59 protein-coding genes and 1 rRNA gene (1 of these 60 cut by a window edge) are annotated in these 56,620 nt (G+C 54.6%); 27 read left to right on the plus strand and 33 right to left on the minus strand.

Features of this window, described 5'->3' with window-relative positions; translation table 11 throughout:
• From FPZ49_RS18325 to FPZ49_RS18360, 8 genes are all read right to left on the minus strand, one after another.
• A 16S ribosomal RNA gene (locus FPZ49_RS18325) occupies positions 1-121 on the minus strand; the annotation flags it as partial.
• A gap of 358 nt (positions 122-479) precedes the next feature.
• Positions 480-1,526: a tRNA (adenosine(37)-N6)-threonylcarbamoyltransferase complex transferase subunit TsaD gene (gene tsaD, locus FPZ49_RS18330; protein WP_186445896.1), complete on the minus strand. Its 1,047-nt coding sequence runs from the start codon at positions 1,524-1,526 to the stop codon at positions 480-482.
• Between the two features lie 18 nt (positions 1,527-1,544).
• Complete coding sequence (rimI, locus tag FPZ49_RS18335) at positions 1,545-2,057, minus strand: ribosomal protein S18-alanine N-acetyltransferase (protein ID WP_144849630.1); 513 nt, start codon at positions 2,055-2,057, stop codon at positions 1,545-1,547.
• Between the two features lie 16 nt (positions 2,058-2,073).
• Positions 2,074-2,928, minus strand: a complete 855-nt coding sequence (gene tsaB / locus FPZ49_RS18340) for a tRNA (adenosine(37)-N6)-threonylcarbamoyltransferase complex dimerization subunit type 1 TsaB (RefSeq protein WP_144849632.1) — start codon at positions 2,926-2,928, stop codon at positions 2,074-2,076.
• Positions 2,925-3,401: a tRNA (adenosine(37)-N6)-threonylcarbamoyltransferase complex ATPase subunit type 1 TsaE gene (gene tsaE, locus FPZ49_RS18345; protein WP_144849634.1), complete on the minus strand. Its 477-nt coding sequence runs from the start codon at positions 3,399-3,401 to the stop codon at positions 2,925-2,927. The genes tsaB and tsaE overlap by 4 nt, the downstream gene beginning before the upstream one ends.
• A 47-nt stretch (positions 3,402-3,448) precedes the next feature.
• Positions 3,449-4,480 (minus strand): thiamine-phosphate kinase, encoded by a 1,032-nt coding sequence (gene thiL, locus FPZ49_RS18350; protein WP_144849636.1) that lies wholly within the window; start codon positions 4,478-4,480, stop codon positions 3,449-3,451.
• Positions 4,481-4,644: 164 nt separating this feature from the next.
• Complete coding sequence (locus FPZ49_RS18355; RefSeq protein ID WP_144849639.1) at positions 4,645-4,827, minus strand: H-type small acid-soluble spore protein; 183 nt, start codon at positions 4,825-4,827, stop codon at positions 4,645-4,647.
• 1 nt (position 4,828) lies between these two features.
• A complete protein-coding gene (locus tag FPZ49_RS18360) occupies positions 4,829-5,032 on the minus strand; it encodes a hypothetical protein (protein WP_144849641.1) in 204 nt (67 codons plus the stop codon).
• Between the two features lie 161 nt (positions 5,033-5,193).
• Between FPZ49_RS18360 and ku the strand changes: the two genes are divergently transcribed.
• From ku to FPZ49_RS18380, 4 genes are all read left to right on the plus strand, one after another.
• On the plus strand, positions 5,194-6,072 hold the full coding sequence (gene ku, locus FPZ49_RS18365; protein WP_144849642.1) for a non-homologous end joining protein Ku: 879 nt from the start codon (positions 5,194-5,196) through the stop codon (positions 6,070-6,072).
• Complete coding sequence (locus FPZ49_RS18370) at positions 6,069-6,998, plus strand: ATP-dependent DNA ligase (protein WP_144849644.1); 930 nt, start codon at positions 6,069-6,071, stop codon at positions 6,996-6,998. Before ku ends, FPZ49_RS18370 begins: the two co-directional genes overlap by 4 nt.
• Before the next feature lie 24 nt (positions 6,999-7,022).
• Positions 7,023-7,931 (plus strand): DNA polymerase domain-containing protein, encoded by a 909-nt coding sequence (locus FPZ49_RS18375; protein WP_144849646.1) that lies wholly within the window; start codon positions 7,023-7,025, stop codon positions 7,929-7,931.
• 151 nt (positions 7,932-8,082) lie between these two features.
• Positions 8,083-8,472, plus strand: a complete 390-nt coding sequence (locus FPZ49_RS18380) for a DoxX family protein (protein ID WP_144849648.1) — start codon at positions 8,083-8,085, stop codon at positions 8,470-8,472.
• A 64-nt stretch (positions 8,473-8,536) separates the two neighbouring features.
• On the opposite strand, the gene cls is transcribed toward FPZ49_RS18380, so the two are convergent.
• Both cls and FPZ49_RS18390 read right to left on the minus strand, forming a co-directional pair.
• Positions 8,537-9,970, minus strand: coding sequence for a cardiolipin synthase (cls, locus tag FPZ49_RS18385; protein WP_144849650.1), 1,434 nt, complete (start codon positions 9,968-9,970; stop codon positions 8,537-8,539).
• A 208-nt stretch (positions 9,971-10,178) separates the two neighbouring features.
• Complete coding sequence (locus FPZ49_RS18390) at positions 10,179-10,553, minus strand: hypothetical protein (protein ID WP_261381479.1); 375 nt, start codon at positions 10,551-10,553, stop codon at positions 10,179-10,181.
• 79 nt (positions 10,554-10,632) lie between these two features.
• Between FPZ49_RS18390 and FPZ49_RS18395 the strand changes: the two genes are divergently transcribed.
• The 12 genes from FPZ49_RS18395 (at position 10,633) to fliB (ending at position 18,473) form a co-directional block, all read left to right on the plus strand.
• A complete protein-coding gene (locus tag FPZ49_RS18395) occupies positions 10,633-11,640 on the plus strand; it encodes a M23 family metallopeptidase (RefSeq protein WP_144849652.1) in 1,008 nt (335 codons plus the stop codon).
• 2 nt (positions 11,641-11,642) lie between these two features.
• Complete coding sequence (locus tag FPZ49_RS18400) at positions 11,643-12,032, plus strand: bactofilin family protein (RefSeq protein ID WP_144849653.1); 390 nt, start codon at positions 11,643-11,645, stop codon at positions 12,030-12,032.
• A 73-nt stretch (positions 12,033-12,105) separates the two neighbouring features.
• Complete coding sequence (locus FPZ49_RS18405; protein ID WP_144849655.1) at positions 12,106-12,861, plus strand: HAD family hydrolase; 756 nt, start codon at positions 12,106-12,108, stop codon at positions 12,859-12,861.
• Positions 12,862-13,297: 436 nt separating this feature from the next.
• Positions 13,298-13,471 (plus strand): carbon storage regulator, encoded by a 174-nt coding sequence (locus FPZ49_RS18410; RefSeq protein ID WP_144849657.1) that lies wholly within the window; start codon positions 13,298-13,300, stop codon positions 13,469-13,471.
• A 224-nt stretch (positions 13,472-13,695) separates the two neighbouring features.
• Positions 13,696-15,582 carry a flagellin N-terminal helical domain-containing protein gene (locus FPZ49_RS37280; protein WP_144849659.1) on the plus strand — a complete coding sequence of 629 codons (1,887 nt, stop codon included), beginning with the start codon at positions 13,696-13,698 and terminating at the stop codon, positions 15,580-15,582.
• Positions 15,583-15,654: 72 nt separating this feature from the next.
• Positions 15,655-16,023: a hypothetical protein gene (locus tag FPZ49_RS18420; protein WP_144849661.1), complete on the plus strand. Its 369-nt coding sequence runs from the start codon at positions 15,655-15,657 to the stop codon at positions 16,021-16,023.
• 23 nt (positions 16,024-16,046) lie between these two features.
• On the plus strand, positions 16,047-16,241 hold the full coding sequence (locus FPZ49_RS18425) for a YjfB family protein (protein ID WP_144849663.1): 195 nt from the start codon (positions 16,047-16,049) through the stop codon (positions 16,239-16,241).
• 114 nt (positions 16,242-16,355) lie between these two features.
• Entirely contained in the window at positions 16,356-16,748 is a 393-nt protein-coding gene (locus tag FPZ49_RS18430) for a hypothetical protein (protein ID WP_144849665.1), read from the plus strand.
• Positions 16,749-16,806: 58 nt separating this feature from the next.
• Positions 16,807-17,169, plus strand: coding sequence for a JAB domain-containing protein (locus FPZ49_RS18435; protein WP_391563835.1), 363 nt, complete (start codon positions 16,807-16,809; stop codon positions 17,167-17,169).
• 16 nt (positions 17,170-17,185) lie between these two features.
• Positions 17,186-17,296 carry a JAB domain-containing protein gene (locus tag FPZ49_RS37490; RefSeq protein ID WP_391563836.1) on the plus strand — a complete coding sequence of 37 codons (111 nt, stop codon included), beginning with the start codon at positions 17,186-17,188 and terminating at the stop codon, positions 17,294-17,296.
• Between the two features lie 15 nt (positions 17,297-17,311).
• Positions 17,312-17,623 (plus strand): hypothetical protein, encoded by a 312-nt coding sequence (locus FPZ49_RS18440; protein WP_144849667.1) that lies wholly within the window; start codon positions 17,312-17,314, stop codon positions 17,621-17,623.
• A 187-nt stretch (positions 17,624-17,810) separates the two neighbouring features.
• Complete coding sequence (fliB, locus tag FPZ49_RS18445) at positions 17,811-18,473, plus strand: flagellin lysine-N-methylase (RefSeq protein ID WP_261381485.1); 663 nt, start codon at positions 17,811-17,813, stop codon at positions 18,471-18,473.
• A 140-nt stretch (positions 18,474-18,613) separates the two neighbouring features.
• On the opposite strand, the gene FPZ49_RS18450 is transcribed toward fliB, so the two are convergent.
• The 3 genes from FPZ49_RS18450 to FPZ49_RS18460 all read right to left on the minus strand — a co-directional run bounded on the left by FPZ49_RS18450 (position 18,614) and on the right by FPZ49_RS18460 (position 20,908).
• Positions 18,614-20,065 (minus strand): IS1182 family transposase, encoded by a 1,452-nt coding sequence (locus tag FPZ49_RS18450; RefSeq protein WP_144849671.1) that lies wholly within the window; start codon positions 20,063-20,065, stop codon positions 18,614-18,616.
• Between the two features lie 125 nt (positions 20,066-20,190).
• Positions 20,191-20,364 carry a carbon storage regulator gene (locus FPZ49_RS18455; protein ID WP_144849673.1) on the minus strand — a complete coding sequence of 58 codons (174 nt, stop codon included), beginning with the start codon at positions 20,362-20,364 and terminating at the stop codon, positions 20,191-20,193.
• 127 nt (positions 20,365-20,491) lie between these two features.
• Entirely contained in the window at positions 20,492-20,908 is a 417-nt protein-coding gene (locus FPZ49_RS18460; RefSeq protein WP_186445899.1) for a Na-translocating system protein MpsC family protein, read from the minus strand.
• Positions 20,909-21,152: 244 nt separating this feature from the next.
• Here FPZ49_RS18460 and FPZ49_RS18465 point away from each other — a divergent pair, with 244 nt between their 5' ends.
• The 4 genes from FPZ49_RS18465 to FPZ49_RS18480 are packed head-to-tail and all read left to right on the plus strand — an operon-like array spanning position 21,153 to position 27,118.
• Entirely contained in the window at positions 21,153-22,820 is a 1,668-nt protein-coding gene (locus FPZ49_RS18465) for a spore germination protein (protein ID WP_144849676.1), read from the plus strand.
• Complete coding sequence (locus FPZ49_RS18470) at positions 22,753-23,940, plus strand: GerAB/ArcD/ProY family transporter (protein ID WP_186445900.1); 1,188 nt, start codon at positions 22,753-22,755, stop codon at positions 23,938-23,940. Before FPZ49_RS18465 ends, FPZ49_RS18470 begins: the two co-directional genes overlap by 68 nt.
• Positions 23,937-25,100, plus strand: coding sequence for a Ger(x)C family spore germination protein (locus FPZ49_RS18475; protein ID WP_261381480.1), 1,164 nt, complete (start codon positions 23,937-23,939; stop codon positions 25,098-25,100). The genes FPZ49_RS18470 and FPZ49_RS18475 overlap by 4 nt, the downstream gene beginning before the upstream one ends.
• Before the next feature lie 59 nt (positions 25,101-25,159).
• Positions 25,160-27,118, plus strand: coding sequence for a terpene cyclase/mutase family protein (locus FPZ49_RS18480; protein ID WP_144849680.1), 1,959 nt, complete (start codon positions 25,160-25,162; stop codon positions 27,116-27,118).
• Here the strand turns inward: FPZ49_RS18480 and FPZ49_RS18485 are convergent.
• Together FPZ49_RS18485 and FPZ49_RS18490 are read right to left on the minus strand one after the other, a co-directional pair.
• Positions 27,110-28,621, minus strand: a complete 1,512-nt coding sequence (locus FPZ49_RS18485) for a DUF4153 domain-containing protein (protein ID WP_144849682.1) — start codon at positions 28,619-28,621, stop codon at positions 27,110-27,112. The two genes, FPZ49_RS18480 and FPZ49_RS18485, sit on opposite strands and share 9 nt — an antisense overlap.
• A 13-nt stretch (positions 28,622-28,634) precedes the next feature.
• Positions 28,635-29,042, minus strand: coding sequence for a hypothetical protein (locus FPZ49_RS18490; protein WP_144849684.1), 408 nt, complete (start codon positions 29,040-29,042; stop codon positions 28,635-28,637).
• Between the two features lie 196 nt (positions 29,043-29,238).
• On the opposite strand from FPZ49_RS18490, the gene FPZ49_RS18495 reads away from it, so the two are divergent.
• Both FPZ49_RS18495 and FPZ49_RS18500 read left to right on the plus strand, forming a co-directional pair.
• On the plus strand, positions 29,239-31,038 hold the full coding sequence (locus FPZ49_RS18495; protein ID WP_144849686.1) for an ABC transporter substrate-binding protein: 1,800 nt from the start codon (positions 29,239-29,241) through the stop codon (positions 31,036-31,038).
• 72 nt (positions 31,039-31,110) lie between these two features.
• On the plus strand, positions 31,111-31,611 hold the full coding sequence (locus tag FPZ49_RS18500) for a hypothetical protein (RefSeq protein ID WP_144849688.1): 501 nt from the start codon (positions 31,111-31,113) through the stop codon (positions 31,609-31,611).
• Between the two features lie 65 nt (positions 31,612-31,676).
• Here FPZ49_RS18500 and FPZ49_RS18505 read toward each other — a convergent pair whose 3' ends face one another.
• The 3 genes from FPZ49_RS18505 to gltB all read right to left on the minus strand — a co-directional run bounded on the left by FPZ49_RS18505 (position 31,677) and on the right by gltB (position 38,550).
• Positions 31,677-32,048, minus strand: a complete 372-nt coding sequence (locus FPZ49_RS18505) for a hypothetical protein (RefSeq protein WP_144849690.1) — start codon at positions 32,046-32,048, stop codon at positions 31,677-31,679.
• Between the two features lie 161 nt (positions 32,049-32,209).
• On the minus strand, positions 32,210-33,694 hold the full coding sequence (locus tag FPZ49_RS18510; protein ID WP_144849691.1) for a glutamate synthase subunit beta: 1,485 nt from the start codon (positions 33,692-33,694) through the stop codon (positions 32,210-32,212).
• A 260-nt stretch (positions 33,695-33,954) separates the two neighbouring features.
• Positions 33,955-38,550 carry a glutamate synthase large subunit gene (gene gltB, locus FPZ49_RS18515; RefSeq protein ID WP_144849693.1) on the minus strand — a complete coding sequence of 1,532 codons (4,596 nt, stop codon included), beginning with the start codon at positions 38,548-38,550 and terminating at the stop codon, positions 33,955-33,957.
• 539 nt (positions 38,551-39,089) lie between these two features.
• Here gltB and FPZ49_RS18520 point away from each other — a divergent pair.
• Entirely contained in the window at positions 39,090-39,662 is a 573-nt protein-coding gene (locus tag FPZ49_RS18520; RefSeq protein ID WP_144849695.1) for a thymidine kinase, read from the plus strand.
• 153 nt (positions 39,663-39,815) lie between these two features.
• Positions 39,816-40,175 (plus strand): hypothetical protein, encoded by a 360-nt coding sequence (locus tag FPZ49_RS18525; protein ID WP_144849697.1) that lies wholly within the window; start codon positions 39,816-39,818, stop codon positions 40,173-40,175.
• 68 nt (positions 40,176-40,243) lie between these two features.
• On the opposite strand, the gene FPZ49_RS18530 is transcribed toward FPZ49_RS18525, so the two are convergent.
• From FPZ49_RS18530 to hisC, 3 genes are all read right to left on the minus strand, one after another.
• Entirely contained in the window at positions 40,244-41,062 is an 819-nt protein-coding gene (locus tag FPZ49_RS18530; protein ID WP_144849699.1) for a DUF2935 domain-containing protein, read from the minus strand.
• A 107-nt stretch (positions 41,063-41,169) separates the two neighbouring features.
• Positions 41,170-42,402, minus strand: coding sequence for an aminopeptidase (locus FPZ49_RS18535; RefSeq protein WP_144849701.1), 1,233 nt, complete (start codon positions 42,400-42,402; stop codon positions 41,170-41,172).
• 282 nt (positions 42,403-42,684) lie between these two features.
• Positions 42,685-43,863 (minus strand): histidinol-phosphate transaminase, encoded by a 1,179-nt coding sequence (hisC, locus tag FPZ49_RS18540; RefSeq protein WP_144849703.1) that lies wholly within the window; start codon positions 43,861-43,863, stop codon positions 42,685-42,687.
• 183 nt (positions 43,864-44,046) lie between these two features.
• Here hisC and FPZ49_RS18545 point away from each other — a divergent pair, with 183 nt between their 5' ends.
• Complete coding sequence (locus FPZ49_RS18545) at positions 44,047-44,643, plus strand: hypothetical protein (RefSeq protein WP_261381481.1); 597 nt, start codon at positions 44,047-44,049, stop codon at positions 44,641-44,643.
• 21 nt (positions 44,644-44,664) lie between these two features.
• Here FPZ49_RS18545 and FPZ49_RS18550 read toward each other — a convergent pair whose 3' ends face one another.
• The 6 genes from FPZ49_RS18550 to FPZ49_RS35800 all read right to left on the minus strand — a co-directional run bounded on the left by FPZ49_RS18550 (position 44,665) and on the right by FPZ49_RS35800 (position 48,900).
• Positions 44,665-45,087, minus strand: coding sequence for a hypothetical protein (locus FPZ49_RS18550; protein ID WP_144849705.1), 423 nt, complete (start codon positions 45,085-45,087; stop codon positions 44,665-44,667).
• A gap of 287 nt (positions 45,088-45,374) precedes the next feature.
• On the minus strand, positions 45,375-45,581 hold the full coding sequence (locus tag FPZ49_RS18555) for a helix-turn-helix domain-containing protein (protein ID WP_186445901.1): 207 nt from the start codon (positions 45,579-45,581) through the stop codon (positions 45,375-45,377).
• A 199-nt stretch (positions 45,582-45,780) separates the two neighbouring features.
• Entirely contained in the window at positions 45,781-46,272 is a 492-nt protein-coding gene (locus FPZ49_RS18560) for a hypothetical protein (protein ID WP_144849709.1), read from the minus strand.
• Between the two features lie 264 nt (positions 46,273-46,536).
• Entirely contained in the window at positions 46,537-47,808 is a 1,272-nt protein-coding gene (locus tag FPZ49_RS37285) for an NUDIX hydrolase N-terminal domain-containing protein (RefSeq protein WP_315899191.1), read from the minus strand.
• A 43-nt stretch (positions 47,809-47,851) separates the two neighbouring features.
• The gene (locus FPZ49_RS18570) at positions 47,852-48,520 is read right to left on the minus strand and encodes an HD domain-containing protein (protein ID WP_144849711.1); all 669 of its coding nucleotides are present in this window, start codon (positions 48,518-48,520) and stop codon (positions 47,852-47,854) included.
• Positions 48,521-48,525: 5 nt separating this feature from the next.
• Positions 48,526-48,900 (minus strand): hypothetical protein, encoded by a 375-nt coding sequence (locus FPZ49_RS35800; protein ID WP_186445902.1) that lies wholly within the window; start codon positions 48,898-48,900, stop codon positions 48,526-48,528.
• 159 nt (positions 48,901-49,059) lie between these two features.
• Here FPZ49_RS35800 and FPZ49_RS18580 point away from each other — a divergent pair, with 159 nt between their 5' ends.
• Positions 49,060-49,668 (plus strand): HAD family hydrolase, encoded by a 609-nt coding sequence (locus FPZ49_RS18580; protein ID WP_144849713.1) that lies wholly within the window; start codon positions 49,060-49,062, stop codon positions 49,666-49,668.
• 55 nt (positions 49,669-49,723) lie between these two features.
• Here the strand turns inward: FPZ49_RS18580 and FPZ49_RS18585 are convergent, their stop codons facing one another.
• The 4 genes from FPZ49_RS18585 to FPZ49_RS18600 form a co-directional block, all read right to left on the minus strand.
• Entirely contained in the window at positions 49,724-50,734 is a 1,011-nt protein-coding gene (locus tag FPZ49_RS18585; protein WP_144849715.1) for a PfkB family carbohydrate kinase, read from the minus strand.
• Between the two features lie 27 nt (positions 50,735-50,761).
• Complete coding sequence (locus FPZ49_RS18590; RefSeq protein ID WP_144849717.1) at positions 50,762-51,394, minus strand: stalk domain-containing protein; 633 nt, start codon at positions 51,392-51,394, stop codon at positions 50,762-50,764.
• Positions 51,395-51,652: 258 nt separating this feature from the next.
• Positions 51,653-53,017 carry a (Fe-S)-binding protein gene (locus FPZ49_RS18595; RefSeq protein WP_144849796.1) on the minus strand — a complete coding sequence of 455 codons (1,365 nt, stop codon included), beginning with the start codon at positions 53,015-53,017 and terminating at the stop codon, positions 51,653-51,655.
• 1 nt (position 53,018) lies between these two features.
• The gene (locus FPZ49_RS18600) at positions 53,019-54,485 is read right to left on the minus strand and encodes an FAD-binding oxidoreductase (RefSeq protein ID WP_144849719.1); all 1,467 of its coding nucleotides are present in this window, start codon (positions 54,483-54,485) and stop codon (positions 53,019-53,021) included.
• 188 nt (positions 54,486-54,673) lie between these two features.
• Between FPZ49_RS18600 and FPZ49_RS18605 the strand changes: the two genes are divergently transcribed.
• The gene (locus FPZ49_RS18605) at positions 54,674-55,351 is read left to right on the plus strand and encodes a FadR/GntR family transcriptional regulator (RefSeq protein WP_144849721.1); all 678 of its coding nucleotides are present in this window, start codon (positions 54,674-54,676) and stop codon (positions 55,349-55,351) included.
• Positions 55,352-55,437: 86 nt separating this feature from the next.
• Here FPZ49_RS18605 and FPZ49_RS18610 read toward each other — a convergent pair whose 3' ends face one another.
• Together FPZ49_RS18610 and FPZ49_RS18615 are read right to left on the minus strand one after the other, a co-directional pair.
• Positions 55,438-55,755 (minus strand): DUF2325 domain-containing protein, encoded by a 318-nt coding sequence (locus FPZ49_RS18610; protein WP_144849723.1) that lies wholly within the window; start codon positions 55,753-55,755, stop codon positions 55,438-55,440.
• A gap of 245 nt (positions 55,756-56,000) precedes the next feature.
• On the minus strand, positions 56,001-56,620 hold the 3' portion of the coding sequence (locus tag FPZ49_RS18615) for a phytanoyl-CoA dioxygenase family protein (protein ID WP_144849725.1). The gene runs 199 nt beyond the window's last position; the window shows 620 of its 819 coding nt (coding positions 200-819); its start codon lies beyond the right edge, outside the window; its stop codon occupies positions 56,001-56,003.

Here is a 56,620-nt window from a genome sequence, read left to right on the forward strand (position 1 = left end):
GGCAGGTTGCCTACGTGTTACTCACCCGTCCGCCGCTAGGGTCCGAAGACCCTCGCTCGACTTGCATGTATTAGGCACGCCGCCAGCGTTCGTCCTGAGCCAGGATCAAACTCTCCATTAAAGAAAAGCTGATTGTGCTCAAAAATTTACTACTGGCGAGAATTTGCATTCTCTTATTATTACACTCACTCGATGTTCAGTTTTCAAAGGGCAATTTATTTCCTATCACTCCGATCGGTTTATTCAACCTTTCAAAAGCGACTTTTACATATTAGCACATCGCCCACATCATTGCAAGCACTTATTTTCCGAAATCATTTCTTTCATTCAATAATTTGCTTGTCTCCGAAGCGACAAGGAGTAATATATCAAATCTGGATAAGGAAATCAACCTCTAATTTGTTTGTAATATTTCCCACTAATAAAAAGAGACTGCAGCTCCTTAATCGTCCGGAGCATGCAGCCTCAATCGGCTTCGCCTAAACCGACCAAGCCTCCAGCTTAAGCAGCGGCTCGGCTTTCATATCAAACGGCGCGAACTGTCCGCGCCGATATTTCAAAAACGCCGCGGCGGCAATCATCGCCGCGTTGTCGGTGCAAAGGCTCAGCGGCGGCGCCAGCAGCGGCACGCCCGCTTCCGCGCAGCGCGCCGTGAGCCGCGCGCGAAGCCCCTTGTTGGCGGCCACGCCTCCCGCCAACACCAGCTGCTGCGCGCCGTACGCCTGCACGGCACGCAGCGCTTTCTCCACCAGGACGTCGATGACCGAGTCCTGGAAGCCTTTCGCGACCGCCGCCGGCTCGATCGCGATGCCCTTCATGTTGGCCTGGTTCAGCACGGCCAACACCGCCGACTTCAGCCCGCTGAAGCTGAAGTCATAGGAATCCGGCTCCAGCCACGCGCGAGGAAGCGTCACCGCTTCCACCGCCTCGTGCGCGAGCCGATCGATGTGCGGGCCGCCGGGATACGGCAGCTGCAGCGCCCGCGCGACCTTGTCATATGCCTCTCCGGCGGCGTCGTCCCGGGTTTGTCCGATGATGCGGAATTGCCCCTCGGACTCCACCAGTACCAACTCTGTATGCCCACCCGAGACGACAAGTGCAATAAACGGATAAGCCAGTTCATGCACGAGCTGGTTAGCATAAATATGCCCGGCGATGTGATGCACGCCGATCAGCGGCAGCTCCATGGCACAAGCAAACGCTTTAGCAGCAACCATGCCGACCAGCAAGGAGCCGACTAAGCCCGGGCCTTGCGTTACAGCGACTGCAGCCAAATCCTCCGGCTGCAGGCCGGCTTTTTCTAACGCTTCCTCCAAAATCCAGGTGATCGACTCTACATGCTTGCGTGAAGCCACTTCGGGCACGACGCCGCCAAAGCGTTGATGCGTCTCGATCTGGCTGGAAACGACATTCGCCAAAATCTCCTTGCCGTCCCTTACGATCGAGACGGAGGTTTCATCGCAGCTCGTTTCCACCGCCAAAATATTAACAGGCTTTACGCCATCGGTACTTACTTGTTTACTCATATGGAATCCTCTCATTATTCAGTCCTGCTTCGCTTTTCCCCGTGCCGTTCTCGGCAAATCAGCCCACATAATAATGGCATCTTCTTTATTATCCGTATAATAGCCCCGCCGAAGGCCAACAGAGTGAAAGCCCAGCTTTTCATACAGCCGTTGGGCAACAAAATTGGAGGCTCGTACCTCCAGCGTCATCTTGAGCGCACCGTAAAAGCTCGACGTACGCTGCATCTCCTTCAAGAGGCGTTCCCCCAGCTTACGGCCGCGATAGTGCTCCCGAATGGCAATGTTGGTGACATGCGCTTCTTCCATGATCAGCCACATGCCGCCGTAGCCAGCGATAATGCCTTCGCATTCAAGCACGATGTAGCGTGCGAATTGGTTATTGGTCAGTTCATTTTGAAAAGCCCCGGCCGTCCATGGCGTAGTGAAGGACTCCTGCTCAATCTGGCAAATCGTCGGAATATCCTCCATCCGCATCGGACGAAACTCAAGAAGGTGATCACCGATCGGATGCGAATCAGATGGTTGTTCCATCAGCGGCAAACTCCCTTCACGATTGTTTGGCAAGAAGCTTGGCCTCTGCTTCCGCCAACTGCGTATAGTTCGGAACCAGGTTGTGAACATCGTCCGTCTCCCCCCGCAGCCAGCGCCCACGGCCCAGCTCCGCTGTGTGTCTTGCCCGCAGCCCCTGCTGCAGAATGACGGTTTGCCCTTCGCTGCAGCGATCCTTGAACTGATGAAGGGCTTCCAAGTGCAGCTCGAGCTCACCGGAGAATACAATTCGAGCAGGATGATGTTGTAGGGCCAGCGAGTGCAATTCGTCTAGCCAAGCAGAGACGAGACGAATTCCATCGCGAACCAAGCCGCTCCAGCCGGGAGCTCCAGCCGTAGAAGCATACAATGCTGTAAAAGCTTGCCCCCGCCGGGCGTCGATGAGAGGCACAAGCCACGTCACTTCCCCGGATAACTCGGCATTGCCGAGCGCCGTATCCAAAGCGTTCAGTTGACCGCCCTGTACGACGATCGTCTCTTCGTCTTCTGCTGCCCCCAGTTCAACACCCGCATGCTGGGCACCTCCAAGCGCCATCGCCTCTAGAGTCGAAACCCCTATTAAGGCCAGCTTGTGCGTCCAGGCAAAGGTTTTGGCTACCGTAACTCCGATGCGAACTCCTGTATACGATCCCGGACCGATCCCGACTGAAAAGGCGGAAAGTTCCTTGGGTCTTACGCCCGCTTCCGCCATTACCCGTTGGATTGTGGGTACCAAGTACAGTGAGTGGTTTCGCTCCGCTTTGGATGTAATCTCGCCCAGCAATTCACTGCCCCGTGACAGCGCCACAGACATGGAGGTCGTTGATGTATCCACGGACAGCATTAGTTTGGTTTCACTATAATTCTGTGTCATATTAAATATCCGTTCTCCTTTAACTGCGTGCACCAAGCCTCATAGACGCTTCCAAACGGCCGAAGTACAAAACGCCGTCCCTCGTCGCCCATATGTCCGATCTGAATGGCTAGACGCTCCTCCGGCAGCAGATCTTCAATTAAGGAAGCCCACTCCACCATCGTTACACCATGACCATAAAAATAATCGTCAAGCCCAAGCTCGTCGGCTTCCTGCTGCGACAACCGGTACACATCCATATGATAAAAAGGGAGCTTCTCCCCTTGGTATTCTTTAATAATCGTAAATGTGGGACTGTTCACCACTTCTTGGACTCCGATAGCTCGCGCCACAGCTTGTGAGAAGGTCGTTTTACCCGCTCCCAGGTCGCCGTCAAGCGCAATTACCGTCCCCGGTATAAACAACGAGGCCAAGCGTTCCGCCAAATCGGCGGTATCCGCAGTGCCCCGGGAATGAAATTCGTAACTTGCCACGCTCGCTCCCGCCCTTCCTGCTCAACCCCACTGCTTCATCGCCCCTTCTAGGACGAAAAATGATTATATCCCTTCTTCTCCAGCGGCCTGATGAAGCCGTCGGACTGCACTAGCCTTACGCCATGCACTTCTGAATTCACATAGCCGATCAAATACAGCGGCAGTCCCGCTTCCTTAAACCGCATCTGCAGGTCAATCGCATCCCCCGCTGGAACCGTTCCTACTAATTGATAATCTTCCCCGCCGTACAAAATGTAATCTAATGCTGCCTTGCGCTGCGTTCCGGCAAACCAATGTAGCTCGTCCGCCACCGGAATCCGGTCCTCAATTAAATCGATGCCCACGCCAGACGCTTCGGCAATCTCCCAAGCTTCGCTAGCGAGCCCATCGCTCACATCATTGAGCGCATGGCAAAGTCCGGACTGCTGAAGCAATTGACCGGCCTCAATCTGCGGCTCCGGTCGCGTATGTGCCCTAACGAGTATCTCCGCTTCCGGAGGAATATCTGCCCACTCCGTACCAGGCTTGCCTTGCTGCAGCAGCCACTCCAGCCCCGCGGCCGAGCACCCCAGCACACCAGTTGCAAACAAAGCATCTCCCGGCTGCGCAGTGGAACGCAGCAGTGCAGTACCCGCTTCCGTCTCGCCGATAACCGTCACCGTTAGCGTGATGCCACCGAGGCTTGAGGTCGTATCGCCGCCTGCGACGACAATACCGTACTTGCTCGCGCATTCATAGAGTCCATCATACATCGCCCGGACCCGCTCCACCGCCGTTCCCTTCGGCAGGCTTAGAGCGATGAGCGCAAAACGGGGGACAGCCCCCATCGCTGCAATATCGCTGGCGGCAGAAGCCATCGCTTTGTACCCAATATCCGTATCCCGCATCGTAACTGCTGAAAAGTGAACGCCCTCGTTCATCGTATCACAGGTTAATATCCATTGGCTGCCCGGCGACACATTGACGACCGCCGCATCGTCGCCGATCCCCGTCTCCACGCCCGAAGCACGCTCGAACGCGAGCGATTGTTTGCCGCCGGTCAGCATGCGAATCAAGGCAAACTCATCGACTGAAGACAACGTCCTTCGCCTCCGCTTTCATCTATTGTAACGTTGACAATATTATAGCCCTCCGTGTTGCCTGTAGCAACAAAAAAGCTTCCCGCCGCATCGTCACCGAAAATCGCGTAACGTGCCATACGGAAAGCTTGATTTACCCTGTTCATTTTTATGGTATCAATCGCTTAAGTTACTTCCTGCAATTCTTCTACGGGAACGACTCTGGAGTCAGCCGGTTGTTCCTCGACATGGATTTTGGCTGTCTCACGCACCTTGTCTACACTGTCAATCCAGACGGCTACCCCGTTGAGCTCCACTTCGATCCGGTCCTCGGATTTTAAAATCTCCTGCGCCCGGTAGGCTTTCATTTCAATCCGCCCCCCCAGAGAGCACCGATTCCGGATGGTCCATTGTGTCGGTCGTTGAGTCTTCAATCAACCCGTTCTGAGGACATACCTGGCCGCCGCCCAGCCCTTCATTAATCATTCGGTCGATGTCCATAAAATACGCGTGCCGACCCTCGTGGGCAGAATCGTTCTCATACTTGCCGCCGGACGTATTTGCCTCGGTCAAGTTTATCCCTCCTCTAATTCAACTGAGTTAATCTCAACAGTTGTAGGATGTCCTGAGCCTGCAAGTCCATGCATGGGAATTGGGTGTAATGAGACAGGCTTATTGTGTATATACTAATAAGAATGAGTCTATTTAATTGGGTTTGAATGGGAGGGTAATCGATGCATACGGTTTGGAAGGGTGCCATCAGCTTCGGGCTTGTGCATGTGCCGGTGAAAATGTTTTCCGCGACGGAAGATAAAGATATTTCGATGCGCATGATCCATAAGGAGTGCAATACGCCGCTTAATTTCGTACGCAAATGCCAGCACTGCGATCGCGAGGTGGAGTGGGCGGAAATCACTAAGGGGTATGAGTACGAGCCCGGTGCTTTTGTGCTGTTCGAAAAAGAGGAGCTGGAGGCGCTGACCGGCGAAGCGACGAAAGAGATCAAGATTTTGGACTTCGTCAATTTATCGGATATCGACCCCATCTATTTTCAAAAAACCTACTATCTTTCACCCGGAGAAACCGGATCGAACGCTTATAACCTGTTGATGGAGGCTATGAAGCAGACGGGCAAAATCGGGATCGCCAAAGTGTCCATCCGTTCGAAGAGCAGCTTGGCCGCCATTCGCATTATTGACCGCTGCATCGTGATGGAGACGATATTTTATCCCGATGAAATTCGCTCGATCGATCACGTGCCGAATTTACCTGAGAACGCCACAGTAAATGAAAAAGAGCTTGAGATGGCCAAAATGCTGATCGCTCAGCTGTCTACGCCGTTCGAGCCCGAAAAATATAAAGACGATTATCGTGAGGCCGTGCTGGAGGCGATTCAGCAGAAGGTGTCCGGACAAGAAGTTCGCGTAGCTCCGGAACAGCAAAAGTCCAATGTCGTCGACCTGATGGCTGCTCTGCAGGCGAGCCTGGAATCCGTCAAGCCGGTACCAACCGACCCTTCGCCCCTGCCTGGCTTGTCGGATGACTTGCCTAAGCCGGCCAAAGGCGGAAGAGGAAAAAGCAAAGCGAAAGCGCAAGAAACCGTCGGCTCATGATGAAGCTGCCGCAGCATCCCATGGCCCCCATAACGGACCCCCAGCTGCCCTCAGGGGCGGATTGGGGGTTTCAGCTCAAATGGGACGGCGTTCGCATGCTCTCCCGCATCGAGGATGGACGCATCCAGCTGTTTTCCAGACATATGGACGACAAAACCCTTCTCTATCCCGAAGCCGTGGAGCTGCTCAAGCAGCATGCCTCGCATCATCCGCCGCTTTTGCTGGACGGGGAAGCTGTCATGTTTGATCTCGTGAAGCAGCGGCCGGATTTCTCCCAGGTGCTGCAGCGGGAGCGGACACGCAGTGCTACGGCGAACATCCGCGGCAGAGAGAATAGCCATTTTATCTACGTGCTGTTTGATCTGCTCCATTGGAACGGCCAAGATTACCGCCCTCTCCCTTATTCGGAGCGGCATCGCAAGCTTAGTGAGCTTTTTCCTGAAAAGCATCCTCAGCTGTTTGTCACCGACTTGTTCGCGGACGGCCCTTCATTATGGCAATGGGTGGAGACGAACCACTGGGAAGGCGTAGTAAGCAAGCGGCTGTCAAGCCCGTATCGTGAGGGGAAGCATCACAAGGATTGGCTGAAAAAAAAGACAGCCCAGGTATATGACGTTACTTTCGTTGGATTCCTAATCCGCGAGGGGCGTGTCGCCAGCCTGGTGATGGTGAAGGACGGGCTGATGTTTGGACGCGTATCCCTTGGCCTGGACGCCGCGGCGAAGATGAAGCTGATGGCGTACGGAAAACAGCATGAGCGGAACGAGCCGCTGTGGCCGAAAGCTCAGCTGCCCCCGGAGATGAAGCGAGAGACAATTCTTTGGCTGAACAAACCACTGACAGGTACAGTGACCGGGCTAGAAGTAACCGCTGCCGGTCAGCTGCGCCATCCGAAGCTGGTTCGAATTCATGATTCAGAAATTTGACCATAGGAGTGGAGCGATGCATCTATGCCGACGGGCTCGAGCTCGAAGCATGTAAAAGGCACGATTGTTATTGAAGGACACGAGCTGATCGTCTCCAACCCGGAGAAACTGCTGTGGCCGGAAAAGCAGATCACGAAGGCGATGTATCTGCAGAAGCTTGCCGCGCTGTCCTCCTATCTCCTTACGTACTGCCGAAACCGTTATTTAACGACCATCCGCTTTCCTAATGGCTGGAACGACAAATCGTTTTATCAGAAAAATGTTCCGGAGCCTACGCCCGTTTTTGTCAAAACGGCTGAGCTGGAGGGTATTCAATATGTGCATATGGACTCGCTGCCCACGCTGCTGTGGCTCGGCAATTTGGCGTGTCTGGAATTTCACCCCTCCTTCCACTACATCGGTGATACGCTGCCTGCGGAATGGCTTATCGATATTGATCCCAGCGTGGATCCGGAGCCCCGGGTGATGCAGGCCGCCGAAATCATCGGTGAAATTCTTGATAAAATGAACATTCGTTCCGTCCCAAAAACTTCTGGCGCTACCGGAGTGCAAATTTATGTGCCAATCGACCGCGCTCGGGGTTATACGTTCGAGCAGCTGCGCCGCATCGGGCATTTTGTCGCGAGCTATGCGGTGCAGAAGCACCCGAAGCTGTTTACGATCGAGCGGCTGAAAAAGGACCGAGGTACGCTGATCTACATCGACTACCTGCAGCACTGGTACGGCAAAACGCTGTCCGCCCCCTACACCCCTCGGGCCCGGATGGACGCTACGGTATCGACGCCGCTGACTTGGGCAGAAGTCTCCCTTCGACCCGACCCGCGTGACTTTCACCTGCTGAATATCGAGGATCGATTGCGGCTGAAGGGGGACTTGATCGCTCAGCTACCTCCGCAAAATTTAGATCCTGTGCTTTCTTTTATCCCGAAATAACGGCTGCTTCCGGCACGATTGTGCTGAGCGAGCAGCTTTTTAATTTATTTTAACTTATTTTTAGTTAGTATATTGACAAATACAAGCTACATATCATATTATACTTACATAAAGTAAGTTAATAAATTTTATTTCAACGGAGGGGTTTATTATGATGGATTACGGTTTATTGCTTATTCGCTTGATTATCGGGCTGACGTTTATGGGGCATGGCGCACAAAAGCTGTTTGGCTGGTTTGGCGGCTACGGTATTAAGGGGACCGGCCAATGGCTGGATTCGATCGGCATGAAGCCCGGTGCGCTTATGGCGCTGGTCGCTGGACTTAGCGAGCTGCTCGGCGGCTTCTTCTTCGCTTCCGGCTGGCTGACCGTCATCGGCGCTGTCTTGATCGTGCTGACGATGCTGATGGCGATCGTGAAGGTCCATGCCAAAAACGGGTTTTGGGTTACCGCAGGAGGCATGGAGTATAATGTCGTCCTGATCGCCGCCGCCATCGGTGTTGCCTTGATCGGCCCTGGTGCGTTGGCTCTGGGAGCATAATCTAGTTTTGCATAGAAAACGCCAGCTGTGACGGACGTATATCCGCTCAGCTGGCGTTTTGAGTTTAGAATAACGGCGAAAGCAGCCGCGCAAACACTTCTTTGCCTTTTTTCAACCGGGAACGGCGCTCGAACACCTCCAGCTTCACCTCGACGCATTCTTTTAAATCCAGCAAAAAATCGTTCTCCAGCCTGTGGATCGTATCTTTATCGTACAGTACCGCGTTCAACTCGAAATTGCTGAAAAAGCTGCGCATGTCCATGTTCGCGGTTCCTACACAAGCGAGCAGATCATCGATGATCACTACCTTGGCGTGGGCGAACCCTTTTTGATACGCATAAAACCGGACTCCTGCCTGCATCAGCTCTTCCATAAACGAAAGGGACGCATAGCCCACAAGCCGGGAATCGGCCTTCTGCGGATAAATGATGCGCACATCGATGCCGCTGATCGCCGCCGTCTTGAGGCTCATGATGATGCTCGGGTCAGGTATGAAATAGGGCGTTGTGATGAACACCCGCTTTTTCGCCGCCGTAATCGCTCCGAAGTACATTTCCAGTATGGCATCCCAATGCGCATCCGGACCGCTCGATATGATCTGCACGGGCTTGCGTGCCGGATAGTCGTGCTCCGGGAAATAGTCCGGCTCCGCCAGACGCTGTCCGCTCACAAACATCCAATCGGTTAAAAACGTATGCTGCAGCGAATAGACGGCATCTCCCTCCAGCTGCAGGTGCGTATCCCGCCAAAACCCGAGCTTCGCGTCTCCGCCCAAATATTCATTGCCGATATTGATTCCGCCTAAAAAGCCGGTGACGCCGTCGATCACGACAATTTTTCGATGATTCCGGTAATTCGCGCGTTTATCGAAGAATGCAAACACTGCGGGTAAAAAAATATACACCTCAACCCCAGCGCCCTTCAGCTCCTCGATAAACCGGCTGTCCAGCTGATAGCTCCCGATCCCGTCAAAAATACAGCGCACCTTGACGCCCTCGCGTGCTTTTTGGATCAATGCGGCTTGAAACTTCTTGCCGGTCTCGTCATTGCGGATACTGTAAAATTCAAAATGAATATGCTGCCGCGCCTTCCCGATCGCCTCCAGCATAGCGGGATACGCCTGATGGGCATTGGTGAGCACGCGCACCTCATTGCGTGTCGTGATCAGCGAGCCGGGGATATTGTTCAGAAGCGAAAAGAGCCTTGGCTCGTGCCGCCAGCCAATCAGACGCTCCTCCTCGAAGTCAAGCGTTTTGGACGTTTTATGGTTTTTTCCGATGTACCGGATGTCGTTAACGAGCCGCAGCCCTTTGCGCTTTACCTTTTTTCGCTGCGAATATTCTTTGGCCAGAAAGTAATACACCACGAACCCGATGATCGGGAACACGAACAAAATAAACATCCAAGCCATCGCTTTGGACGGATGCCGAAACTCTCCGATCAGAATGGTCAAGATTTGAAAAATGAATAATAGCAGCGCGATAACTAGCCAAAACACCGTACCTCCCCCTCCAGCCGACGACCCCGCTTTCCGCCGATGTCCGTTTCTAGCTTTTACCTCTTGTTTCGGTCTTATTCCATTATATTTTGTCCGTTTGGTGCTGGGTGTTATAATTTTTAGCTTTTTGAGAAAAATATACCTGACATGTGCAGCCAATGCTTGGATGGAGCTTGAGGGGAGTGAATCGGGGTCGGCGGAGAAGCGTCTATTCTTCCTCGATGCCAATCACTTTGTTTAACGGAATGAGCAGCCGAAGGTCTTCTTCGTCCTCCTGACGGTATCGGATAATTTCAACAAAGTCGGTGCCTGTGCGGATGAGCGAAGCTGGAATCAGGCCGCCGTAGGTCGTCCGAAGGTTAATTTGGGTGCCTGTGCCTTTATAAGGCAGGCCTAGAAGCACAATTTCTTGCAGCGTGTGAGGCACGAAATATTGGTCGTTCACCTGAATGAACCGACGGCCGACCTTGTCGAGAACGCCCGGATCACTTTCGAAGCCTTCCGCTTGGAGTGCAACCTCCATCTTCAAATGCATGGCAAGCCGCTCCATCAAGTCCATACGGCTTGTATTCAAAAATGACACATCCATCCCTCCCTGGTGACCAAAGCCATACTACGAAATGTATGCCGGGGAAAAGCGCAAAATACCGAAAGGAGTCGTCATGAAATTCAAGTGGTTTCAAAACAAGCTGACGTTCGTTATTATTCCTGAGGCGAACGGCAGCGTTGTCCGAGTCAAACTTTCCCGTGCGGTGCTATGGGGGGCGGTCTTCGCCCTCCTCTTGCTTGTCGGAACCTCCTGCTTCATCTATGTGCAGCAAATGCAGTCCGCCGCCTCGTCGTATCTGCGTACTACCGAGCTTCACGGGAAAGCGGCCAAGCTGGAGCAGGATCTGAAGCATAAGAATGAAGCGATCGAGCAGCTCAAGAACGAGATCTTTACGCTGTCCAAGCAGGCCGCCGAGGTCGGCAGCAAAATGGAGGAGATCACTCGACTCCGTCAGGATTTGCTGAAGCTATCGCCCGGCTCTGGAAGTGCGGACCAAGCTGTCTCTGCGGCATCGCCCGAGACCCCACCGGCCTCCAAGGCGGGCGGAGTCGGCGGCCCCGAGATTCCGGTCACCGCCGAGCAGGTTCGCGCACTCGCTTCCTCCACCGGCGCTCGCTATACCGAGCTTGCGGCGGAGATGAACCGGCTTTCGGCGAGCTTTGTCGAATCCAAGAAGCAGCTGCTCGCACAGCAGGAACGGCAAAAGCATATCCCCAGCCTGTGGCCGACCTTGTCGAAGCACGTTACTTCACCGTACGGCTATCGCCGAGATCCGTTTACGAGCAAGCTTAGTTTTCATAAAGGCATGGACATCGCCGGCAAGCTGAATGATCCGGTGTATGCTGCAGCCGGCGGCATCGTACACTCCGTCGGCTACGATAAGCTGCATGGTCACAATGTGGTGTTGGAGCATTCCTCTGGCATTCGCACCTGGTACATGCATCTGAATCAGGCGGAGGTCGACACAGGCGAGCGGGTGGTCAAAGGCCAGCGAATCGGCAAGCTGGGCACCACTGGCCGCAGTACCGGCCCCCATCTGCATTATGAAGTGCTGCGAAACGGGAAAAGCACCGATCCCGCACCTTATTTGCCCTCTCATTCCAGAAAGGATGTCAAGTGATCATGATGCGATTTTCAAGCAAGAAAAGCCGTTCCGGCGGTGATGTTTCCCTGATTGGAGAAGGTAGTCTTTTTCACGGGACACTGCACGCCACGTCGGATTTGCGGATCGAAGGCGAATTTCAAGGTACGCTGCATTCGTCCGGCGAAGTAGCGATCGGCGAGAAAGGCTACGTGCATTCATGTGAGATGTATGCGCGTCATGTGATCATCGCAGGAAGGATGGAAGGGTGTATTCAAGCGGATGCTCTGGTCCGCATCACCTCCACAGGCCGGCTGACCGGCATTGTGAAGGCTCCGTCGCTCATCATCGAACAAGGCGCCGTTTTTCAAGGCCATAGCGAAATGGATGAACCTGCTGCAGGTGCGGCCTTAGCTCCGGTCATGGTATAATGGGGAGAAAAGCTTGCACAACGAAGGAAAGGATGCGTCAGACAAGCTTAGAGAGTAAGGAGTAGAGACGCATATGACAAAGCAGACGATCTTGTTCGATTTGGATGATACGCTGATTTATTGCAATAAATATTTCGATTTAGTCATTGAGCAGTTCGCCGATCAGATGGAGACTTGGTTTCATGGTTATCATCTGTCCATCGACGAAGTAAAGAAGCGGCAAGCGGAAATCGATCTGGAGCGGGTTCTAGTCAGCGGCTTCGCTCCGGATCATTTTCCCCAGTCGTTCGTGGATACGTACGAGTATTACTCGGACCTGGTCGGACGGGCTCATCGGCCTGAGGAGATTGAAAGGCTGCGCGAGCTCGGCGCTTCCGTGTATGGACACAGCATTGAACCGTACCCCTACATGGAAGAGACTCTGCTCGAGCTGCAGCGCGATGGGCATGAGCTGCACCTATACACCGGCGGCGATCCGACCATCCAAATGCGCAAAATTACGGAAGCCGGACTGCTACGCTTCTTTGCTGGCCGCATCCATGTGACCCGGCACAAAAATATCGAGTTTTTGGAAGGCCTCATCCGCTCAGAGGGATTCGATAGGCCGAATACTTGGATGATCGGCAACTCGCTTCGCACCGATATTATTCCTGCGCTGACCTGCGGCATCCACGCGATCTTCATGCCTGCAGAACTGGAATGGGCTTACAACCAAGTCGAGGTGACGGTAGAGCCGAAGGGCGCTTATCTTACGCTTTCTTCCCTCCATCTCATTCCGGAGTCCATTAGGACTTATAGCTCATTCACCTTCAAAACCAATTCGGAATAACATTCGCATTAACAGCCGAAAGAGCCGTGCTTCAAGTAGCTTCAATTACTTGAGTCACGGCCTTTTTTTCATTTAACAACAGCAATGGGGCCCTTCCCTCCGGCTTTATTCAAACCGTTAGGGGCGCCCCATCGTTATCCACCCGTCCTTGGGTTTTGCCCTCGTCCATGAGAGCAAGTCAATTATACCATAGGTAGATAAAAACGCCCTGGGATAAAAGTCACAAAAAATGTCGAAAAATTATTGCAGTTTTTTTTCAGATTGCTATAAACAATCATGAAACGACAACCGATACATGAATTATAGGCGACACAATAAAACAATATCATACAAAAAGCTCAAGGATGAGCTAACCGATCTGTTCGAACTGCAGGACGCAAACGTCGAACCGGTGTGTGTTAGTGCATCCTTTTTTTATAACCTAGGAGGGGTCCTCATGTTAGTAATCGGCAGGAAGCCAGGAGAATACGTAGTCATCAACGAGAATATCATCGTTAAGGTCGTGAAGAGTGATGAAGGCCATTTGCGATTAGCGATCGATGCTCCTAAGCATATTTCGATTGTTCGAGGGGAACTGGTCGAAGCTGAGAAATCCGCCTCTTCCAATTAGTCACTTAGCATTGCCATTTGAATAAGTCATCAACTACTCAAGGACGAGTTAGTTTCTTTTATGGAGTTCAGCAGGATGCTGAGTTCCTAGAAGAAATTAGCTCGTCTTTTTTGTTTCGGTATGATGGGAGCTGAATATAGCCGGCATATTTAGTCTCCTATTATATAAAAAACGTGTGAAAACGGATGTTCACACACCAACACATTACATGGAGGTTTTCGAAAATGAGAATTAACCACAACGTAACTGCGTTAAACACGTACCGCCAGTTGTCCACTAACACAGCTAACCAAAGCAAATCCATCGAGAAATTGTCTTCCGGCCTGCGGATCAACCGCGCTGGCGACGATGCAGCAGGTTTGGCGATTTCTGAAAAAATGCGCGGCCAAATTCGCGGTTTGGATCAGGCTAGCCGTAACGCACAAGACGGTATCTCTTTGATTCAAACAGCTGAGGGCGCGTTGAACGAAACTCATGACATCCTGCAGCGTATGCGTGAGCTTTCTGTACAGGCGAGCAACGACACGAACACGACTGACGACCGCAATGCGCTTCAAGATGAAGTAGTACAGTTGAAGTCCGAGATTGATCGTATCGGTAACACTACCGAGTTTAATACTCAGAAATTGCTTGACGGTTCTAAAGGTGCTAAGACAACTAGTGCAAATTTGACTGGTGGCGTAGCGCTTAGTCCAACTGCGACAAGCCCAATTAGCATCGTTGACGGGGTAGAATCTAAAAACAATGTTATCAATGTCCAAATTGCAATATCTGGCGGTAATACGGACACTTTAAAATTAGACCTTAAAGAAGGTAACTACAATGATTTAGTGTCTTTTACTTCAGAATTTAACAGAGCATTTAACCAAGCTATCGATGACCTAAATGCTGCTGGAGGAACCGACTTTACGGCTCTTAAAAACAAAGTTTACTTGGATAACCATGTAGATTCTTCGACTGGAAATGTCCAATTTTCAATTGCTGAAAACACAGGGGGTACTTTAGCAAGCGGTGATAAGGTAACAATTGATTTCTCTACTTTGGATACCGGGCTGGCGGCGAAACTTGGAGCAACTGCTGATGTAACATATACATCTGATGGCACTAATGCTGCAAGTCAAAAATTCCAAAATGAAGCAGGACTAACCGGCACTGAAATTCAGTGGGATGCATTTAAAGTTAAGTTAGAAGATGGTCTAAATCAAACTGCTAATCAAAATAATAAAATTAGCTTGACCTATGATGGTCTTACTGTGAATGGTGAAATTAAAGAGGGTAATTATGCAGACGAAGCTACTTTGAAGGCCGCTGTAAAAGAGGCTATTATTGGCGCATCCTCAACTGCTGTTACTACTTTTGGAACGACACCTGTGGGAACAGACTTTGATACTCTTGCTAAGTCATCTGGTGGCGGTACTCGTGCAAATGCAACTGGTATCGTTAAAGCAGTAGATAGCATGACAGATGCTGATTTGACTGCTAAGGGTTATAACGGCGCGACAACGGATGATAAGAAAGCAGCGTATATGAAGGACCTGTTATCTAAGTCTGGTACTAACTTTGATGTATCCTTCTCTTCAGACCATAAACTTCAAATCACTGGTCCAGCTGAAATGAAATTCGATGAATCTTCTCAAGCTGCTTCTTTGATTGGCATGACTAACGTTAATGCCGACATTAAGAACTCTGGCGTATCGTTCCAAATCGGTGCTAATGCAAACCAAACATTGCAAATCAGCATTGGTGACATGAGAACAACAGCAGTTGGTAAAACATCTATTAATGGTGTAGATAAATTCGTAGCGGACGTAGATATCTCCACGAAAGACGGAGCTCAAAATGCTACAAAGATTCTTGATGAGGCAATCAAGAACGTATCTGCTGAACGTTCCAAGCTCGGTGCTTACCAGAACCGTCTGGAGCACACAATCAACAACTTGAATACATCATCTGAAAACCTGACTTCTGCTGAATCTCGCGTTCGTGACGTAGACATGGCGAAAGAAATGATGAATCAATCCAAGTCCAGCATCTTGGCTCAAGCAGCTCAATCAATGTTGGCACAAGCGAACCAACAACCTCAAGGCGTGCTTCAATTGCTTCGTGGTTAATACTAGCTTTACACCAGGAGACTCTAGACTCTTTAGAGTCTCCTTTTTCATACCCTGAATGGAGCGATCGACATGGAAAAATACGTTGATGTGATGACAAGAACCCTAGAGTTGTCTGAAAGCTGCGTGGAAGCGTTAGAGCACATCAAGTTAAGAATAAACGAAGGCGTTTTTGAAGATACGATGCGCTTAATGGAAGACCTGGTGAACGCGGTCTACCAAATTGAGACTTCGATGCAGAGTTTTCTCGACCAGCTTCCGTTGAACGGGATCGAAGATAAGCCAACCCAATTGCGCAGCGCGTTGGAGCATGTCGTATCGGCCTATGAGCAAGGAAACAGCGGGAAGGCTTTGGAGATCATCCAGTTTAACCTATTCCCGAGCTGCAAGCATTGGAAAGCCGAGATTGATAAGGCATTACATCCCTTTGTGTTGTCTTAGAATTTGTTGAGGAGGATAACGAAATGGATATTCCAGCATTGTCAATGGCGATGAGCCAAGCTAGCCTGTTACAGGATGCCAACCTGTCCGTGATGAAGATGGCCATGGACACGGCAAAAACGAACGCAGCGAACATGACGGAGATGCTGAGCCAAACCAGCGCCATGCAGCAGTCCGTTCAGCCACATTTGGGAAGCCACATTGACGTTAGAGTTTAAAGCAACAGTTTTGAGCCGCATTGAAACAAAACGAAAGCATATATCATATTCTTGAACATACATACGTATGATGTTCATCAACGTCGGGCTTCTCTTCGGAGGGGCCCTATTTTTATGTCTGCGGGAGAGTTGGATTTGAGAGTGATATTGACTCACAACGATTTGCTGTGGCTGAAAGCTGCTAATGTGTTCCCCGAATCGTTCCTAGACTACGTTAGAAAGGAGTGGTACGAACTTTATGAAGCCTATGCAGACGGAATAGAATTACTGGATTTCTCCCTGGAAAACCACGACAGACAGGCCTGCCTAGAGCCGGGTGATAAGCTACCGTGCGACAAGAACTGGCCTGAATTCGTTGAGCGGGTGCAGTTAGGCGCTCTGGAGCTGTACAGGGCGTATGTGTTGGAAGCTGAGTGTTGTGGAATCATGTACTACTCAATCGTGGGAACGCTTGAGGAAGAATCGGAACAACGGTTGAGGGAGTATGTGGAATGGAATGAAAGATGAAGAAGCCTCAATCTCGACAAGAGATTGGGGCAATTTTTGTTTACGGAGGATGATCGAGATGAATCTAAAAGGATCGGTACAATCGGTCGAAACAACAAGAAGGTTGCCTGCGAAACGGGTCGACATTGTGAGTCTGAGAATCGTCAAAGAATCGAGCTTGCTGTACCAGCGTCGTACAGTCCGTTCCCCGCAGGACGCGTATGAATTGGTCCGGGATTTTGTGGCGGACGCGGACCGTGAGCATTTCCAAGTGATTTGCCTAGACACGAAGAACCGCCCAACGTCGATCAACGTGTGTCATGTGGGGAGTCTGAATGCGAATTTAGCGCACCCCAGAGAAGTACTAAAGACAGCAGTTCTAAGTAATGCAGCATCCGTAGTGCTCGCGCACAACCATCCGAGCGGCGATTCCATCGCCTAGCCCGGAAGACATCGAAGTGACTAACAGGCTTGTGCAAGCCGGTGAAATCATGGGGATCGAAGTCCTTGACCACCTGATCGTCGGCGACGGAGAATTCATCTCCTTAAAAGAAAAAGGTCATATGTAAAGGAGGACCACCGAAATGAATTTTGCAACATCGTTGTTCAGTCGGTACATGATGCAGGCTTACGACCTCGGGATTGAAACAGAAAAACTTGTCTGGGAGGCCGTGACCTTCTTTCGGGAAGAACTAGACGAGCAGGTTGTACCCGTAGCGGAACTTGCTGGCAATCCCGATCCCTTGACAGTATGCTGCGCGACGTATGAAGACAAGTATGCTAACCAATGGCTGTTCGGCTTGGCAATGGATGACCAGTCCGGCGGATGGCTGCAAGGCTGGGTCGTGAGAAACGGCGAAATCGTTCACCGCAACATCCCGCTGGCCGATGATTAGATACAGCCAGAATGGGGGTGACTTCCTGCAAAAAGCAAGAAAAACTCCCTGCAAAACGCAATTCCAAGTGATATAGAATGGCCCATTCCAACGCTACCAAGGAATTCGCTGAAAATTAGGCTACCCAATCACCCTGCATAATAATCATTCTGCAGAGAGTGAAGACCATGAGGGGCAAGAAACAGTACTGTGGGAACGGCTGATTGTACTCGGGATGTTTTATCAACGGGTGGAAGAATGCATTCAGACGAAAAACATCGAGGAGATCCCCCGGCAAATCGGTGTGTTTACCCATCTCATTGAGGAGGGCTCCCTGCGGGAAGAACTGGCTAATATCCCTATCCGCTACCAGGTTCAGATGGATTTAACGAAGCGAATTTCGGACGAACGTGTGGTGCTGGGCGGCGTCAATAATCCACGTTACATGGAATGCTTCTCGGCTATGCTGCATGGCATTCATTGTCATGATGGTGTAGCAATCGATACGATGGCAGAGCATCATACCGCTGCTTTTAGTACTTATTATCAGCCGTTTATGGAAGAGCATGAGTATATTTTGGAGAATTACTTAGTGAACTATGCGTACAAAAATATGTTTCCCTTTGGAAGCCACCCGGGCGTGTATGACAATTATGTCATCATGATTGTGCATTACGCCATGATTAAATTGCATCTGATCGGCATGGCCGGATTCCATCAAGGATTAACAACGGAGCTTGTAATCAAACTCATCCAATCGTTTTCAAAAACGGTGGAGCATAATACCTTGTTTGTACGGAACATCTTCAAACTGTTGAAAGACAACCAGTATACCTCGATGGCCTATATCTCCATTTTGGTAAAAAACTAGCACCTAAATCGAAGCCACTGAAGAACTAAGCTAAATTTTTTCTTGCTGTTACATTGCGTAATGCAAAAGAAGGCATCTGACCGAAAATTCGGTGCAGATGCCTTTTTTTGAGCTATATCATCCAGATTAGCCGGGCATTCCTAGTCCACTAACTTCAAAATCCGTTTGAGGTTTACGGCGAATATGGCCATGGCCCCTTGCAACTGCATGCCAAGCAGACCCGAGGATGTGGCGACATCGTACCCGTGTCCATGTTTCAGTTCACTGTTCTTCGCTTCAATCTTGTAGCGTTCCTTGGATTTTGCCTTGAAGTACTCCGTCTCCTGAAATGCCATTTGTTCCGAATGTTCGTCGGACTTAATGCTCACGGAGTAGGTTTTGCTCTGAGATCCCTCTTTGTAGCAGCCTTCCTTAAACGGGCAACGCTTGCAGACCTCTACGTCGAAATAGTAGGTGTCCACCTGGTTTTTGCCCACGCCTTTCTTGCCTTGCCGAGCCTTGCGGACTGCCATATGACCGGCCTTGCAAACGTACATGCCGGCATCTTTATTGAACAGAAATTCGTCCTCTTTCCTTCGGCCGCCTTGTGTAATGAGAGGGTTGAGTTTAGCCACCAATTCAATTTCGCTCTTCTTTGCGTAAGCTAGGTTATCCTTCTCGGAGTACGCGGCATCGCCAATGACGGTTGTCACCTGCATGCCGGCTGCTTGGCTTTTCTCGATTAGGGTCTGCAATTGCTTGCCGTCGTTTTTCTCGCCGGTCGTAATCACTGCTGCCGTAATGATACGTTCCTCGGTCATCGCCAGGTGCGTCTTGTACCCAAAAAAGGCCGAGTCTGCGCTCTTGTGTCCCACGCGCGCATCCGGGTCGGCGGCAAGATGAAGCTGCTCGATGTCATCCTCCACGGTCTCTTTCAGGAGATTCAGCGGTTCCGTAATTTTCGGCAACTGCGCAATCCCTGACTCCGTTTCGATAAAGGTGATGAGTTTGTTGCAATAGGCGATTTCGTCCTCCAGAACATCGCTTGTGTTCTTGGCCGGCATTCGGACTTTGACCGATTCGTCTACGCCGTACACCGCCTTCCGCAGCTTCTTGGCCTGATCCTGCAGAATTTCCCGCGGCGACTTCTGGTTGTAGCGTGCTTTCGTATGGGTCGCGTCTACGATAATGGAAGTGCTCTTCAAGATCTCTTTCTCGATGGCAAGCTCGACGGTTTTGCCGATGAGCATGTCCAGCAGATTGGTGTCCTTCAAACGCAGTCTGCGGAATTTCGTCAGGGAACTGGATTCAATGACCGGATCTTCCGGGGCCATATCCAGAAAGAACTTGAAGGACAGGTCATACCGCGAACGCTCGACGATGTCCACGTCGGACAGCTCAAAGATGGCTTTCAACAGCAGATATTTAAACATGCGAATAGGGTCGATTGCGTTCCGGCCATTATTCTGGCAGTACTTGTCTTTCAAATCCTCGTATATAAAAGTGAAATCCACCAGTTCGTTGATCTGGCGCAGCATGTTGTCCTTGGGGATCAGCATATCGTACAGCTTGGCGTAAGGACTAAGCATCAGCGATTGTTGTTTCCGGATCATTCGCTCACCCGCTCTCTATGATGCCTTAATTATAAACGAGAAAAGGTACAGTCTCCTCAATTTTTTGAGTGACTGTACCTTTCTTGTCAGACAGACTTTTTCAGTGGCCTCCCTAAATCGGGAGGCTACTTTCCCTCCCTCTCCTTCTTTCCTTCCAGCAATTCTCCCCGCACGATAGTGACTTCCCGCGGCGCATCAATGGCCAGGCGCAAGTGCCCGTCCTCACTCTTCACGACCATTACCATGATATTGCCATTAATCATCACGTATTCTCCCGGTTTTCTTCCTACAACTAGCATATTTATCGCTCCTCCGACATTCTAGATTTGTAAATGCAAAAAAACCAATAACCAAATACCGCTCCAATTGAGGAACAGCAGATGATCATTGGTCTCGACGCGGCTTGGTGTCCTGTCCATTACCTAATCATGGGGTGGGTATCGCTTCCGCCTTGCATGGCTCGGCAACTAACCCTTCTTTTATTAATCGTTCCAACTCATGAGTTAAGACGATTGTTGTAAACGCATAATTATTCTCAATATCAATGGAGAATTCAAGCGCCTTAATGTTCAACTCCGCGTTCAGTTCTTGAAGCGTCTTTAAGGCCGCGAACCGAGATTGCTCTCGAACTGAAGCATAAAAATTTGCCTCTTCGCTTTGCTCTAAAATGTATCTAATCAAATTTTTTTCTAAGCCGGAGTAGTCCATTCGCATTTTGACAAAAATTACATCGTCCACTATCCGCACCTTGGTATGAAGCGCACCTCGTCCGGAAATGTCTTTTCTAGCCTTGGCAAAAGAACGCTCCAGATGGGACTCTATTGCCCTTAAAGCCGTGATCATGGTCGTTCCCCCTACATCCCAATAGGCCCTGGCCACCATTCATCATGGTCGCGAAGGGATTGGATCGTACTGCTGCACATCGCTGATTCGCATAGCAGTTCGTGCGATGTGAAAATTGTACATGCTGGCCACGCATTTGACCATGAGTAGATACTGGAAGCACGCTCTGCTTCAAAGATATAGTACTTTTTTTCCATTTGGGGCATCCTATTCCTATTCGAGCTATGGAAGGATGGTAGGACGGATGTTTGGACCCGGCAGCAAATTTATGCGTTGGAGACAGCCGAAGAAGCCCGACCCGGAGATTGGGCTCGAAAACAAGCTGGAACGGCTGGAGCACATTAAGATCAGTCTTCGGCTGCAAATCAATACCGAACGTCTACAGCAAGCTTTGGGCAAAAGCGATGATCTGGTCATCCGCCACTTCTGTATCGGAGGGCATACCGATTATGCTGCTGCTCTTATTTATATCGATGGGATGACCAATACGGCCGTAACCGATGAGTTTATTTTGAAAGCCGCTATGCTGGATATCCGCAGTCACGACTTGGAGGATTCCGTCTCCTCCGAGCAAATGCATCGCAGGCTGCAGCAGTTCGGTCTGCCCGTCAATGAGGTGGATCAGGCGGATAATCTGAAAAAAGTTGTCCGCAGCGTGCTCTCGGGCGATACGGCGATGTTAATTGATTATAACGATAAAGCGCTGCTATTAAACACCAAGGGCTGGGAAAAACGGGGCGTGGAAGAGCCACGGACGGAATCGGTCGTGCGCGGCCCCCGTAACGGCTTTACCGAGACGCTGCGGATCAATACGGCGCAAATTCGGCTGCGGATTAAGGACCCGGATTTAATCGTCAAAAACATGACCGTCGGCAAACGAAGCAATACCGACGTCGCGGTCATTTACTTGGACGGGGTCGCCAATGAGCAAATCGTCCAAACCGTCGTGAAGCGCATCCAAGCGATCGATATCGACGCGGCGATGGAAAGCGGATATATCGAGCAGTTCATTGAGGACAACCATTGGACTCCTTTCCCTCTCATTCAGAACACCGAGCGCCCGGACAAGGCCACCGCCAACATCCTGGAAGGAAAAATTGCGATAATCTGCGACGGATCGCCGTTTTGCTTAATCGCCCCGGCGGTGTTTTCCCAGTTTTATCACAGTCCAGAGGATTACTACGAGCGCTTCCTGATCGGTACCCTGATCCGGCTTATCCGCGTCGTCAGTATGGGGATGGCTCTCATGCTGCCCTCGCTCTACATCGCTTTCAGCTCGTTCCATCCGGAGATGATTCCGTCGCGGCTCGTCATCGCCATGGCTGCCGGGCGGTCCACGGTGCCCTTCCCGTCCATTGTGGAAGCGTTCCTGATGGAAGTAACGATGGAAATTTTGCGCGAAGCCAGCGTCCGGCTCCCGGGCCCGATCGGTCCGACCATCGGCATCGTCGGCGCACTCGTCGTCGGGCAGGCGGCCGTGCAAGCGGGCATCGTCAGCCCGATCATGGTTATCGTCGTCGCGCTGACGACGATCGGCTCCTTCGCCGCGCCCAGCTACAGCGCCGCCATCGCGCTTCGCATGCTGCGCTTCCCGCTCATGATTGCCGCTGCACTGTTCGGGCTGTATGGGATCATGCTTTTCCTGATCCTCATCATCATTCATCTGTGTTCGCTCAAGTCGTTCGGTGTTCCTTACATGGCTCCGATTGCTCCAAGCCGTGTCAACGACATGAAAGATACAGCGATCCGGGTGCCGTTACATTGGATGAAAAAGCGGCCGAGCATCTTCCGACCGAGAGATCCTGTGCGGTATGGAGAAACGAACACTACGGAGGGAAAAGCGAATGAATCAACCCCAGGCTCAGACACCGGCGCTGACGCAAGCGGACACGGTGAACGGAGAAACGAATAGCGAGCAGCCCAATGTCATTACAGTCCGACAATCTGGCTGGTTAATTTCGAGTACCATTATCGGCGTCGGCGTGCTCACCCTGCCGCGCGGATCTGCACACTATGCCAAGGAAAGCGGCTGGATGTCCGTGGTGCTGGGAGCCATCCTCGCCATGGCGGTGACCGCGGTCATCACGATGCTGGCCAATCGCTTCCCAGGGCAAACCCTGGTATCCTACGCCTCCAAGCTGCTAGGAGGCGCGAAGTCGCCGTGGCTGGGCCGATTGCTCAGCATCCCGTTTATTTTGCCCTTTTATTTGTACTGGGGGTTCAGTACCGCGCTGGTCGCGAGGGTGTTCGGCGAGGTGGTCATTACCACCGTGCTTCCCAAAACACCGCTGGAGGTCGTCATTGCATCGATGCTGATCGTTAGCTTTGTGCTCGTTATGCATCAGGTGGAAACGCTGGCGCGCGTCAATGAGATTTTGCTGCCCCTCATCGTCATTCCGGTACTGGCGATCGCCCTGTCGTCCTACCAAAGTGCCAAATTTGAAAATATGTTCCCGATGTTCGACATCGACTTCCTCTCCTTCGGGAAAGGGGTTCTTTCCTCCGCCACCTCCTATCTCGGCTTCGAGATTATGGTCATCTTCTTAGCCTACACCGGCACCTCCAGTAAGCTGATGAAGTCCAACATGGTCGGCATCATCATTCCCGGGGTCGTGTACACCCTGATCTCTATCTCTGGATTGCTGGTGTTCGGGATCGATGAGCTGGAACTGCTCGCATGGCCGACGCTGGAGCTCGTCAAGACGACACATGTGCCGGGGCTGATTCTGGAACGGGTGGAGTCCGCCTTTCTCGGTGTATGGGTTGCAGCCGTATTTACTAGCGTCGGCAATTTATTTTACTCGCAAGCGCTGCTGGTCAAAGAGTTTTTTCGCCTCAAGGATCACCGGTGGATCGCGCTGGCCCATCTGCCCGTGTTCTACTGGCTATCGCTGCAGCCTCCGAACATCCAAAGGATGTTCGATTATCAAGATAAAGTCTCGTATCTAGGCGCCGGTGCTGCAGTCCTCGTCCCTGTCATCTTACTGCTCATCTCCTTCATCCGGCGCATGAAAGGAGCGGGAGCCCGTTGAAGGCAGGAACCTTGTTCGGGGGCTGGCGTTTCCCCCTTTCAGCTCTACTCGCCTTGTGCCTGCTTCTAATGTTAACCGGCTGCTGGGATCGAAGAGAAATTGAAGAACGGACCTCCGTTGTCGGTATTGCGATCGACAAATCTACGACCCATCCCGATATGGTTCTTCTGACGGTTCAAATCCCCATTCCGATAAAAATCGCAGGGTCGGGCGGCGGCAAATCCGGGGGCGGCGGCAAAGAGGCCGTCAAGATCATGAGCTCGGAAGGACGAACCGTCCTGGAGGCCTTTCAAAACCTGCAAAAACGACTGAATCAGGAGCTGTTCTACGGCCATACCCGGGTCATTGCCATCGGCGAGGCCTTAGCTAAAGAGGGCGTCAATCCCATCTTCGACCCGTTCCGCCGGACCCCTCAAATCCGGAGACTCCTCTGGCCCCTCGTCGTGAAAGGGGACGCTCGGGAGTTACTCCAAGCCGGTCCGAATCTGGAGCAAATTCCGATCGTCTACGTCATGACCATGATCGAAAATGGAACCAAAACCGGTCGGCTTCCTGATATGAACCTCGGAAACTTTTACATCGACCTCTCCTCCAAATCCAGCGAGCCGTATCTCAACTACATGGAAGTCCATGGGGACGATATTAAATGGAGCGGGATCGCGGTGTTTAAACGGGATAAAATGGTGGGCACCTTGTCCGAGGATGAAGCCTGGAGCCTGCTGATGATGAGCGAAAAGAAGGACGGAGGATACGTAACCTTCCCCTATAAGGGCCGGGCAGGAGAACTGGTCACGGTCAGCACGGAGTATATTAAGTCAAAGAAGCAAATTTCGTTTACCGATGGCCGTCCCGTAGTACGAATTAAGGTGTTTTTGGAAGGAAATCTATTGGAAAAAACGTTCCCCTCCGATTTGTTTAAGGCCAGCGAGATTAGCCAGCTGCAAGAGGGTGCGGAAGCGTACTTAAATAAGGAAGCCAAGGATTTGATTCATAAGCTGCAAAAGGATTATAAGTCGGACATTCTAGGTATTGGTGACCGGCTCCGGTCGTATTACCCCAAGCAGTGGAAGCAGATGAATTGGTCGCAGGATTTCCCTTACGCCGATATTGTGGTCACGTATGATTTGAAAATCAGGAATACCGGCATGGAGATGAGGTAGCCTGTGCGTATGATTCCTTTCCACATCCCATATGATGTACTGGAAAGGAATGATTGCTTATGCACGAATTGCCTACACGTGTGGATAATGCCGTTCAAAGCCTTCTGCAGACGCTGCTGTCCCGGCAAAGTGCCGACGGATCGTGGCGTCTGGGTGTGGAGAACGGCGTGATGACCGATGCCTATTTTATCGTATTATTAAGGTCATTAAATAGGAACGACGACGAGAAGCTGATCGCGGATTTGGTGCAGAGGCTGCTGGACAAGCAAAACGCAAACGGCGCCTGGACATGGTACACCGACGAGGCGGGCGGCCATCTGTCGGCCACCGTGGAAGCGTACTGCGCACTACTGCATTCGGGGATGGTGCGGCCGTCGGATGAACGCATGCAGCGGGCCAAACGGTTCATTCTGGCCCAAGGCGGCCTTGGGCAGGTCAGCGGCGCCTTGACCAAGGCGATGCTCGCCACCTGGGGCCATTATCCGTGGCCGGCGTGGTTTCGCATCCCAGCGGAGCTGATGCTGCTGCCGGAGTCGTTTACTCCGAATTTCTATGACTTCTCCGTGTATGCTCGCGCCCATCTCACACCGGTCATGATCCTGATGACCCGCCGATATACCATCCAATGGGGAGCCGATGCACCGGACCTATCGGACTTGTCCGTTCCACGTACCAGCTCCGGATCCGTGCAAGATGATCGGGCAGATTGGGCGCCGTATCGGGGAATTCTGGAAGACGCGATCCAAGGACTGAAGAAGCTGGCCCTGCTGCCGCAGGAAGCCAAGCGGCTCGGCCTGCAGCGTGCGGAGCGGTTCATGCTGGAGCACATCGAGCCGGATGGAACGCTGTACAGCTATGCCAGCAGCACGTTCCTCATGATCTACGCGCTGCTTGCCCTCGATTATAGCCCCGATGCCCCGGTCATCCAACAAGCGGTGGCAGGGCTGAAATCGTTAATCCATCCGGTTCCGCGTGCCTCCGGCTTCGAGCCGGTGGGCGGGGGCGGACAAGGGAACCTGCATGTACAAAACTTCAACTCCACCGTCTGGGACACCGCCTTAGTCAGCTACGCGATGCAAGAGGCCGGCGTGCCGCCGAAGCACCCGGCGATTCAGCACGCCGCCGGGTACTTGCTGCGCCGGCAGCATACCCGGCTAGGCGATTGGAGCCGTTCCGTCCGCCATCCGGTGCCCGGCGGCTGGGGCTTCTCCGATATCAATACGATGAACCCGGATGTCGACGATACGACCGCCGCGCTGCGCACCCTCCATTATGTGCGATCCTCCGGGGCGGATCCCCGCATGCGCGAGGCCATAAGCCGGGGGCTGCACTGGGTGCTGTCGATGCAAAATGCCGATGGCGGGTGGCCCGCTTTTGAGCGCGGCAAGGACAGCGCCCTGCTCGCTAAGGTGCCGATCGAGGGCGCCGCCTCGGCTGCCACCGATCCTTCCACCGCGGATTTGACGGGACGCGCGCTGGATTATTTGGGCGCCTGCGCCGGGCTCACCCTCCGACATCCGCTGATTCAGCGCGGCGTCGATTGGCTGGTCGCGAAGCAGGAGCGAGATGGCTCGTGGTATGGCCGCTGGGGCGTCTGCTACGTCTACGGCACCTGGGCCGCTGTGACGGGAATGATGGCTGTCGGCACCAGCCCGAGCCACCCGTCCATTCAGCGCGCCGTAAGCTTCCTGCTGAACGCGCAGCGGGTGGACGGCGGCTGGGGCGAGTCATGCCGCAGCGATCAGCTTCACGCCTACATCCCGCTGGCCGGAGGCGGGACGCCTTCCCAGACCGCTTGGGCGCTGGATGCGCTGATTGCGGTCCATGATGAGCCGCTTCCGGCCATCACCCGCGGCGTCGAAGCCTTGGTCGCGCTGCTGCACCGTCAAGACTGGACGGCCGCTTACCCGACGGGAGCCGGGCTGCCCAGCGCATTTTACAACCGGTACTTCAGCTATAACCTGGTGTGGCCGTTAGTCGCGCTGTCTCATTATCGGCGGCGCTATGGGTTAGCGTAGCAGCTGCCTGGCTGTATGCTTGGACCGGTTGAACTCCATCCAAGCGGCAGGGCTATCGCTCAGGCTCAATCGCAGACGCTGAACCGCTTCCTCTACCCCCAGCGCTTCGGGATGCTTTTGCCTCAGTTCCAGTATGTAAGGCACCACCTCAAAGCTCAAACTTGTTAAATAATTGACGTCGATTTTTCCCGTGGACTCATACCGATGAATGTTGCTGCGAGCAATGATGCCGTCGATGCCAATATAGTTCAGCACAACGTACGCCATCACCGCGGCTATGCCATAATAACGGAGGAGCGGCAGCCGCTCCTTCCACAGCTTAATCAACGCCAGCACGAACAGCCCCAGCAAGAAGATCATAAACACATGCACCAAAATGCGCGTCACTGTGTAGCCGTAGGCCTCCTCATACATGGACAGCCGAAGGTACGCGGAGCTTAGCATGATCCCGGTAAAGCCGATCAACACCGCCAGCAGCCCGCGCAACAGACGCCAAGCCCCCGGGCGCTGCACGCCATACATGGTCGCCAGCATGACCGATAAGTTGATCAGCGTCACGATGACCAGCTCGGCGAAGCCCCTTCTGGCGTAGGAGGCGTAGGTGATGCCGTCCGGCAGATCGGCCGTTCCCCCACCGAAAAAGTAGGAAAACTGCACCACGGTGAACAACAAATAGACGAGATTCAGCATGCACAGCATAGTCGTTGTGATCGTCGGATCCATCCTGATAGGCGTTGACACAGACAGCTCAGGCGCCTCCCAGGGTGCGATCCCCTCCTCCTCTTGAACCAGCGGACGAGGCTGGAGCGGCTTCGGGTTCAGCAGCCCCCTCACATAAGCGAACAAACCGGCCGTGACCACCGTTACATACAGGATGCGCAGTGCCGTCAGACCGAACTCTACATCTTGAAGCAGCTTCGGCAGCTTGGACATGGTGCGCTCAAACATGGAATCCGCTGACGACAGCAGCCACACGACGAGGAACAATAACGGCAAAGATAGGAGCACCCCCGTCAACACCTTGAGCAGCTCCCTCGAGCGCCCGGCCTTCATCCGCCCCGCCATCGCTTGCACCAGCAGGACTACCGGCCGTGGCAGATAGCGCAGCGTATGCACAAACAGCTGCTCCAGCGGCGAAGCGAGCCACGTCCAGGCGCTCTCCTCTGCCTGCTCTCGCTTGATGAGCCAGGTTGTGTGCATGAGGATGAGCAGCGGAATCACCAGCACATTGAGCACTTCAAAGAGCGTATTCGTAAACAATGCATAGGTCGAGCCCAGCAGCAGCACCGGTACGATTAGCAGATTCGACCCGTTTTTCCACGCCAGCACCGACCGGTGTTCCCGGACCGCCCAATAAAAGTACCCATACATGACCACGAGGAAGAGCAGAACCGAAATCCCCCACGTTTGATCAAAAAAGAAATAATAATGCAGCAAGCCGCAGACGAACGCGGCGATCATCAGACGTTTTTCCTGGTCCAAGCGCAGGATCGGAGCTGCCATCCTTGTTCCCCCCTTATTGAAGCCACGAATGGACAGGCCGGATTGGCGTCCGGGTTGGGCTCAACCGCTCTGCAAGAGTACGCATCTCAGCCGCTTTCGGTAGACGCTTCATGGAGCTGTACCACGCCGCCTCCTCTTCCATGCGGGATAAGGCGCGCAGCACTTGAGCCAAAGCCTCCGGCAGCGTTAACTGCTGCGGTAACTGCTGCACGACCTCCCCGGCCTCTTGCGCCAGCAGCTCCTCCAGCCCCTTCCCTTGCGCCCGTCCATACGCCAGCTTGGCCAGCGCCCAGACCGCCCGGGCCAGCTCCTCCTCCGTCACCGCCTGCCTGACCGCCTCCCTTGCCTCCACCCAAAGCTGCTCCCCCCAGGTCATCATGAGTGATTCGCGTTCTCGTTCCATACCTACGATAAGCTCCATTAGCCGCATGCCTCCCTACCGTTAATCGTGTCAATAATTCAATCCATTAATTTCAAATACCGTATTTTCTTGGTGAATGGTCTATCTATGGCTTATTGTAGCTTGAAAAACAGGAATAAAAAGAGTAAGTTTTAAAATATAAATTTCATATTTTAGGATGCGTATGTTTAGGGGATAAGGAGGTCGGCTTACCTGTATGAAGCTGGCTAGGCATTACCTGCGGCTGCGTGAGCAGTTTCCGCACATACTTGAGCGGCAGGAGGTCCAAGTCACCTTGGACGAGCTGGCTGCGGCACTGGATTGCACCCACCGCAACGTCGTCCTGCTGCTAGGTAAAATGAGCGGCCAAGGGTGGGTGGATTGGACGCCGCGAAGGGGCCGGGGCAACCGGTCCTCGCTTACGTTTTTGCTGCCGAGCGAGCAGATGATTCTGACGATCGCCAAGGAGCTGGTGGAGAAAAAGGACCTGCGAGGCGCTTTTGAGCAAATGAACGTGTCCACGCTGCCGGAGGCACTTAAGGATCATTTTCAAAGCTGGCTTACCGGCTATTTCGGCTATAGCAGTGAGGTCCAAGGCAGCAAGCGGTTCGATACGCTGCGCTTTCCGCTGACCCAACCGCTGAAATCGCTGGATCCGGCCACCATCCACCTGCAAGCCGAAGCCCACCTCGTCCGCCAATTGTTCGATCCGCTGGTCCGTTATAACCGATTGTCTCAAACCATCGAGCCGCATCTGGCTCATGCCTGGGAAACGAATGAGGCGCGGACCCGTTGGACGTTTCATCTGCGGAAGGGGGTGCAGTTCCACCACGGGCGCGAGCTGACGGCGGCGGATGTGCGGTACACCTTCGAGCGGCTGAAGCGTCTCGCTCCCGGCTCGCTGTACAGCTGGGTTCAGCAGCAGGTGGTCGCGGTAGAGGTAATCGACCCGATCACGGTGCAAGTGCAATTGGCAGAGCCCAACGAGCTGTTCCTTCAATATGCGAGCACGAATCGTGCCTCCATCATCCCTGCCGATGTGTGCGAGGAGCTAGGGGGAGAGCTCGCGCTGTCGCCCGTCGGGACCGGTCCCTTCAGGCTGACGCATCACGACCGGTCAATGTTCGTGCTGGATGCGTTTCCCGCCTACTTTCAAGGGCGTGCGCATCTGGACCGGGTCGAGCTGTGGCAAATGGCCGAGCTGCATTCGCAGCATCGGTCCCTCGCGCTCGAGAGCTTCCAGATCATGCACAACTACCGGCTGCCGGAGGGAGCGGCGGACACCTGGCAGCAGGTGCAGCAGCAGGGTACGACCTGCCGCTTCCTGACCTTCAACCTGCTGAAGCAGGGGCCGCTCAGCGATCCGGATGTGCGAGCAGCGGTCTGTGCAGCACTGTCGCAAGACAAGCTGCTGCAGCGGCTGAGCGGCGATGCGATCTACGGCGCGAGCAGCTTCATCCGGCAGGCAGCGGGAGCGAATGTGGCCGCTGCGGAGACGTATGCGGAGCGAGCCGGGCGAATCCGCGCGCTGCTGAAGCGCTCCGGCTACGCCGGGGAGCGGCTCGTACTGTGCACGATCACGCAGTACGAGCCGGATGCGCTGCTGGTGCAGTCGCTGCTGCAGGAGGCCGGACTCGCGGCCGAGGTGAAGCTGCTCTCTGTGGAGGAATTCAAGGGCGAGCAGCGGTTGTATGCCGATCTGCTGCTGTTTTCCATCATGCTCGACAACGATGCGGAGCTGCGGCTGATCGATCTGTTCAAGACGATGCAGCGGCATCTGGAGCCCACAGCCAAGGCCGGCGTCTCCGCCCTGCTGGAGCAGGTGCTGCGCGAGCCATCGCGCGATCGGCGCACCGAGCTGCTGCAGGCGGTCGAAACGCTGCTGACCACGAAGCAGCTGCTGCTTTTTTTATATGGCAAGCGCTTGAACACGATCTATCATTCGTCCGTCAAAGGCATTTCCCTCGACACCCTCGATTGGGTCCAGTTCAAAAGCATCTGGTTCCAGCCGTCCTAAGACCCGGGGACTAATCCCCCGTCTCGGCGAATAAGATTTACCTGTAAGCCAAACGGGAGGTGCTGCGCCGGCGTGCGAAATCGAGTCGAGATTGAATATCGGAACGAAAAATACGGATTTACCCTGCGTTTTCCTGGATGGTGGCGCAATTATTGCACCGTCAACCGAGCAAAGCAGGACCGGGAGACGGAGTATGAGGTGCATTTCAAGTTTAAGTATAAGGGAAAAATTTACGAGGACCTGTTTGCGGTGCTGGTCTATCGGATGACCAAGGAGGAGTGGGTGGATCAAGGCTACGAGGATTCGCCGGTCACCTTCATCGCGGAGTATGAAAGCCGGGTGTTCGGATATATTACGCCGGAGGAGCTGCCGTATGCGTTCTATGATGACCGCACCGGCGATTATAATTACAAGGCCTATGGCACCGCCATTGAGCTGCTGAAACGGATGGTGAATCAGGATGTCCCCCGTATCATCCAGTCCATCCGCTTTCCGCGGAAGACGATGACGATGAAATCGATCCCTTACCGCATACGTAAAGTATGGCCGGGTGGTACGAAGCCAAAGAGGTAAAAAGTATGGTTTGACGGGACGTAAAAAAAGGGCTGCTGGAATGGCTCCTATCGGCACCGAAATGCCTAGCGGAACCACCCGCCGCCCTTCTTGCGTCCGTGCTTCTCGAGCCTGGAGGTGAGTGCTTCCGGCTCTTTCGTTCCCGCTGGTGTTCCGTCTTGGCCAAGCTCTACAGGCACTAGCGACAGCGCTTCCAATGGGCGTTCGTCTTTCTCCTGCTCCAGCGCCCTCTCCTCGTCCAGCTGCTTCAGCCGATCCGACAGCTTCAGCACGATCTCTTCCAGACGCGCCACCTTCTCCTTCAAGCTCTCCAGCTCGAGCTCCGGCCCCCGGCCTGCAAAACGTCTGGTCGAACCGGTATCCTGCAGGTCGCTTCCCTCCTCCGAAGAAAGGAGCGCCTTCAGCTCGTCCGAGGTTACAATCTCTCTGAATGTCATCGATCTGGCCTCCCTCCGGCTTGCCTACTTCAATTATACATGAAGACCCTCTGGATGAATCTAAAAATTTCGATCCCATTTAACTGGTGAATATTTACCACTTTAAAAAAGATCCAACCCCGCAGCCTACCGTGCAGGATTGGACCCTTGTCACTCATACATTATGGCAAGTTGGAGGCGCCCATCAAATACCGATCTACCTCGCGAGCCGCTTCCCGTCCTTCGTTGATTGCCCAGACGACCAAGCTTTGCCCACGACGCATATCGCCTGCTGCGAACACACCGTCGACGTTCGTGGCAAATTTGCCGTACGCCGCTTTCGCGTTGGAGCGTTCGTCCTTCTCGACGCCGAGCTGATCCAACACGGTGTTCTCCGGTCCCATGAAGCCCATGGCTAGCAGCACGAGCTGCGCCGGATATACCTTCTCGCTGCCCGGTACTTCAACCGGCACGAATCGGCCTTGATCGTCCTTCTTCCACTCGATCAGCACCGTGTGGATTTCTTTGATGTGGCCGTTCTCATCTCCCACGAATTTCTTCGTGTTGATCAGGTAAGTCCGCGGGTCTTGCCCCTGCAGGGCAGCCGCTTCCTCTTGGCCGTAATCGACCTTGAGCACCCTCGGCCACTCCGGCCATGGGTTGTTCGGCTGGCGCGTTTCAGGAGATCTAGGCATAATTTCGAACTGAGTCACGCTGGCACACTTGTGACGAATGGACGTACCGACACAGTCTGTACCGGTATCGCCGCCGCCGATGACGATGACATGCTTACCCTCAGCCGAGATAAAATTGCCGTCCTGATGCTCGGAATCGAGCAGGCTCTTCGTATTTTTGGACAAAAACTCCATCGCCAAATGAACGCCCTTCAGCTCGCGGCCTTCGATGTTGAGATCGCGGCCTTTGGTCGCTCCACCGCACAGCACGACGGCGTCAAACTCCTCTTTGAGCTGGGAGGCCGGAATATCTTTGCCGATTTCCGTGCTCGTGACGAAGTTGACCCCTTCCGCTGCGAGCAGATCGACACGGCGCTGGACATATTTCTTATCCAGCTTCATGTTGGGGATGCCGTACATCAGCAGGCCGCCGACCCGATCCGAACGCTCGTACACCGTCACTGAATGACCGGCTTTGTTGAGCTGCGCCGCGCAAGCGAGTCCCGACGGACCGGAGCCGATAACGGCCACTTTCTTGCCCGTCCGCACTTCTGGTGGCTGCGGTACGACCCAGCCTTCAGAGAAGCCTTTGTCGATGATCGATTTCTCGATATTCTTGATCGTCACCGGGGATCCGTTCAGGCCGACCGTACAGGAGCCCTCACACGGAGCCGGGCAGACGCGGCCAGTGAATTCCGGAAAGTTATTCGTCTTGTGCAGCCGATCCAGTGCTTCTCTCCATTGTCCGCGGTACACCAAGTCATTCCACTCTGGGATCAGGTTGTTAACCGGGCAGCCGGCCGCCATGCCGCTGATAATTTTCCCGGTGTGGCAGAAGGGAATGCCGCAATCCATACAACGCGCGCCCTGCTGCTGGAGCTTGTCGTCCGTCAGCGGGGTGCTGAATTCCTTCCAATGCGCAATCCGAAGCAAAGGGGCGTTCTCGGCCGGAACTTCGCGCCCGAATTCCAAAAAACCGGTTGGTTTACCCATTCTTCTTCCTCCATGCTGTGCTGGGAAAATTGGTTCTTCCGATCGAAGTTCGAGCAACATGGGAGAGGCTCCACTGCAAGTCAGTGCCACCTGCCTCCGGCCGCTCTTGAAAACGGTATTATGAATTGATTTAGCGGTATTTACCCATTTTCAAAGGCGGCACATAAACTCTACGGCAGGTGCACTGCTTTCCGTTCACACTTCCCCATACATTCCCAAAGTAAGATCCTCAGAAATAATTTTCCAGTACAAATTTTTTATTAATTTCCGCCCACGCGGGATACGTCCTTCATGTTTTCTTCGAACGCGACGAGCATCGCTTCCTGCTGGCTCAGACCGGAACGCTTCACGCGCTCGATCGCCTCGAACATCCGCTTGTAGTCCTTCGGAATGACCTTAACGAATTTCCACAGGTACTGCTCCCAGTTTTGCAGCACGCGATGAGCTACGCTGCTATCGGTGAAGACGGCGTGATGCTGAATCATATTCTTCAGCTCCTCCGCTTCAAACACTTCCTCCACCGGCTCGAGCAGTACCATCTCCTGGTTGCACTTGGATCTGAACGTCCCGTGCTCATCGAGCACGTACGCGATGCCCCCGGACATCCCGGCAGCGAAGTTGCGCCCGGTCGGACCAAGCACCACTACGCGTCCGCCGGTCATATATTCGCAGCCATGGTCGCCCACGCCTTCAACGACAGCACGGACACCGGAGTTCCGCACGCAGAAGCGTTCGCCGGCCATCCCGCGAATATACGCGTCGCCGTCCGTCGCTCCGTAGAACGCCACGTTACCGATAATGATATTGTCTTCCGCCACATACGCCGCTTTCTCCGGAGGGAATACCGCCAGCTTACCACCCGACAGCCCTTTACCGAAGTAGTCGTTGGCATCGCCCTCGAGCGACAGCGTCATCCCCTTCGGCACGAACGCACCGAAGCTTTGGCCGGCCGAGCCGTTAAAGTGCAGACGGATCGTATCATGCGGCAGCCCTTCCAAACCATACTTGCGGGTGACCTCACTTCCAACGATCGTACCGACGACGCGGTTGACGTTGTGAATCGGCAAGATCGCATGAACCTTCTCTTTATTATCAATCGCCGGCTGGCAAATGTTCAGCAGCTCCGTGACATCGAGCGAACGATCCAGACCGTGATCCTGCTTCATCTGGCAGTAGCGGCCTACATCCTCGCCCACATCCGGTTGATGCAGCAGCGGCGACAGGTCAATGCCCTTGGCCTTCCAGTGCTTGACGGCTTCCTTCGTCTCAAGAAGCTCGGTGTGACCGATCATCTCCTCGATCGTACGGAACCCAAGCTCCGCCATCAGCTCACGCGCATCCTGCGCAACGAAATGCATAAAGTTCACGACGTGCTGCGGGTCGCCGGCAAATTTCTTGCGCAGCTCCGGATTTTGCGTCGCTACGCCAACCGGGCAAGTGTCCAGATGGCACACGCGCATCATAATGCAGCCGAGCGCAATCAAAGGCGTCGTGGCAAAGCCAAACTCTTCCGCGCCCAGCAGCGCAGCAACCACCACGTCGCGGCCGGTCATCAGCTTGCCGTCCGTCTCCACGGTAATGCGGCTGCGCAGGTTGTTCAGCACCAGCGTCTGGTGCGTCTCCGCGAGCCCCAGCTCCCACGGCAATCCCGCATGGCGGATCGACGTCTGCGGCGAAGCGCCTGTGCCTCCGTCGTAGCCGCTGATCAGCACGACGTCCGCTTTTCCTTTGGCGACGCCGGCAGCGATCGTCCCTACGCCAACCTCGGATACGAGCTTCACGCTGATGCGTGCCCGCGGGTTGGCGTTCTTCAGATCGTGGATCAGCTCCGCCAAGTCCTCGATCGAGTAGATGTCATGGTGCGGCGGAGGCGAAATGAGCCCTACGCCCGGCGTCACACCGCGGACCTCGGCCACCCAAGGGTAAACCTTGGAGCCCGGCAGCTGACCGCCTTCACCCGGCTTGGCACCCTGCGCCATCTTAATCTGAATCTCGTCGGCATTGACGAGGTAATTCGATGTAACCCCGAAGCGGCCCGACGCCACCTGCTTGATCGCACTGCGGCGTGAGTCGCCGTTCGCGTCCGGAGTGAAGCGCTCATGATGCTCGCCGCCCTCGCCGGTGTTGCTCTTGCCACCGATACGGTTCATGGCGATGGCCATGCTCTCGTGCGCTTCCTTCGAGATGGAGCCGTACGACATCGCCCCGGTCTTGAAGCGCTTGAACATCGATTCCACCGGCTCGACTTCCTCCAAAGGAATCGGCTTGCGCCCAGATTTGAAGGCAAACAGCGAACGAAGCGTCATGTACCGCTCATTTTCTTGATGGATCAGCTTGACGAAGTTTTTGTATGTGCCGTAGTTGTTCGTGCGAACCGCGCTCTGCAGCGCATGGATCGTCTCCGGATTGTACAAATGCTCTTCGCCGTTCCGGCGCCACTGCAGCTCGCCGCCCGTATCCAGAACACGGTCGCGTCCCTCCTGCTCGGAGTACGCCCGCTGATGACGAAGCAAAGCTTCCTGCGCGATGGCATCGATCTTGATCCCGCCAACCGGCGTATAAGTCCAAGTAAAATATTTATCGATAACAGAGGCATCGAGCCCCACAGCTTCAAAAATTTGCGCCCCACGGTACGACTGGATGGTGGAGATCCCCATTTTGGCCAATACTTTGACGACGCCTTTGGTAGCCGCTTTGACGTAATTGTAGGTCGCCTTCTCCAGCGTGATGTCCTTCAGCTGATTGCGGCGAATCATATCGCCCAGCGTTTCCAGCGCCAGATACGGATTGATCGCGCCCACACCGTAGCCCAGCAGCAGTGCAAAATGGTGCACCTCACGCGGCTCACCCGACTCCAGCAGCAGCCCCACCTTGGTGCGCGTGCCTTCGCGGATCAAATGGTGGTGCAATCCGGAGACCGCCAGCAGTGCAGGAATGGCCGCTTGGTCGCCATCAACGCCGCGATCGGACAAGATGAGCAGCGTCGCTCCATCCGCAATCGCCGCATCCGCAGCTGCATACAGAGCGTCAACCGCCCGCTCCATGCCGCCGGTACCTTCCGATGCCGGGAACACGATCGGCAGCGTCACTGTCTTAAAGCCATCACGCTGAATGAAGCGCAGCTTCGCCAGCTCTTCGTTGGTCAGGATCGGCGTCTCAATGCGGATCTGGCGGCAGCTCTCCGGCTTCGGATCGATCAGATTGCCTTCTGGCCCCAGCGTCGTCCCTTGAGCCGTAATGATCTCCTCGAAGTTCGCGTCGATCGGCGGGTTCGTTACCTGCGCGAAGAGCTGCTTGAAGTAGCTGTACAGCAGCTGCGGACGCTCGGACAGCACGGCCAGCGGCGCATCGAAGCCCATCGAGCCGATCGGATCGACACCGGTGCGGGCCATCGGCTCGAGCACCTTCCGCATATTCTCGAACGTATAGCCGAAAGCTTGCTGACGCTGCAGCACGGTCGCTTCATCGCCGGCTTCCACCTCCGCCGCCGATGGCGCCGGAAGATCCTTCAAGGAAATTAGGTGCTCATTCAGCCACTCGCGATACGGCTGCTCCTTCACGATGCGTTCCTTGATCTCTTCGTCGGAGACAATGCGTCCTTCCACCGTATCGACCAGAAGCATACGGCCGGGCTGAAGACGCTGCTTGGAAACGATGCGCTCCGGTGCAATATTGAGTACGCCTGCCTCGGAAGCCAGCACAACCAGATCGTCCTTGGTCACGTAGTAACGCGCTGGACGCAAGCCGTTGCGGTCCAGCACCGCCCCGATCGACTTCCCGTCCGTGAACGAGATCGCCGCAGGGCCATCCCATGGCTCCATCAGACAGCTGTGATATTCGTAAAACGCTTTCTTTTCGTCGCTCATCGATTCATGCTTCGACCACGGCTCCGGAATCATCATCATGGCTGCGTGCGGCAGCGAACGACCGGACAACATCAGAAACTCCAACGTATTGTCGAACATCTGCGAGTCGGAGCCTTCTCCGTCGATGATCGGAAGAATACGGCGGAAGTCATCGCCGAACAGATCCGTTTCGCACATCGCCTGACGCGCGTGCATCCAGTTCACATTTCCGCGCAGCGTATTGATCTCACCGTTGTGGATCAAATAGCGGTACGGATGCGCCCGCTCCCAGCTCGGGAACGTGTTCGTGCTGAAGCGTGAGTGCACCAGCGCAAGCGCCGATTCCAGATCCGGATCCTTGAGCTCCGTATAGTAGTCGTCCACCTGCTCCGGCGTAAGCATTCCTTTATATACAATCGTACGGCTCGAAAGACTGGAGAAGAAGAACACACCCGCTTCGTTCAGTCCCTTGGCACCGTTCTCCGACAGCTTGCGGATAATATACAGCTTGCGTTCAAACGCGAGCTCATCGAACACATCGCTGGACGCGCCAACAAACAATTGGCGAACGAAAGGCTCCGCCGATTTGGCCGAATTGCCCAGCTTCGCGTTATTCGTAGGCACTGTGCGCCAGCCGAGAAAATGCTGTCCCGACTCGTGCACAACCTGCTCGATCAGCCGCTCACAGGCGATGCGAGCTTCGGCGTCCTGCGGCAGAAATACCATGCCGACGCCGTACCGTCCCGGTGCCGGCAGGCGAATGCCTTCCTCTACACAGGCATTGGCAAAATATTTGTGCGGAATTTGCAGCAAAATGCCCGCGCCGTCCCCGGTATTATGCTCGCCCTGACCGCCGCGATGGTCTAAATTGCAAAGTACAGTAAGCGCCTGGGCAACGATGTCATGAGAAGGCTGCCCCTTGATATGAGCGACAAAGCCAATCCCGCATGCGTCGTGCTCGAATTGAGGATCGTATAGACCCTGTTTGACAGGTAATCCAGTTCTGTTCATGCCTGCGCAACCTTTCTTTCTGAAAATTTGGGGATGCTTCTGTTCATAAACATGTCAAAGAGGTGAAGCTTTACAGGGATGAAGTTATGCAATTAAAAAAAGCCACAGCGCCCTTCGACAAATTGTGACAAATCTATGAACCTCTGTAGATAATATGTTTTATATTACCATCTGATTCGTATTATAGCAATTTAATAATTAGATTTTTCTGAAAGATTCATATAGTCATTTTGTGATGTTTAATGTAAGGTATCTAGCTATAAAAGTAGAGGCTTATAGCAGAATTTGTTGCTTTTTGACGTTTTGTTACATCCATGTGCAGACACAAGACCAGACGGAATCAAACCGGACCGAGGAGCCGCTGCGCAGCTTTGAACCCCTACATACTGGAAGAAAAAGGCGCCCCCTAGGCCAAAAAGCGCCCTATACCAACCCTGGTTCTTGTGCTATGATAAACATCGTTATTTTCGACATGAGTGCGGAGCGTCTGACTTTTCTTCCGAAATCATGTCAAACATCGACGAACGAGGGTGTATGTCTTGGCACAGCTGTATTTTCGTTATGGAGCAATGAACAGCGGCAAATCGATCGAAATTTTGAAGGTCGCGCATAATTATGAAGAGCAGAACAAGTCCGTTTTGATTTTCACCTCCGCCCTGGATAATCGGGACGAGGTCGGCTATGTATCCTCCCGGATCGGGCTGCGGCGCGAAGCGATTCCGATTCATGATGACACCGATATTTTCACCATTGTGCAACAGCAGAAGCCTCCGGTGTCCTGTGTACTGGTCGACGAAGTGCAATTTTTGAAAAAAGATCAGATCCTTCAGCTCACCCGCATTGTCGATACGCTGAACATACCGGTGATGGGCTTCGGACTCAAGAACGATTTTCAAAACGAGCTGTTTGAGGGCAGTAAGCAGATGCTGCTCTATGCGGATAAAATCGAGGAAATGAAGACGATCTGCTGGTTCTGCGAGCGGAAAGCGACGATGAATCTGCGTGTGGATGAATCGGGAAAGCCGATCTATACCGGGGAGCAAATTCAAATCGGCGGCAACGATTCGTACTATCCGGTCTGCCGGAAGTGCCACGCCAATCCTAAGCTATAATGATATATTTCAACGAAAAAAGGCCGGTTCAACTCGAACCAGCTTTTTTTGCTTTTGGATGAAGACCGCAGACTAGAGCAACGCGGATTCCCCTCCGGCTTTCTGTTCATACTATTGGATGTTGCGAGAGAAACAAAGGAGGCTGACCACCTTTTGTCCAGACAAATTGAGCTGCAAGACGATACGCTCGTCATCCGCTTCACCGGCTTAACCGGCGTCGCCGCCCTCAAGCATCAGCTTGAAATTCCATACAGCGCCATCCAAAAGGTATCGATCGAGGATATTGAAATGCCGCTGTTCACGTTCCGCATCGGCACCTCGGGCTTCGGCATTCGGGAGGGACGGTTTCTCGTGGACGGACGCTGGTGCTTCCTCTCCTATGAGAACAACGAGCACGTGATCGTCCTCGAGCTGGAGGAGCATGAATATTGGAAGGTGATTTTTCAGGCGGATGATCCCGAGAGCGTAGTGCAATCGATTAAGGAAAAAAGCTCCCAGTTGAGCCGCACCTAAGCTGCTGTGGGAAAAAGGGCCTTTACTAGTCTTGAAGTGGCCGGTGAAAGCCCTTTTTATTTGCAAATTTAGTGATGCTGCTCGGCGAATACGGCAGGCTTGCCGGTCAGCGTTGCTTCAAACATATCGATAATGGCGAGGAACCGTTCCGCCTCCCGGAACACGTGGTCTGCGAGCAGCGGGTGGATGATGCTTTTGATTTTACAGGCGTCGATCAGGTCTTTCGCGGCTTTCTTGAAATCACGAAGCGATTTGACGGACACCCGGTTTTGATCGAGGAACTGCGTAAGGATCGGACCGGTTTGCGACTGCGGCCGCATCGAATCGAGATCTCTTGCTTGGAACAGCAGCTGATCAAAATCGTGGCTGAAATCATTGGCCTGCTGCACCAGCTTGCGTTCGGACGGATCCAGCAGATGGCTGATGAATTTGGCATGGTCGGCCATAATGCGCAGGAAGAAGACGTTTTCATCAATGATTGCATCCTGCACCGGCTCCAGCTTGCCTTCATTCAGCTCGATGAGCCGATTGCGGAAATAGTTCGCTTCCCGGCTGGTATGATCGACGAGCAGCGGGAAGTTATTGGCCCCCGGCAGCTGGCACGTCAGGATCAAGCCCAGCAGCTTGCGTTTAAACGCCCAAATATAGCTGGCAGCTGTACTGACCTCGACGTTGAATTGCCGGATCGTTTGGGCATCCGTGTTCACCGTGAAGGCATGCGCACGCTGTTCAATGCCCTCGAACAGCTTATAATAATAGTTCGCCTCATTAATTAATTGCGTATCCTCACATCGAAAACCCAGTTTCAGAAATAAGGAATGCTCCTTCATAATCCTTGACCAAAACCGGATTTCATCCAGCGACCTGACGACAAATACCTCTGGCATTGGTTGTTACCTCCTAAGTATGGCTGGGCTCAAGCTCCATACAGGATATGCCAGAGGGGGATATGGGTGTATGTCTAGATCTATTTCATTCTAAAGCACTAGATAGCTTAGATAGCCCAGTTGCCATTGCGGAAAATCGGTTCCCGCTTGCCGTCCTGCGTCACGCCGTCGATGTTCATGTCCGCCGAGCCGATCATAAAGTCCACGTGTGTCAAGCTCTTGTTCACGCCGCGCTCCGCCAGCTCCTCATCCGACATCTCCGTGCCTCCCTCGATATTGACCGAATACGCCTGCCCGAACGCCAAGTGGCAGGAGGCATTCTCATCGAACAAGGTGTTGTAGAACACCACATTGGAGTTGGAGATCGGCGAATCGAACGGAACAAGCGCGACCTCACCCAATCGGCGTGCGCCCTCATCCGTATTCAGCAGCCGCTCCAGCGCCTCGTAGCCCTCCTCCGCGGAAAAATCAACCGCCACGCCGTCCTTAAACGTAATCGAGAAGTTGTTGATGATCTGACCGCTGTAGTTCAGCGGCTTCGTGCTGCGCACGGTCCCGTTCACGCCATCCTTATGCGGCATCGTGAACACTTCCTCTGTCGGCATGTTCGGGTTGAACAGATCTCCCTTGGCATTCGCCTTGGCGCCGCCAAGCCATACATGCTTCTCCGGCAGCTGCACTGTAAGGTCGGTGCCCTCCGCTGTGTAATGAAGCTCTTTATACCGTTTATTATTCAGCAGCTCAACGGTTTGCGCAAGCTTCGCGTTATGCTCCTTCCAAGCGGCGATCGGGTCTTCGCGGTCAATGCGGGTCGCATCGATAATGCGCTCCCACAGCGCTTGTACCGCCTCTTCCTGAGAGCGGTCAGGGAATACCTTGGCAGCCCACTCGTTCGTGGCATAAGAGATCAACGTCCATGAATTTTTATGGGACATCAGATAGCTGCGGTATTTGCTGAGCGCCGTGGCGCTGGTTTTGTTCGCTGTAGCGATGCGAGCCGATTCGACGCCCTGCAGGAGGTCGGGATTCGGAGAGTAGATTGAAATGAAGCATGCGCCATTCTCGCACAGCTCCTCCATGCCCTTCGCCCGCCACATCGGGTACTCGCTGAACGCCTCCATCGGCGCTTTTTTATATTTAATCCGCGTGCACTCGTCGTCGTTCCACTCAATATGTACGTTTTTTGCACCGACATCGTACGCCTTCGCCGCGATTTGGCGCACGAGATCCGCCGCCGAAATCGGTGCCGTGACGAACACAGTCTGTCCCTCTTGCACATTGACACCGACCTGAATGGCCAGCGCCGCGTAGTTTTCCAATTGCTCCACCGTTGGATACATGGGTTCCCTCCGTTACCTGTATGGATTGTTTTCTTTTTCATTATATGAGGTTATCGATGCAAAATACAAAAAGAAACCAGCCGCAGGCGACTGGTCAAGTGGATGGGTCAGGATTGCTTACGGTTTTTGGAGCCTGCAACCTCGGAGTCCTGATTGTTGCCCGGCTGATTTTTTTTGCCATTGTTATTCGCGTTGTCTCTGGACATGGCTTATGCCTCCTTCCAAGTCGGAATCAAGGCATAGTCTGTCCGGTTTAGGGTTGTCTAATGCAGGCTGCAGCCATTATTGGACCGGCTTCAGCTCCGTCCGAGTCTCCTGCAGCACTTCGGACAGCGCCGAGATGAATAGGCGGTTCTCCTCCTCGGTTCCTACGGTCACCCGAACGCACTGCGGCAGGCCCCAGATGGCGCCGTACCGGACGATGATGCCTTTGCGCATCAGGCGCTCGTAGATTTGCTGCGCACCGCTCCCGAGCTCGACCAGCACGAAGTTGCTCATGCTCTCCGTATAGGAAAGTCCCAGTGTGTCCAGCGCCTGATACAGCCACTGCCTCCCCTCCGTATTTACCCTCCGCGAGGCCTCGATATGAGCCCGGTCCGTGATCGCGCCGCTAGCAGCCACCTGGGCCAGCGCGTTGACGTTGAACGGCTCCTTCACCTGCAAAATGCTGCGAATGACCGCCTCCGACGCCGCACCGAAACCGACGCGAATGCCGGCTAGGCCGAAAATTTTGGAGAACGTCTGGACCACGAGAATCGGATAGCCGCTGCGCACGAATTCCATACCGTCCGTATAATCGTTGGCGGTCGCATAGTGACTGTAGGCCGCGTCATAGACGACCAGCACGCGTGAAGGCAAGGCTTCCAGCAGCCTCAGCAGCTCGTTACGCGGCAGGTACGTGCCCGTCGGATTGTTCGGCGAGCAGATGCACACGAACTTCGTTCGCTCGGTCACCGCTTCCAAGAGGGTGTCAATGTTGTAGCGGAAGCCCTCCTCAAAAGGCACGCTAACGGTGACCGCTCCCATAAGCGAGGCTCCGAATTCGTACTCGCTAAACGTAGGCGTAGGCGCCACGATCTCGTCGCCCTCTTCCAGAAACGCTTCCGACATCAGCGTCAACAGCTCGTCCCCGCCATTGGTGACGATCAGCTGCTCCGGCGACAGCTCCAGCTGCTCGGCCAGTGCCTGCCTTAATCGGACAGCACCCGCATCCGGGTACCGGTGCACTTCGCCCAAGAAGCGCTGCACCGCCTCTACCGCCTTGGGCGACGCGCCCAGCGGATTCTCGTTGGAGGCCAGCTTGATGACCCGGTCCAGCCCCAGCTCCGCCTGCACCTCCCAGATCGGCTTACCCGGCGAATATGGCTTCATCTGCTTCAGTGCCTGACGTGCTTCCACCGGCTCTTGCCCTTTAGCTTGCTCTTGTTTGTTGGATGGATGGATTGATTTTGATTCGCTCATGGTAACAGCTCCTTGGTAGTGTGATAGATGACTTTTGCAGAACGGTTCTTTATCGCGATAACCAAATAGTACATTAACGCATTACCAAAGTAAAGTAAAATGAAATAGCTCGCCTGCATCCACACCTCTAGAGGCTTTATTACATATGCTGAAGTATCAGAACAAGCAAGGTAGGCGGTTCGCATGCTAACGCGGAATCAATGGTACAAGCTTCTCGTGCTGGTCTATTTGATTGGCTGGTTCGTCGGGTCGTTCTGGCTCATCGGAATGATCAAAAGCGGTACGGTCAAGTATTGGTGGGGCGTAGAGCTCTCTGTCGTGGAGGAATACGCTTATTACGCGCTGGCCGGAGCCATCGGGGGCACGCTGTATGCGCTGCGGCTGTTTCACGAATATTACGATAACATCACCGAACGGTGGGTCGTATGGTACCTCCTGCGCCCGATCAAATGCGCCGGGGTCGCCGTCGTCACGATTATCCTGTTTCACAGCGGTATTATGCTGCTGCAAACCGCCGACACCCCGGAGGCCAAAATGGGCATTGCCTTCCTCGTCGGCTTCGGCTACGGGAAGGTGCTCGACAAGCTGCGTGCCTTGACGGAGACGCTGTTTAACGGCAACGGGAAATATGGCGCAAACGGCACAAACGGCGGAACTGACGGCAATGGAGGGAATGGCGGGAACGGAGGCAATAATGGTAACGGCGGGAACGGGAGTAATGGAAGTAACGGCAGTCCGAGCGGAAATGGAAATCCTCCGGAAAAAGACGGGACGAATTAAGCGAATGCTGCGCTGAGCCGCTTAAAGGGACGGCGGCTCAGCGAACCACAGGTGCTTGTAGTCCACCCACCCCACGGAATTGATCGCGACTCCACGGAGTCCCGGTGGGAAGGATGCGGATTGACGCCAGCGATACCACAAAATGACGGCATATGACAGCAGCACCAAACGCTCCGCTTGTCGCAGCAGGGCTAGCCTATCGCTGCGCTGAGGCTGCGATGGTAGATCAGCCAGCAGACGCTTCAATGCCTCTTCTCGCTCAGGCGGCAGGCAGCGTCTAATTAAGCTGCTTGAGTTGGCTAGAAGCGTCAACAAAGTCCACTCCTCATCCTCCTCCACCGGCAGTTCCTGTAACAACAAATCCGCTTCCTCCCAGACGCGTCCATTCGCCATATGCTCGAAAGGGACAAGCCCGATTTCGAGCGTACTCCCCAGCTCCGCCATCCTTACTCGCAGCCTCTCTGCATCCCACTCATGCCCCCCTCCGAGGCTTCCGCCTCATGCAGCTGCCGGATGACCTCATACAGTAAATGGCGCAGCTGCGAATTACGCATGGGACCGGGCTTGCGGGTATTGAGCAGAACGTATTGGGCAACGGCTCAAGGGACAAGGGGATGCGGAAACGCAGGCGTTCGTGCGACAAAAAGGGTGATAGAGGAACCACGCGTTCCTTTATCACCCCTTATTTGTATTGATTCAACCTTAGCGAGAGCCCTAGCTTCCGCTAAACGTTACACCCGTTTCACCATCTCATGAATCGTGCTGAGCGGCAGACCCGTGTGTGCGCACAGCTCCATCACCGTGGCCTGGGGATGCTCCCGCAGGTAGCTTTTGACTCGATGCGATTGCTCGATTCGCCCCCGGAGACAGTCACTGCACAACACCTCGGCGCTCCCGAGCTGCAGTTTGCCGCAGCCTCTGCAATTGACCAAGCTCATCCCTGACCCTCCCTTGCCCGTTCCCAAGCTCATGTTGCTATACTGCTTCGAAACGGTGAGGTCGGTTCAGGGGGTAGCACGCAAGGCCGTTTGGATTATTTTTCTTCAGTGGCCGCTGGGGCTGCTCGAGGTGTCGGAGCCGGACGGCGCAGCATTTTCCCGCGGCACGAAAAAAGAGAGGGTTGCCCCTCTCTTTGCTTTAAGCAAGCGCCGGTTCTTGCTCTCTCACCTTCATTGTCGATAAATACGCAAGCTCTGGGATGGAGAAAAACTCAGCCAGCTTGCGCAGTCGGCTATATATCGTTCGCAAAAGGACCGAATCCATATCCGTAATCATGCTTTCATTGGCGATGAAATCCTGGTTGGACACTTTGATCAGATGATTGCTGTTTCGCAGATTGACGGAAGTCGGCCGATTTGGTTGATACCCGTGATGGATGTTGTAATTCGTTTGGTTCACGGCTTTTTGAAACAGCTCCGCGCAGCGTTTGGAAATGGAATACTTTCTGTGCGAGCCATAGCCGTCCGCGATCGTAAGCATACGATTATCGGCATCCAGCGAATCCTTCTTCAGATGCACCAGATCTTGAATCTCAAGGCCTTCCATAATTAAACGTATAATGACGGCATCCTGAGGATTAGTGCATTGGCTTTCGACGAATGTGAATTTTTCGAATAACATGTTCTTCACGTATACGGTAACATCCCTTCATGGTGGAATAATGTAGGAACCCCTAACCCTTGTTCATTCTACATGAAAATGGAAATTCGGTATACGGGTGAAAAATAAGAAGTTTTGTCGTATTTTCGCATACTTTTCGCGGATTTCGACGAAGGCCTTATGGGAAGCGCTTACCCTTGTTTTGGCTTGCCTGAGCGGTTTAAAAATGCAAAAACGTCCGGTGTCGGACGTTCTTCTCCAGCGTTACATTTGGCGTCTAATCCTACTCCATACCTAGTCCAAAAGGACTCCCTTGTCGAGATTTCGCAGGTACTCAAACATCAAGTGAAGCTGCTTCTCCGTATTGCGCTCCACCGATAAAGGAGGCAGATCATCTTCAGCGAAAAAGCCTACCTCGCTCGTTTCCACTCCGCCAAGCGCCGATCCTCCGACGATGCGGCATAATATGAACAGCTTGTACACGTGGTATGGACTGGGCGGGTGATCGTGAAATTTTTTGTCCAGGACGGCCAGCAGCTTCACTGCTTCCACTTCGAAGCCCGCTTCCTCCCGCACCTCCTTCACCGCGATCTCCGAAGGGGAGTACCCGATATCGGCCCAGCCGCCCGGCAGCGCCCAAGCGCCATCAGCCTTCTCCCTGACCAATAAAATGTGGTTGTTCTGGAATACAACTCCGCGAACATCCACCTTCGGTGTAGCGTAACCCGTCTCATTGGCAAACGCCATTCGGATGACGTCTTCGCCCGCCAGCGTATACTGCTCCATGATCTCCACGCTGATCTCGCGGAGTGCCTCGTACCGCTCCCGATCGTACACATCCTTTACGTACGTCAGTCCGGTCTGGGCAATCGCTTGCAGCTGCTTGGCCCAATCGAGCCACCGGTGCGGTGCCCCGTCCCCTTGCGCAAGTATAAGCTGCACGAACGATTCCACGTCCGTAAAAACGCGCTCCGGCGCCACTGCGAAAATGGAGCTTTGATGCGTCGGCAGCCAGTGTGCCCCAAAGGTCCGCACCTCGGCGGCTTGGCCTGCGGCAATATCGGCGCTGCTGTCCCCGATAAACACAGCTTCTTCCGGTCGGACACCCAGCTTCGCCAGTGCTCTAAGAAGGCCCTCCGGGTGCGGTTTAGGCGACACCACATCGTCTCCCGTCACCACCACATCAAAATAAGGGGACAGCTGCAGTGCCTCCGCGGAGATTTGGAACGCCTCTCGGCTTTTTCCGGTGATGATGCCCAGCTTCAAATTCGCTGCACGCAGCTCGTCCAGCATTTCGTGGATGGCCGGTACGGCGTGCACATGCTGGCTGTGCCCTTCCCCATACAACCGATAATACATTCGAATCGCTTCCTCGACCTGCTCCTGGTTGTTCAAATGTCCCCGAATGATCCCGTCTTCCGTCGGCCCGAACCTCGCCACCAGCTCCTCCGTCGACAGCTCCCTGCGGTCATACTGCCGGAACACCGACTGAAAGGCAAGAAAAGACAACGGCAGCGTATCGGCCAGTGTCCCATCAAAATCAAACAGCACCGCTTTGATCGTCACGTCTTTGGCCCTCCCCGATTTCATCCATGTCCGCGACTGTCTTTTACACGTCAGCCGCATCCTCCGCATCCCACTCCCGGTAAAACTGCTCCAAAAACAGCTCCATATAGCGATGTCGTTCCTCCGCAACCGCGCGGGCGGCGTTCGTGTTCATAAGATCCTTGAGCTTCAGCAGCTTCTCGTAAAAATGATTGATCGCCGTTCCCCCCTCGCTGCGGTACTGCTCGACGGTCATCTGCTCCCGAGGCGGCAGCTCCGGATTGTGCATGAGTCGGCCCTTCCAGCCTCCATAGGCAAAGGTGCGGCCAATACCGATCGCTCCGATCGCGTCCAAGCGGTCAGCGTCCTGCACCACTCGTCCCTCCAGCGTGCTCATCGGCTTCCCTTGTCCACCTGAAAAGGACATAGTCGAGATGATGTCCATAATATGCGTACGATCCTCTTGTGTCACCCGGGCTTGCTCCAGCCAAGTCTCCACCTTCTGAAGTCCCGCTTCCTTGCTGGGATTCAGCTTCTCGTCCGCAATATCATGCAGAAGTGCCGCCAGCTCGCACACGTACAGATCGGCCTCTTCCCCGGCGGCAAGCCGCTTCGCCATCTTCGTCACCCGTGCAATGTGCCACCAATCGTGGCCGCTGCTGTCGCGCTCCAGCTCTTTCCTAACCCATTGTCTCGCTTGCTCTAAAATGGCCTCTCGGCTCGTTTCGTTCATGTGGTTTAATCTCCTCCTCCGCCGCCGCCATCCCCGCCTCCGCTGTCGCCGCCCGAGCTTCCCCCGTCACTGCCGCCGCTGTGACCGCCCGAATCGGAATGGCTGTGCCCGTGATGCCCGCTGTCATTGGAATGATGATGATGGCCGTGATGATTGTGATGATGATGATGATGATGATGATGAGATCGCTCATGCGAGTCACCATCGCTGTTCCATAAAAATGTGGAGCCGTTATCCCCATGCGCATGTCTGTTTCCGGGCCGGGTATGCCGGGCATGCCGTGAAGACGAATCGCCCCTAATTACCCGTGTGATCGTACTAACAACGACGAGCACCACCACGATCATGACCATGACCATAAAAATCGTTGAAATTGGCATAGACTCCACTCCAATTATCTGGATATTTTTGGATGTCACAGCTGATTTTATTTTACTATGCTCCGGCTTGGGAAAGCAAAGAAAAACCGTAGCTGCTCCCTCATTCCCAGCCCATTTATGGTACGATAGGGAAATCCGACGAGAGGGAGGGACTTATTCATGTCATCCATTTCATCCAAGCCGCAGCTCGTTCTGGATATCGGCGGCGTATTACTCACGAACTTCTCCCCCCGCTTCTGGCAGCAGGCGGCCGCTCAAGCCGAACTTGCGCCGGAAGCCCTGCAATTGCGGTATAAACAAGAGGTGCGGGACAAGCTCTGGCCGGGATCGATGCCGGAGGCCGATTTTTGGCGCTGGCTGGGCGAGCAGGCCCCTGCGATGGGAGAAGCCCTCGCTCGCCGGCTGCTGCAGGACAACCTCAAGCCACTGCCCGCGCTGGACCTTCTTGCCGGCTGGAGCCAGGTCGCAGATATTCATCTGCTCAGCAACCACCTTTCAGCGTGGGTCGCTCCAGGGCTTGCTTCGGTTCAAGCGTATTTGCGCAGCATCACCCTTTCGAGTCAAGTCGGCTGCTGCAAGCCGCACCCGGGCATTTTCGAGGCGGCGGCCGCCCAGCTGCAAGGGAACGGGAATGGGGTCATCCTGTTTGTCGACGATCAGGAGAAAAATCTCCAGCAGGCCGCCCGGCTCGGCTGGGACACCCTGCTCGCAGACCCGCAAGGGGAATGGACCGATCAGGTCATCTCCCGTTTAGAAGGTTCATCGTAATTAAAACAAGCTCAAGCGAATTGGATAATCCATCGCTTGAGCTTGTTTGTTTGGTTTAAGCTTCACCGCCGAAGGCTTCCACTTCGGCGAGGGTCGGCAGCGCGGGAATCGCGCCCCGCCGGGTCGTGGTGATCGCCCCGACCCGATTGGCGAAGGCGAACAGCCCGCGCACGGTTGCTTCATCGGCGAGGCACTCGGCGAGCCGAGTCGGGGTGATGCCGCGCTGCACGAGCCCATGCAGCATCGCACCTACGAAGCTGTCGCCCGCACCCGTCGTGTCCACAGCCTGTACCGGCACTCCCGATACAGTGATGGACACGACCTCGCCGGCACGGCTCGACGTCACGACGCGGCAGCCCTCGCTGCCCAGCGTGACGACGAGCGCCTGCGTGCCGCGCGCCAGCAGACGCCGCTCCGCCTCGGCGGCGTCGTCGGTTTCGGCGAGGAAGCGCAGCTCCTCCTCGCCCACCTTCACCACATCGGCCGCCCCGATGTGGGCCAGGGCTTCCCGACGCATGGTGTCCGCGTCGGGCCAAAGCGCCGGCCGCAGGTTGGGGTCATAGGACACGAGGCCTCCGGCCTCCCGTGTCCTGCGGGCCCCTTCCAGCGTGGCCGAACGGCTCGGCTCGGCGATCAGCGACACCGAGCCAAAGTGATACACCGCCGCGTCTGCGAACCACGCGGCGTCGAGCTCCTGCGCCTCCAGCAGCATGTCCGCCGCCGGCGCGCGGTAAAACAAAAAGTCCCGCTCGCCATCCTCGCGGAGCGAAACAAAGGCCAGGCCCGTCTGCGCCGTGTCCGTCACGGCAAGCCGAGCCTCCACCCCCGCGGCCTCCAGCGTGCCGCGCAAAAACTGCCCGAACGCGTCGCGTCCGACCTTCCCGATGAACCGGGAAGCGCCGCCCAGCTTCGCGACCGCAGCCGCCACATTGGCCGGCGCGCCGCCCGCCGCCTTCCGAAAGGCCGCGACGTCGCTCAGCGGCTGCCCGCTGACCTCCGGCACAAAATCAATCAACAGCTCGCCCAAACAGACGATGTACCGTTTTGCTTGCGATATCGATGTCATACGAAGCACACTCCCAGATAGAATCCCTTACTCATATTTCGCCCCGGCAGTCGAGCCGTCCGGATAGACGATGTACGTATAAATACTGCGCGAACCGTCCGCGCCTTTCTTCACATACCAGAGATCATACCGGTCCACCAGACCGCCGGGCGACCATTTGATGAAGAGCTGGGCGTCGAGGTCCCCTTTGTCCAGCCCGGTCGTATCGGCCGTCAAGCCGCCCGATTGATAGCCGGCTTTCGCACCCAAATCGTAGCGCCACACCTGCTGCCGTGAGCTGTCCAGATAGGTGAGCGATGTCGGATCGCCGAGCACCTTCCTGACGTCCTTCCCCTCCATGCCCCGCTCCAGCCGGTACATCACGGCCCACACCTTGCGCTCCGCATCGCTCCCCGTCTTAGGCTCGGAGACGACGGTGATCGTGTTCGTGTCCTTATCGAAGGCGGCTCCCGCCCCCAGATTGTCGGCCATGAACCGGACCGGCACATACGTGTGCCCATCATAATTTAACACGGCAAACCGCGAGCCATACTCCTTGCTTTCTCCATTGAACTGAAATTTAACCGGAAACAACAGCGCTTTAATGTCATCCGCTGCATAGATCGTGGTCGTCGCTGTCAAAGCTGCACCGCAGATCAGACCTAACATAAATTTCTTCATGAAGTCCCTTCTCCTCACCCTTAGGTTCGATATGTCGATGGTCGGGTACTTCTATTATACAAGGGTTTGTCCGCTTGGGTCTAAAAAACTTCATGCCGTGAATGATTTTATGCCTTAAATTTGGAAATTTCACTCCGTCGGCCGTCGGCCCACGGATACGCCCAGCGTTCACGCGGTGTCGCGAATGCCGGCCGGAGCGCGATAAACCAAACGGGGAGATAAAGGAACACATCGTTCCTCTATCCCCCCGCTCTATTTTTACCGCTCCACCGCTTCCGCGAGGAAATCGACCAGATGCATCGCTTCCATCTCGCCACTCTTGCCGTGACGGTGCACGCCCCACTTCATCTGCAGCAGACAGCCCGGATTCGCGGTCAGAATCACCTGCGCCCGCGTTTTCTCCACGTGCTCCATCTTATGATCGAGCACATCGGTCGACATCTCCGGCTGCGTCAGGTTGTAGATGCCCGCCGAGCCGCAGCAGCGGTCTGCGCCTTGCAGCTCCTGCAGCTTCACGCCAGGCATTTGCGCAATCAGCTGACGCGGCGGCGAGGACACGCGCATCACGTTGCGCAGATGGCACGAGTCCTGGTACGTCGCCGTGACGTGCGCAGCGCCGCTGTCTTGGCGCAGTGGCAGCGGCCGTCCCTCGATGAGGAGTTCCGACACGTCGCGCACTTGGGCGGCGAATGCCACCGCCGCCGGTTCGCCATGAAGGAGGTGGTCCACCTCCTTCAAGCTGGCGCCGCAACCGCCGGCATTGCTCACGACGAAGTCGACGTGTGCGCCTGCGAAGGCTGCGATGTTTTGCTCCGCGAGTCGGCGGGCCGAGCCCGTCTCGCCGGCGTGCGCGTGCAAGGCTCCGCAGCAGGTCTGGGAGGTCGGAATGACGACCTCGTAGCCCGCCAAGCGGAGCAGCTTCACCGTGTTCACGTTCGTTTCCGTGAACAGTACATCCATGATGCAGCCGCGGAAGAGGCCGGCCCGGCCGAGGCTCTCGCCGACGGCCGGGATGACCAGCACCGGCTGCCCCGTGCCTTCTGCCTGCTCCCAGCGCGCAGGCAAACCATGCTTCTCCCAGCGGCGGATGACGCCGTCGCCCGACGCCTCGGGGAGAATCGCTTCCATCTCCCGCATATGCTGCGGGAACAGCTTCATCACGCCCACCGCGTGCGCCAGCTTCTGCAGGCCACCCGCCTGGTACGCCTTGAGCAGGCTGCCCACCAGACGCATCCGGCCGTGGTTCGGAAACAGCTGCTCCATGAACAGACGGCGAATCCGCTTCACCGGCCACGAATATTCGGCCACCGAGGCGATCGATTCGCGGGTCTGCTCAATCAGCTGGCCGTACTTCACGTCCGAAGGACAGGCCGGCTCACAGGCGCGGCAGCCGAGGCAGAGATCCATCTGCGATTGAAATAGCGCATCCGGCTCCATTTTGCCATCGTAGACCGCCTTCATGAGCGCAATTCTTCCGCGCGGCGAAGCCGCCTCCAGCCCTGTCTCCTGGAACGTCGGACAGGCCGTCTGGCAAAAGCCGCAGCGCATACAGTTCGTCAGCTGATCGGTATCAAGATTCAGCTTCAAGTGCTCCGCCAGCTGTTTAGGATTCGCTACCGCCATGCTACACGCCCTCCTTCTCGCCAGCCGCCGCAGAAGCTTCGGCCGCGCCAGCTTCTTCCGGCTGCTTGAATACGATCCGTTTCTTTGTCTCCGCAAACAGCTTGCCTGGATTCAGCAGCCCATCCGGATCGAACGCAGCTTTAAGCCGCTTCATAATGTCGATGCCCGTAGCACCGACCTTCCACTCCAGATAAGGCGCCTTCACATGCCCAACGCCGTGCTCACCGGTAATCGTCCCGCCGAGCTTGATCGCTGCATCAAAAATGTCCGCAAACGCCTGCTCCACGCGATGAATTTCTTCCTCGTCCCGGGCGTCGGTCATCGCCGTCGGGTGCAGGTTGCCGTCGCCGGCATGCCCAAACGTACAAATCTGCACGTTATACTTGGCCGCAATGCGCTGCACCTCCAGCACCATGTCCGCCAGCTTCGACCGCGGCACCGTGGCGTCCTCGAGAATCGTCGTCGGCCGCAGACGGGACAGCGCCGCCAGCGCGTTCCGCCGCGCTTCCATCACCTTCGCGCCTTCCTCCGGCGTGGCCGCCACCTTCACCTGAATCGCGCCAGCCTGCAGGCACACCTGCTCGATCAGCTTCAAATCCTTCTCAACCTGCGCCTCATCCCCGTCCTGCTCAATCGCGAGAATCGCTTCCGCCTCGACCGGCAGCCCGATTTTTGCGAAGGCTTCTACAACCTTGATGGTCGCTTGATCCATAAACTCGAGCGTACAGGGCGTAATCCGGTTCGCAATAATTTGCGATACCGCTCGAGCCGACGCAGGCAGGTCGCTGAAAATCGCCAGCATCGCGCGACGGTACGCCGGCTTCGGCACCAGCTTCACCGTCGCTTCGGTCATCACAGCGAGCGTCCCGCCGGAGCCCACGAGCAGACGAGTCAGATCATAGCCGGCCACATCCTTCACCAGCTTGCCCCCGGTGCGAATAATGTCCCCGTTCGCCAGCACCGCTTCCAGGCCGATTACGTAATCCTTGGTCGTGCCGTACTTCAGTCCGCGCAGTCCGCCCGCACCCAGCGCAATATTGCCGCCCATCGTGCAAATGATCATGCTGCTCGGATCCGGAGGGTAGAACAGCCCGGTATCCTCCACCGCCATATGAAACTGCTTCGTGTTCAGCCCCGTCTGGAACGTGGCCGTCAAATTGTCCTGATCAATCTCGATCAGGCGATTCATCCGCGTCATCACGAGCACGATCCCGCCATGCAGCGGCACGACGCCAGCGCACAGATTACTGCCCGCTCCCCGAGTGACAACGGGAATTTTGTGCTTGGCGCAAACCTTCATAATCGCCGATACTTCTTCTGTTGACGAAGGAAAAATAACCCCGTCCGGCATCGATTGATACAGCGGCGTGGCATCATAGCTGTAGGATACTAAAGATTCGGTATCGTCACGGAACCATTTGGCTCCAACAATGGCAATCAGTTCTTCGCGTATGGATGGTGATAACAAGCGAAACGCCTCCCTCTTGGTAATCAGGTCATCTGATGACTTTATTATAGCATAGCCCCATTTTTAGCGTCTACCAATTAAAAGGCTTCCATCCGCCCGATTCTCCTGACTCACTGGCTTTCCCTGCCAAACATGGTACAATAGCCGTACCATTACAAAGGCAAAGGCTTGGGATTGGAGACCCGCTCATGATTCGAAAAGCATACGAAGTGATCGCCGACACGCTGCGCGATCAAATCATCCAAGGCGAATGGGCGGTGGGCTCGCGGCTGCCGTCCGTCGAACAGCTGGCTGTTCTGCACGGCGTGGGCCGATCTACGATCCGCGAAGCGCTGATGTCCTTGAAAGCGCACGGCTGGGTGGATGTCAAGCATGGGGGAGGCACGTTCGTGCTCAAGAAGCACGACACGCTGCATATCGCGGCGCCGGAGATCGGCAATGTGCAGCAGCTGAAGCAGTGGCTTGAGCTGCGGTATATTCTGGAGACGGAGAGTGCGGCAATGGCCGCGGTACGAAAGTCGGAGGAGCAGCTGCAAGTCATGAAGGGGATTTTGGAAATGACCGCCGAGCACGAGGAAGAAGCGTTGGAAGCAAGCGATGTCCGGTTTCACCTGGCCGTGGCGAACGCCTCCGGAAATGCGCTGCTGGAGCGGATGCTGGAATCGCTGTTTCTGACGATGGGCCCTGCGATCCGGGAGAGCCGCCGCTTATGGCTGTTCGCGGAGCAGAGCGAAGCCGCCCGCTTGTCCGAGGAGCACTTGGCGATTGTGGAGGCGATCAGCGTAGGCGATGCTGCGCTGGCAAAGACCCGCATGGCCGCCCATCTTCGCAAGGTAGAGCAGGTACTGGACAAGCTCCAGCTATAGGAGGGAAAGGCTGGATGAAGTCGGCCCAACAAGATTAGTTGCAACGATTACATCAGGCTCAGCGATGTCAATTGTCAACCATTAATTTACTGGATGCCGCCCCTCTTCAGCCATTCGCACTCGTCCGCACAAGAGCAGAGCGCCTTTTTCACCGAGCACCAGGAGCGTTTAGCATAGAAGATCGGTACCTCCTGCTCCTTGGCCTGCTGCTTGATTACCTTGGTCAAATTATGGTTCACAAAATCCGTGAGCACCAGCACGGCGTCGACTTTGTCGGGAATCCCCTTCTTCGTCATCTGACATTTCCGCCCGGATAAATGGACGACATCATCAAACCCGAGATCCGCCAAATGGTCCGGGATATTCCCCAAATGATCTGCACCAACGATCAACAGCGACGCCATTGCTTCAACACCTCTTCACCAAAATGGATTATGTATAACGATAATGATTCTCAACTAATTAAATGATAATGGTTATCATTATCAAAGTCAACTGTTTCCTCCTGCTTCATTATTTTTCCAAAAACCTAATCACAATCCGCCCCCGTTCAACGCTTTTCCAACGCGAAAAACCCTATGATCCGAGGCTTGCTTCCTCACAACCATAGGGCTTTCTTTTACATCACCTGAATCACTTCGGCACTCCTTTAATGAATCCCCACCGCGTACTCCGTCCCGCAAGGCCCGCCATCGTGATTGTCCTCCATCCCCTGCACCACAGCACCGTCGGCATGATACATCGGCTTGTAATGACCTGAGATCTTCGTCGCCGATGCGTTCGCATAGTGACAAATAAATGCGCGTCGGAATCGGTCCGCCGACGTGTTCGGATACGAGCCGTGAATAGCACTTCCGTTAAAGAACAGCACATCGCCCGCTTCCATGATCACAGGTACTGCCTGCAGACCTTCTGGGACATCGACCTCTTCGCGTGTAAAGGATACCGCCGGATCGGCACGGTGCGGGCACTGAATGTCCAGCATATTGGATTTCGGCACCACGAACAGGCCGCCGTTCTCCTCATCGGCCCCATCCACCGCCGTCCAAGCGGCAATACACGTCCCCGGCTCCACCTTCAGATAAAAGTTGTCCTGATGCAGCGCCTGTCCTTTGGCACCCGGCGGCTTGAAGTAGAACATGCTCTGCGCCGCCAGCGGCTCCTCCCCATACAGATCGGCCAAGATGTTCATCACACGCGGATCAATCATATACTGCATGGACAAGTCATCAAACCGGTGCGGATGCATGATGCGCGGATACTGCTTCA

The organism is Paenibacillus cremeus (genome assembly GCF_007786445.1).
Classification (GTDB): domain Bacteria; phylum Bacillota; class Bacilli; order Paenibacillales; family NBRC-103111; genus Paenibacillus_G; species Paenibacillus_G cremeus.

Excerpts from the sequence above, each read along its gene's own strand:
- tsaD (WP_186445896.1), bottom strand. The coding sequence starts at position 1,526 with ATGAGTAAACAAGTAAGTACCGATGGCGTAAAGCCTGTTAATATTTTG.
- rimI (WP_144849630.1), bottom strand. The coding sequence starts at position 2,057 with ATGGAACAACCATCTGATTCGCATCCGATCGGTGATCACCTTCTTGAG.
- tsaB (WP_144849632.1), bottom strand. The coding sequence starts at position 2,928 with ATGACACAGAATTATAGTGAAACCAAACTAATGCTGTCCGTGGATACA.
- FPZ49_RS18355 (WP_144849639.1), bottom strand. The coding sequence starts at position 4,827 with ATGAAAGCCTACCGGGCGCAGGAGATTTTAAAATCCGAGGACCGGATC.
- ku (WP_144849642.1), top strand. The coding sequence starts at position 5,194 with ATGCATACGGTTTGGAAGGGTGCCATCAGCTTCGGGCTTGTGCATGTG.
- FPZ49_RS18370 (WP_144849644.1), top strand. The coding sequence starts at position 6,069 with ATGATGAAGCTGCCGCAGCATCCCATGGCCCCCATAACGGACCCCCAG.
- FPZ49_RS18375 (WP_144849646.1), top strand. The coding sequence starts at position 7,023 with ATGCCGACGGGCTCGAGCTCGAAGCATGTAAAAGGCACGATTGTTATT.
- FPZ49_RS18380 (WP_144849648.1), top strand. The coding sequence starts at position 8,083 with ATGATGGATTACGGTTTATTGCTTATTCGCTTGATTATCGGGCTGACG.
- FPZ49_RS18395 (WP_144849652.1), top strand. The coding sequence starts at position 10,633 with ATGAAATTCAAGTGGTTTCAAAACAAGCTGACGTTCGTTATTATTCCT.
- FPZ49_RS18400 (WP_144849653.1), top strand. The coding sequence starts at position 11,643 with ATGATGCGATTTTCAAGCAAGAAAAGCCGTTCCGGCGGTGATGTTTCC.
- FPZ49_RS18405 (WP_144849655.1), top strand. The coding sequence starts at position 12,106 with ATGACAAAGCAGACGATCTTGTTCGATTTGGATGATACGCTGATTTAT.
- FPZ49_RS18410 (WP_144849657.1), top strand. The coding sequence starts at position 13,298 with ATGTTAGTAATCGGCAGGAAGCCAGGAGAATACGTAGTCATCAACGAG.
- FPZ49_RS37280 (WP_144849659.1), top strand. The coding sequence starts at position 13,696 with ATGAGAATTAACCACAACGTAACTGCGTTAAACACGTACCGCCAGTTG.
- FPZ49_RS18420 (WP_144849661.1), top strand. The coding sequence starts at position 15,655 with ATGGAAAAATACGTTGATGTGATGACAAGAACCCTAGAGTTGTCTGAA.
- FPZ49_RS18425 (WP_144849663.1), top strand. The coding sequence starts at position 16,047 with ATGGATATTCCAGCATTGTCAATGGCGATGAGCCAAGCTAGCCTGTTA.
- FPZ49_RS18430 (WP_144849665.1), top strand. The coding sequence starts at position 16,356 with ATGTCTGCGGGAGAGTTGGATTTGAGAGTGATATTGACTCACAACGAT.
- FPZ49_RS18435 (WP_391563835.1), top strand. The coding sequence starts at position 16,807 with ATGAATCTAAAAGGATCGGTACAATCGGTCGAAACAACAAGAAGGTTG.
- FPZ49_RS18440 (WP_144849667.1), top strand. The coding sequence starts at position 17,312 with ATGAATTTTGCAACATCGTTGTTCAGTCGGTACATGATGCAGGCTTAC.
- FPZ49_RS18450 (WP_144849671.1), bottom strand. The coding sequence starts at position 20,065 with ATGATCCGGAAACAACAATCGCTGATGCTTAGTCCTTACGCCAAGCTG.
- FPZ49_RS18455 (WP_144849673.1), bottom strand. The coding sequence starts at position 20,364 with ATGCTAGTTGTAGGAAGAAAACCGGGAGAATACGTGATGATTAATGGC.
- FPZ49_RS18460 (WP_186445899.1), bottom strand. The coding sequence starts at position 20,908 with ATGATCACGGCTTTAAGGGCAATAGAGTCCCATCTGGAGCGTTCTTTT.
- FPZ49_RS18465 (WP_144849676.1), top strand. The coding sequence starts at position 21,153 with ATGTTTGGACCCGGCAGCAAATTTATGCGTTGGAGACAGCCGAAGAAG.
- FPZ49_RS18470 (WP_186445900.1), top strand. The coding sequence starts at position 22,753 with ATGAATCAACCCCAGGCTCAGACACCGGCGCTGACGCAAGCGGACACG.
- FPZ49_RS18480 (WP_144849680.1), top strand. The coding sequence starts at position 25,160 with ATGCACGAATTGCCTACACGTGTGGATAATGCCGTTCAAAGCCTTCTG.
- FPZ49_RS18485 (WP_144849682.1), bottom strand. The coding sequence starts at position 28,621 with ATGGCAGCTCCGATCCTGCGCTTGGACCAGGAAAAACGTCTGATGATC.
- FPZ49_RS18490 (WP_144849684.1), bottom strand. The coding sequence starts at position 29,042 with ATGGAGCTTATCGTAGGTATGGAACGAGAACGCGAATCACTCATGATG.
- FPZ49_RS18495 (WP_144849686.1), top strand. The coding sequence starts at position 29,239 with ATGAAGCTGGCTAGGCATTACCTGCGGCTGCGTGAGCAGTTTCCGCAC.
- FPZ49_RS18505 (WP_144849690.1), bottom strand. The coding sequence starts at position 32,048 with ATGACATTCAGAGAGATTGTAACCTCGGACGAGCTGAAGGCGCTCCTT.
- FPZ49_RS18510 (WP_144849691.1), bottom strand. The coding sequence starts at position 33,694 with ATGGGTAAACCAACCGGTTTTTTGGAATTCGGGCGCGAAGTTCCGGCC.
- gltB (WP_144849693.1), bottom strand. The coding sequence starts at position 38,550 with ATGAACAGAACTGGATTACCTGTCAAACAGGGTCTATACGATCCTCAA.
- FPZ49_RS18530 (WP_144849699.1), bottom strand. The coding sequence starts at position 41,062 with ATGCCAGAGGTATTTGTCGTCAGGTCGCTGGATGAAATCCGGTTTTGG.
- FPZ49_RS18535 (WP_144849701.1), bottom strand. The coding sequence starts at position 42,402 with ATGTATCCAACGGTGGAGCAATTGGAAAACTACGCGGCGCTGGCCATT.
- hisC (WP_144849703.1), bottom strand. The coding sequence starts at position 43,863 with ATGAGCGAATCAAAATCAATCCATCCATCCAACAAACAAGAGCAAGCT.
- FPZ49_RS18545 (WP_261381481.1), top strand. The coding sequence starts at position 44,047 with ATGCTAACGCGGAATCAATGGTACAAGCTTCTCGTGCTGGTCTATTTG.
- FPZ49_RS18550 (WP_144849705.1), bottom strand. The coding sequence starts at position 45,087 with ATGGCGGAGCTGGGGAGTACGCTCGAAATCGGGCTTGTCCCTTTCGAG.
- FPZ49_RS18555 (WP_186445901.1), bottom strand. The coding sequence starts at position 45,581 with ATGAGCTTGGTCAATTGCAGAGGCTGCGGCAAACTGCAGCTCGGGAGC.
- FPZ49_RS18570 (WP_144849711.1), bottom strand. The coding sequence starts at position 48,520 with ATGAACGAAACGAGCCGAGAGGCCATTTTAGAGCAAGCGAGACAATGG.
- FPZ49_RS35800 (WP_186445902.1), bottom strand. The coding sequence starts at position 48,900 with ATGCCAATTTCAACGATTTTTATGGTCATGGTCATGATCGTGGTGGTG.
- FPZ49_RS18580 (WP_144849713.1), top strand. The coding sequence starts at position 49,060 with ATGTCATCCATTTCATCCAAGCCGCAGCTCGTTCTGGATATCGGCGGC.
- FPZ49_RS18585 (WP_144849715.1), bottom strand. The coding sequence starts at position 50,734 with ATGACATCGATATCGCAAGCAAAACGGTACATCGTCTGTTTGGGCGAG.
- FPZ49_RS18590 (WP_144849717.1), bottom strand. The coding sequence starts at position 51,394 with ATGAAGAAATTTATGTTAGGTCTGATCTGCGGTGCAGCTTTGACAGCG.
- FPZ49_RS18595 (WP_144849796.1), bottom strand. The coding sequence starts at position 53,017 with ATGGCGGTAGCGAATCCTAAACAGCTGGCGGAGCACTTGAAGCTGAAT.
- FPZ49_RS18605 (WP_144849721.1), top strand. The coding sequence starts at position 54,674 with ATGATTCGAAAAGCATACGAAGTGATCGCCGACACGCTGCGCGATCAA.
- FPZ49_RS18610 (WP_144849723.1), bottom strand. The coding sequence starts at position 55,755 with ATGGCGTCGCTGTTGATCGTTGGTGCAGATCATTTGGGGAATATCCCG.